Origin of the sequence: Pseudomonas sp. RAC1 (assembly GCF_030658255.1) — a bacterium.
Lineage (GTDB): Bacteria > Pseudomonadota > Gammaproteobacteria > Pseudomonadales > Pseudomonadaceae > Aquipseudomonas > Aquipseudomonas boreofloridensis.
In genome coordinates this window covers 114344-169493 of record NZ_JAUTXS020000029.1, presented here as the reverse complement: position 1 = coordinate 169493, position 55150 = coordinate 114344, and the positions used below count along the sequence as shown (strand labels likewise).

Here is a 55150-nt window from a genome sequence, read left to right as displayed (position 1 = left end):
CCTGCGCTTCCACGAGTGGCTGGGCGACAGTTGGGGCGTGCTGTTTTCGCACCCGGCCGACTTCACCCCAGTCTGCACCACCGAGCTGGGCCTGACCGCCAAGCTCAAGGATGAGTTCGCCAAGCGCGGCGTCAAGGCCATCGCCTTGTCGGTGGACCCGGTCGATTCGCACCACAGGTGGATCGAGGACATCAACGAAACGCAGAACACGGTGGTGAATTTCCCGATCATCGCCGACGCCGACCGCAAGGTGTCGGACCTCTACGACCTGATTCACCCCAACGCCAGCGATACCCTCACCGTCCGCTCTCTGTTCGTGATCGACCCGAACAAGAAGGTGCGCCTGACCATCACCTATCCGGCCAGTACCGGGCGCAATTTCAATGAGATCCTGCGGGTGATCGACTCCTTGCAACTGACCGACAGCCACAAAGTGGCCACGCCGGGCAACTGGCAGGATGGCGACGACGTGGTGATCGTGCCCTCGCTCAAGGACGAGGAAGAAATCCGCCAGCGCTTCCCTAAAGGGTATCGGGCGGTGAAGCCTTACTTGCGCCTGACGCCGCAACCCAATCGCTGAATTCTCGTTGCACTGCTCTTAGCCATGCAGGGTACTCGGGCCGTTTCGACGGCCCTTTTTTATGGGTGAGTTTCAGTGAAAGTGGTCGCGCACCGCTGTTGTCGCATATCAGATAAAAGAATAAATAAATGAAAAAATATGATTTATGGATATATGACATCGAGTGCTAATGTCGCAGTCATCCCAAGGGGTCCTCCCCGGAAATCCATTCAAGGAATCGTTCAGATGCTGGTTGTTTCAATAGGCGGCAGCCCCAGTACACGATCACGTTCCGGCGTGCTGCTCGAACAGTCGCGCCAGTGGTTGCAGGATCGCGGCGTGGAAGTGGTGACTTTCCAGGTGCGGGAATTCCCTGCCGAAGACCTGCTGCATGCGCGCTTCGACAGCCCCCAGGTACAACACTTCCAGCAACTGGTGGCCCAGGCCGACGGCCTGATCGTCGCCACGCCGGTGTACAAGGCTTCCTTCTCCGGCGCGCTGAAGACGCTGCTCGACCTGCTGCCCGAGCGCGCCCTGGAACACAAGGTGGTGTTGCCCATCGCTACCGGCGGCAGCATCGCCCACATGCTGGCCGTGGACTATGCCCTCAAACCCGTGCTGTCGACGCTCAAGGCGCAGGAAACCCTGCAAGGGATCTTCGCCGACGACAGCCAGGTCGCCTACGCCGACGCCAGCCAGCCCGCGCGCCTGACCGAGCCCCTGCAGGCGCGCCTGCTGGACTCGCTGCAGACCTTCCACGCCGCCCTGGCCCGACGGCCCAGGCCGCTGGCGCCGGGCGTACTCGAAGAACGCCTGATCAGCGCTCGCTGGAGCATCTGAACCCGCTTCACCGTTTCGCCACCTTACTCGCCCGTCAACGAGGCAAGCAGGTGCAACCCGAACCTCATTCGCACAGGAGAGCGCCATGCGCACCGTCCTTTTGCGTCGTGGTCTGGTCGCCCTGTTCGCGGCGGCCGTGACCTTCGGCGTCATCACCCAAGCCCAGGCCGATACCCTGCGTATCGGCTATCAGAAATACGGCACCCTGGTGCTGCTCAAGGCCAAGGGCGCGCTGGAAAAGCGCCTGGCCGAGCAAGGTATCGACGTGCAATGGACCGAGTTCCCCGGTGGGCCGCAACTGCTCGAAGGGCTGAACGTCGGCTCCATCGACTTCGGCGTCACCGGCGAGACCCCGCCTGTCTTCGCCCAGGCTGCCGGCGCCGATCTGCTCTACGTGGCCTACGAGCCGCCCGCCCCGCACAGCGAAGCGATCCTGGTGGCCAAGGATTCGCCGATTCATTCGGTCAAGGAACTCAAAGGCAAGAAGGTGGCCTTGAACAAGGGCTCCAACGTGCACTACCTGCTGGTGCGCGCCCTCGAAGACGCCGGTTTGAAGTACAGCGATATCCAGCCGGTGTACCTGCCGCCCGCCGATGCCCGCGCCGCCTTCGAGCGCGGCAGCGTCGATGCCTGGGTGATCTGGGACCCTTACCAGGCTGCCGCCGAGCAGCAATTGCAGGCTCGTACCTTGCGTGATGGTGAGGGTCTGGTCGACAACCACCAGTTCTATCTCGCCACGCGAGACTTCGCCACGCGGCACCCGGCCGTGATCGGCACGCTCATCGAGCAAGTCCGTGAAGTGGGCCAATGGGCCCAGGCCAACCCGCAGCAGGTCACCGATCAAGTCGCGCCGCTGCTGGGCCTGCCGGCGGACATCACGCTCACCTCGGTCAAGCGCCAGGGCTACGGCGCCGCGCCGCTGAGCCCCGACGTGGTCGCCGCGCAACAGAAGATCGCCGACACCTTCCAGGCCCTGAAGCTGATTCCCAAGCCCTTGAGCATCAAGGATGTGATCTGGACCCCGGCCGCCAAGGTCGCCAGCGCGCCCTGAACCCTGATACGCGCGCCGTAGCGTCGTTACGGTGCCTGCCCCTTTTGAGGAGACCACTCCAATGAGTCTGAACATTTTCTGGTTCCTGCCCACCCACGGTGACGGCAAGTACCTGGGCACCACCGAGGGCGCCCGCGCCGTCGACCACGGTTACCTGACCCAGATCGCCCAGGCGGCCGACCGCCTCGGTTTCGGTGGCGTGCTGATCCCCACCGGTCGCTCCTGCGAGGACTCCTGGCTGGTGGCTGCGTCGTTGATTCCGGTGACCCAGCACCTGAAGTTTCTCGTCGCCCTGCGCCCAGGCATCATTTCGCCGACCGTGGCGGCGCGCCAGGCGGCAACGCTGGATCGCCTGTCCAATGGCCGCGCGCTGTTCAACCTGGTGACCGGCGGCGACCCCGACGAGTTGGCGGGAGACGGCCTGCACCTGAACCATCAGGAGCGCTACGAGGCGTCGGTGGAGTTCACCCGTATCTGGCGCAAGGTGCTCGAAGGCGAGGTGGTCGACTATGACGGCAAGCACCTGCAGGTCAAAGGCGCCAAGCTGCTCTACCCGCCGATCCAGCAACCGCGCCCGCCCCTGTATTTCGGAGGCTCGTCCGAGGCCGCCCAGGACCTGGCCGCCGAGCAGGTCGAGCTGTACCTGACCTGGGGCGAGCCGCCTTCGGCCGTGGCCGAGAAGATCGCAGCGGTGCGCGAGAAAGCCAAGGCCCAGGGCCGCGAAGTGCGCTTCGGCATCCGCCTGCATGTGATCGTGCGGGAAACCAATGCCGAGGCCTGGGCCGCCGCCGAGCGGCTGATCTCGCACCTGGACGACGACACCATCGCCCGCGCCCAGGCTTCGCTGGCGCGCTTCGACTCGGTCGGCCAGCAGCGCATGGCGGCGCTGCACAAGGGCCGGCGCGACAACCTGGAAGTCAGCCCCAACCTGTGGGCCGGTGTCGGCCTGGTGCGCGGCGGTGCCGGCACTGCGCTGGTCGGCGACGGCCCAACAGTGGCAGCGCGGGTGCAGGAATACGCGGACCTGGGCATCGATACCTTCATCTTCTCCGGGTATCCGCACCTGGAGGAGTCGTATCGCGTCGCCGAACTGCTGTTCCCGCACCTGGACGTGCAGCGCCCGGAACCGGTCAAGGCGGGCGGCTACGTGAGTCCGTTCGGCGAGATGGTGGCCAACGACATCCTGCCCAAATCCGTGTCGCAGAGTTGAGGGGCGCCTGATGAGTCGTGCAACGTCCTCCACCTTGAGCCAGCGCCTGGCGCCTTGGGCGCTGCCGGTGCTGCTGCTGGCGGTATGGCAACTGGCGGTGAGTGCCGGCTGGCTGTCCACGCGCATCCTGCCCGCCCCGAGCGCGGTGGTGGCCGCCGGGGTCGAACTGGTGCGCAGCGGCGAGCTGTGGACCCACCTGGCGATCAGCGGCTGGCGCGCTGCCGTGGGCTTCGTCATCGGCGGCAGCATCGGCCTGGTGCTGGGCTTCATCACCGGATTGTCCAACTGGGGTGAACGCCTGCTCGACAGTTCGGTGCAGATGATCCGCAACGTGCCGCACCTGGCGCTGATCCCCCTGGTGATCCTGTGGTTCGGCATCGATGAGTCGGCCAAGATCTTCCTGGTCGCCCTGGGCACCTTGTTCCCGATCTACCTCAACACCTACCACGGCATCCGCAACGTCGACCCGGCCCTGGTGGAGATGGCGCGCAGCTACGGGCTGTCGGGCTTGGCCCTGTTCCGTCAGGTCATCCTGCCCGGCGCGCTGCCGTCGATCCTGGTCGGCGTGCGCTTCGCCCTGGGGTTCATGTGGCTGACCCTGATCGTCGCCGAAACCATTTCGGCCAACGCTGGGATCGGCTACCTGGCGATGAATGCCCGAGAGTTTCTGCAAACCGACGTGGTGGTGCTGGCCATCGTCCTGTACGCCGTGCTCGGCAAGCTCGCCGACCTGGCTGCACGCGGGCTGGAACGGGTCTGGCTGCGCTGGCATCCCGCTTACCAAGTGGCCAGGAAGGAGGGCGCATGAGCGTGCTCGAGAAGCAACCGCCGCACCTGCTGCGCGGCATTCCGTTGGCGGCCCGGGGCCTGCGCAAGGCATTCGGTCAGCGTGAGGTGCTGCGGGGCATCGACCTGCACATCCCGGCCGGCCAGTTCGTTGCCATCGTCGGGCGCTCGGGCTGCGGCAAGAGCACCCTGCTGCGCTTGCTGGCCGGCCTCGATCGACCCAGTGCCGGCGACCTGCTCGCTGGCGCGGCGCCGCTGGAGCAAGCGCGCGAAGAAACTCGCCTGATGTTCCAGGACGCCCGGCTGCTGCCGTGGAAGAAGGTCATCGACAACGTCGGCCTTGGCCTCAAGGGCGATTGGCGCCCGCGGGCATTGCAGGCGCTGGCGCAGGTCGGTCTGGCGGACCGTGCCCATGAATGGCCCGCCGCATTGTCCGGCGGACAGAAGCAGCGCGTGGCCTTGGCCAGGGCGCTGATCCATCAACCGCGTCTGCTGCTGCTCGACGAGCCACTGGGTGCGCTGGATGCCCTGACCCGGATCGAGATGCAGCAACTGATCGAGCGCCTCTGGCGTGAGCACGGCTTTACCGTACTGCTGGTCACCCACGACGTCAGCGAGGCCGTCGCCGTGGCCGACCGGGTGATCCTGATCGAGGACGGTGAGGTCGGTCTGGACCTCGCCGTCGACCTGGCAAGGCCCCGGGCGCGAGGTTCCCAGCGCCTGGCCTTGCTGGAAAGCGCAGTGCTCGACCGTGTCCTTTCGGTACCCGGCACCCCGCCGGCAGCGGAACCTGTCGCCCCTCTGCCCACGCAATTGCGTTGGGCTCACTGAACCCCCGAAGCCAAAGAGAAGGAAGCATCCCATGACCATCAAAGCGATCAACGTACGCAACCAGTTCAAGGGCACCGTTAAAGAAATCCTCGAAGGTCCGGTCTTGTCGGAAATCGACGTGCAGACCGCCTCCGGTATCGTCACTTCGGTGATCACCACGCGTTCGGTCAAGGAGTTGGAACTGCAGGTCGGCAGCGAGGTGATCGCCTTCGTGAAATCGACCGAGGTGTCCATCGCCAAGCTGTGATGCGGGTATCAGGGGCCGCGACGCGGCCCCAGTACCTCAGAAGATACGCTTGGCCAGAAACGGGGGCAGGTAAAGCCCCAGATACGCCTCGAACACCCGCTGGGCTTCCTCGGCCATGCGCGGGGTGATCGCTTCGTGCAACTGCACCGAGCGCGCGTACACCCGATCACTCAATTCCATCGCCAAGGCGAACACATCGACATCCGCCGGCATCACCGGCAGGTGGAAATGCTGGTCGAACACCTTGTGCATCAGCTTGCCCAGCTCCATGTCGTGCTGCCGGTCGGCCTGCACCACTTCGCTCAGTCCATGCTGCGCCAGGATCAACTGCCGCGCGGCGGCGTCCTGGTGATAGATGGCGAGCATGCGCTGCTCGACCAAGCGGGACAGTTCATGCCAGGTGGCGAACCCGTGGCTGTCGATGGGGGCGTTCAGGGCCTCGCGAAAGGCCCGGTGCACATCGGCGGTCAGGGCTTCGAGCAACGCCGGCACGCTGGCGAAGAAGTGATACACCGACGAGGGCGGGATCTGCGCCCGCTCGGCCACGCTGTAGATCGAGAGGGCGCCGACGCCGCCGTCGGTCAGCAGTTCGCGCGCCGCGGCGAGGATCGTGGCGATCCTCGCCTGACTGCTGGCGCGCGGTTTGCGGGCGACGGCGGCGCGGCTCATCAGTTGCTGATGGCCAGGATGCTGGCCTGGTAGGCGCCGACGAACAGGTCGAAGTCACCCACTTCCTGCTGCTCCAGGCGCGACTGCTCGGCCAGCGAATCGCGCGCCAGGGTTTCGAACGCCTGCTGGCGTTCGGCTGGCAGCGGCTGCTGGCGGAAGTTGTCGGCGTGCAATTGGCTCTGGCGCAGGGCGAACTTGACGAAGGACTCGTCGTGCTCGGTCATGCGCGCCAGTACTTGGGCGGACGGCGTGAGCTCCGGGTCGTCGACCTTGGCCTGCTGCTCGGCCAGGGCTGTGGCGTGTTCGTCGCTGCCGTGGGCGCGGTCGAGCAGTTCGGCCAGTTGCCCGATGCGGCCGAGCAGCTCGCTGGCCCACGCCTTGAGCGTGATCGGCTGGCCGTCACGCTGCAGTTCCAGACCTGGTCGGCGACCTTCCTTGACCACACTGAGGAAGTTGCCTGAGCACTGGTTGCATTCGCCGTTCTCCAGTTGCGGGCTCTCGTCGAGGGCGCAGAACAGCAGGAAAGCGTCGAGAAAGCGCGCTTCGGTGAGGTCGATGCCCACCGGCAGGAACGGGTTGATGTCCAGGCAGCGCACTTCCACGTACTGCACGCCACGCGCGGTCAGGGCCTGGATCGGCCGCTCGCCGGTGTAGGTGACACGCTTGGGGCGGATGTTCGAGTAGTACTCGTTCTCGATCTGCAGGATGTTGGTGTTCAACTGCACCCATTCGCCGTCGACATGGGTGCCGACCTCGACATAGGGCGGGTAGGGCGTGCCGACGGCCTTGCGCAGGCTGTCGGTGTAGCTGGCCAGGTTGTTGTAGCACGGCGTCAGGCCGGCCTGAGCGTTGCTCTGATAACCCAGGTCGCTCATGCGCAGGCTGGTGGCGTAAGGCAGGTACAGGGTCTCGCCGTCCAGCTCTTCGAGCTGGTGCGCACGGCCACGCAGGAAGCCTTTGTCCAGGGCCGGCGAAGCGCCGAACAGGTACATCAGCAGCCAGCTATAGCGCCGGAAGTTGCGGATCAGGGCGATGTAGGCGGCCGACTGGTAGTCGCGGTCGCTTTCGGCGCTGGCCTCGTCCTGGCGCAGCAGGGGCCAGAGCGCTTCGGGCAGCGAGAAATTGTAGTGAATGCCGGCGATGCACTGCATGGTGCGGCCGTAGCGCAGGGCCAGGCCCTTGCGGTACACGTGCTTGAGCTTGCCGATGTTGGAGGTGCCGTACTCGGCGATCGGAATGTCTTCCTCGGCCGGCAGCGCGCAGGGCATCGACGGGCTCCACAGGTACTCGTCGCCCAGTTGGGTGTAGACGAAACGGTGGACCTGCTCGAGGTTGTCGAGCACCTCGGCCGGGTCGGCCAGCGCCGGAGTGATGAACTCCAGCAGCGACTCGGAATAATCGGTGGTGATCTGCTCGTTGGTCAGCGCCGAACCCAGGGTTTCGGGATGCGGGGTCTGGGCCAGACGGCCTTCGGCGGTCACCCGCAGGCACTCGCGCTCGATACCGTGCAGGCACTGCTTGAGCAGCGGGAGGTGGTTGCCGAGCAAGCTCAGGCGGCGATTGAGGAGGTCGCTCAAGGTGTATTCCTTCACGCGTCGGTCGCCCCGATATGGGGGTAGGGATGACGGTCTACAAGGGTAGGTACAAAGGAACTGGCGTTGTCGCCTGGTTTACGCGGTTCCGGTGGTGCAACCGGGGCTTTGCATGGGTCCTGCGCGCCATAGGCGCGAAGGACTGGCAAACGACCCCAATGGCTCGATGCCGGCAACATACCGCAGTTATCCTTTGGTGAGCTAGAGAACCGCGAAGGTTCCCTGCGCCTTGGCCACTCGCTTGTCGCCCTGGGTTACATCGGCTTCGACCACCAGGGTGCGGCGCCCGGCATGGATTACCCTGGCCGTGCACAGCACCTCGCCGTCGCTGACGGCGCGCAGGTAGTTGATCTTGCACTCGAGGGTCACGCTCTGCTGGTCGAAGCCATGGCTGGCCGAGCAGGCCAGGCCCATGGCGATGTCGACCAGGCTGAAGATCGCCCCGCCGTGCAGCTTCTGGCCGCGGTTGCGCAGCGGTGGCGTCAGCGCCAGAGCCACGGTCGCCACACCCGTTTCCAGGTGCTGCAGACGGCAGCCCAGCAGTTGGCTGAAGGCGCTCTCGACGTACTCCCGAGGCACCTCCATCATTTCTTCTTCAACTGCTTGGCGTTGGCGAACAGCGCCGCCATGGCGTTGTTCGCTGGCGCTGCGCTGACGGTTTCACGCGGGCGTGTGGCCTGCTGCGGGCGGTTGCCGCTCTTGTCGCCCTTGCCGCGTGCGCCGCCACGCTGGCCTTCGACTTTTTCGCCCGGAGTATCGCCCATGCGCATGGACAGGCCGACGCGTTTGCGCGGGATATCCACTTCCATGACCTTGACCTTGACCACATCGCCCGCCTTGACCGCCTCGCGCGGGTCTTTGACGAACTTCTCCGACAGCGCCGAGATGTGCACCAGGCCGTCCTGGTGCACGCCGATGTCGACGAACGCGCCGAAGTTGGTGACGTTGGTCACCACGCCTTCGAGGATCATGCCCGGCTCCAGGTCCTTGAGGTCTTCGACGCCGTCCTGGAAGGTGGCGGTCTTGAACTCCGGGCGTGGGTCGCGGCCGGGCTTGTCGAGCTCCTGCAGAATGTCGGTGACGGTGGGCAGGCCGAAGGTCTCGTCGGTGAAGGTCTTCGGGTCCAGGCGCTTGAGGAAGCTGCTGTCGCCGATCAGCGAGCGGATGTCGCGGTCGGTGCCGGCGGCGATGCGCTGCACCAGTGGATAAGCTTCCGGGTGCACCGCCGAGGCATCCAGCGGGTTGTCGCCGTTCATCACGCGCAGGAAGCCGGCGGCCTGTTCGAAGGTCTTCTCGCCGAGGCGGCTGACTTTCTTCAATGCCGCGCGGGTGGCGAACGGGCCGTTGGCATCGCGGTGCGCGACGATGTTCTGCGCCAGGGTGGCGTTGAGGCCGGAGATGCGCGTGAGCAGCGCCACCGAGGCGGTATTGACGTCCACGCCGACGGCGTTCACGCAGTCCTCGACCACCGCGTCCAGGCCGCGCGCCAATTTCACCTGCGACACATCGTGCTGGTACTGGCCGACGCCGATGGATTTAGGATCGATCTTCACCAGCTCGGCCAGCGGGTCTTGCAGGCGGCGGGCGATCGACACGGCGCCACGGATCGACACGTCCAGGTCAGGGAATTCACGGGCGGCCAGCTCGGAGGCCGAATACACCGAGGCGCCGGCTTCGGACACCATGACCTTGGTGATCTTCAGCGCCGGGTATTTCTTGACCAGATCGGCCACCAGCTTGTCGCTCTCGCGGCTGGCGGTGCCGTTGCCGATGGCGATCAGTTCCACCGAGTGCTTGGCGCACAACGCGGCCATGATCGACAGGGTGCGGTCCCACTCGTTCTTCGGGGCGTGCGGGTACACGGTGGTGTAGTCCAGCAGCTTGCCGGTGGCATCGACCACGGCGATCTTGCAGCCGGTGCGCAGGCCCGGGTCGAAGCCCAGGGTGGCGCGCGGCCCGGCCGGGGCGGCCAGCAGCAGGTCGTGCAGGTTGTGGGCGAAGACGTTGATCGCCTCGCCCTCGGCGTTGTCGCGCAGCTCGCCGAACAGGTCGGTCTCCAGGTGGGTGTAGAGCTTGACCTTCCAGGTCCAGCGCACCACCTCGCCGAGCCATTTGTCGGCCGGACGACCGCGGTTCTCGACGCCCACGTGCTGGCCGATCATCACCTCGCAAGGGTGCAGGGTGCCCGGCAGTTCCTCGCCGACCTTCAGCGAGGCGCTCAGCACGCCCTCGTTGCGGCCACGGAAGATTGCCAGGGCGCGGTGCGACGGGGCGTTGCGCAGCAGTTCATCATGGGCGAAGTAGTCGCGGAACTTGGCGCCTTCTTCTTCCTTGCCCGGCACCACGCGTGCGGTGAGCACCGCTTCGTGCTTGAGGAAACCACGCAGCTTGTCGAGCAGGGCGGCATCTTCGGCGAAGCGCTCCATGAGAATGTACTTGGCACCTTCCAGCGCGGCCTTGACGTCGGCCACGCCCTTGTCGGCATCGACGAAGCGTGCTGCGTGTTCTTCCGGATTCAGTTGCGGGTCGTCGAACAGGCTGTCGGCCAGCTCGCCGAGGCCGGCTTCCAGGGCGATCTGGCCCTTGGTGCGGCGCTTCTGCTTGTACGGCAGGTACAGGTCTTCGAGGCGGGTCTTGGTGTCGGCCAGGGCGATCTCGCGGGACAGTTCGGGAGTGAGCTTGCCCTGTTCCTGGATGCTGGAAAGGATGCTGGCGCGGCGCTCGTCGAGTTCGCGCAGGTAACGCAGACGCTCTTCCAGGTGGCGCAGTTGCGTGTCGTCCAGGCTGCCGGTCACTTCCTTGCGGTAACGGGCGATGAAGGGCACGGTCGAGCCTTCGTCCAACAGGCCTACGGCCGCTTCCACCTGTTGTGGGCGTACGCCCAGTTCCTCGGCGATACGGCTGTTGATGCTGTCCATGAGAACCACCTGACAAATGTGAATGCATGAGGCCGCGGCGGCACTTTTAGCCCGACGGCGCTGGATGAAAGCGGCGCATTATACCGATCGCGTCCGGCTTGCGGTGATAGCGCTGGGCCATGCGCGTGGCGGGGAAGTGGCGCCGGGGGAAAAATCTGCTAACAATGCACACGGCACGCGTTGCAATGGCTACGCCATAATGCGCGGCGATCTCAGAGGAGTTATTGATGACCAGCACCGCAAACAATGCTGAAGGCGAAAAGATTCTCATCGTGGACGACGATCCGGGGCTGAGCAGTCTGCTGGAGCGTTTCTTCACCAGCAAGGGCTTCCGCGCCCGTGCCGTGCCCAACGTCGAGCAGATGGACCGCCTGCTGGCCCGTGAAGTCTTCAACCTGGTGGTGCTCGACCTCATGCTCCCTGGCGAGGACGGCCTCTCCGCCTGCCGCCGCCTGCGCGCGGCGAACAACCAGATTCCGATCATCATGCTCACCGCCAAGGGCGATGAGCTCAGCCGCATCAAAGGCCTGGAACTGGGCGCCGACGACTACCTGGCCAAGCCCTTCAACCCTGACGAGCTGGTGGCGCGGGTCAAGGCGGTGCTGCGCCGTCAGGCGCCGAGCGTGCCCGGGGCGCCGGGCAGCGAGGACGAGGTCGTGACCTTCGGCGACTACGCCTTGTCGCTGGCCACGCGCGAGCTCACCCGTGGCGACGAAGTGCACATGCTCACCACCGGCGAGTTCGCCGTGCTCAAGGCGCTGGTCATGCACGCCCGCGAGCCGCTGACCCGCGACAAGCTGATGAACCTGGCCCGCGGCCGCGAGTGGGACGCGCTGGAGCGCTCCATCGACGTGCAGATCTCGCGCCTGCGCCGGATGATCGAGCCCGACCCGTCCAAACCCCGTTACATCCAGACGGTATGGGGTGTGGGCTACGTCTTCGTGCCGGATGGAAATGCCGGCAAATGAGCCTCTGCCATGACGCGGCAGGGCGACCCGCAAGGGTCGCCCTGTTTTCGTCTGTGGTCGCCGGCCTTCCTGTTCCCGCTTCGCAGCAGTGCTCCTGATGAAAACGCCCCTCTGGTTTCCGCAAAGCTTCTTCGCCCGCACCTTGTGGCTGGTGCTGATCGTCGTGCTGTTCTCCAAGGCCCTGACCCTGGTTTATCTATTGATGAACGAGGACGTGCTGGTCGATCGCCAGTACAGCCACGGCGTGGCCCTCACCCTGCGCGCCTACTGGGCGGCAGACGAGGAAAACCGCGACCAGATCGCCGAAGCGGCCGGGCTGATCCGGGTCACCGGCGCGGGCGTGCCCGAAGGCGAACAGCATTGGCCTTACAGCGAGATCTATCAGCGGCAGATGCAGGCCGAGCTGGGCGAGGACACCGAAGTGCGCCTGCGTGTGCATGCCCCGCCGGCACTGTGGGTCAACGCGCCGAGCCTGGGCCCGGGCTGGCTGAAGGTGCCGCTGTACCCGCACCCGCTGCGGGGCCAGAAAATCTGGAACGTACTCGGCTGGTTCCTGGCGATCGGCCTGCTGTCCACGGCGTCGGCCTGGATCTTCGTGCGCCAGCTCAACCAGCCGCTCAAGCGCCTGGTGTTCGCCGCCCGCCAGTTGGGTCAGGGCCGCAGCGTGCGCCTGCCCATCAGCGATACGCCCAGCGAGATGACCGAGGTGTACCGTGCCTTCAATCAGATGGCCGAGGATGTCGAGCAGGCCGGGCGCGAGCGCGAGCTTATGCTGGCGGGGGTCTCCCATGACCTGCGCACGCCGCTGACCCGGTTGCGCCTGTCGCTGTCGCTGATGGGCAACGAGAGCGAGTTGAGCGAGGACATGGTGCGCGACATCGAAGACATGGACGCCATCCTCGACCAGTTCCTGGCGTTCATCCGCGACGGCCGCGACGAGCCGGTCGAGGAAGTCGACCTGGAGCACTTGATCCGCGAAGTGGTCGCGCCCTACAACCAGTCTGAGGAGCGGGTGCGTCTGTGCCTGGAGCCGATCCCGCCGTTCCCGCTGCGGCGCGTCTCGCTCAAGCGCATGCTCGGCAACCTGATCGGCAATGCCCTGCACCACGCCGGGCAGGGTGTGGAAGTGGCGGCTTACGTGTCGGGCGACCAGAGCGCGCCCTATGTGGTGCTCAGTGTGCTGGACCGCGGTGCCGGTATCGAAGAGTCCGAGCTGGAAACCATCTTCAACCCGTTCATCCGTGGCGATCGCGCACGCGGTGGCAAGGGGACAGGCCTGGGGCTGGCGATCGTCAAGCGTATTGCGGCGCAGCATGGCGGCAATGTGGAGTTGCGTAACCGCTCCGGCGGGGGTATCGAGGCTCGCGTGCGCCTGCCGCTGGGCTTGTTGTTGCCGCGCAACGCGGTGTGAGGCGGGTTCGCGGCCTGCGCCGCGAACCCTGTGGATCACCCTTTGCCCTTGGTGCGGGTCTGATTCGGCCCGCCATGTTTCTCCAGATGCTCGATGATCATCCCGGCCACATCCTTGCTGGTGGTGACCTCGATGCCTTCCAGACCCGGTGACGAGTTCACCTCCATCACCAGCGGTCCGTGGTTGGAGCGCAGGATATCCACACCCGCCACGCTCAGGCCCATGACCTTGGCCGCGCGTATGGCGGTCATGCGCTCTTCGGGGGTGATCTTGATCAGGCTGGCCACGCCGCCTCGGTGCAGGTTGGAGCGGAACTCCCCTGGCTTGGCCTGACGCTTCATCGAGGCGATCACCTTGTCGCCCACCACGAAGCAGCGAATGTCGGCGCCGCCGGCTTCCTTGATGTACTCCTGGACCATGATGTTCTGCTTGAGACCCATGAACGCCTCGATCACCGACTCGGCGGCCTTGGTGGTCTCGCACAGCACCACGCCGATGCCCTGTGTGCCTTCGAGCACCTTGATCACCAGCGGGGCGCCGTTGACCATCTGGATCAGGTCGGGAATGTCGTCAGGCGAGTGGGCAAAGCCGGTGACCGGCAGGCCGATGCCGCGCCGTGACAGCAACTGCAGCGAGCGCAGCTTGTCCCGCGAGCGGGCGATGGCCACCGACTCGTTGAGCGGATAGACCCCCATCATCTCGAACTGGCGCAACACGGCGCAGCCGTAGAACGTGACCGAGGCACCGATGCGCGGGATTACCGCATCGAATCCCTCCAGCGGCTTGCCACGGTAGTGGATCTGCGGCTTGTGGCTGGCGATGTTCATGTAGGCGCGCAAGGTGTCGATCACGACCATCTCGTGACCGCGCTGGATGCCGGCTTCGACCAGCCGGCGGGTGGAATACAGACGCGGATTACGCGAAAGCACGGCGATCTTCATGCAGCACCTGTGACAGGGGGGAGGGTGGCCACGAAGGCCGGTTTGTCCTGGACGTACTTAAGGCCCGGGTTCACTACCAGTTGACCGTGCACCAGCGCCTTCGATCCCAGCAACAGTCGGTAGCGCATGCTCTTGCGACAGGCCAGGGTGAACTCCACCTCCCATACCCGATCGCCCAGTGCCAGCGGCGTGCGGATCACATAGCGGGTCTGGGCGTGGCCGTTGGAGCTCTTGATGGTCTTCATGGTCACCAACGGCGCCTCGCAGCGGCGGTGGCGCAGTTGCACCACCGAGCCCAGGTGCGCGGTGAAGCGCACCCAGGGTTGGCCATCGCGTTCGAACGGCTCGATGTCGGTGGCATGCAGGCTCGAGGTGCTGGCGCCGGTGTCGATCTTGGCGCGCAGGCCTGCCAGGCCGAGGTTGGGCAAGGCGATCCATTCGCGCAGGCCAATCACTGTCAGATGATCAAATGTTTTCAATTAGCACAGCCTGCGAACGAGGTGGTGAACTGTAAGCATCACACGGACTTTTTGCATCCGACAGCTACGGTAGTACAGTTCGGTTAAAGACAGAATTCGAGGTACAGAGATGGCACAAAAGTCGGAAGAAGACGACAAGGTACGCCTGGACAAGTGGCTGTGGGCAGCGCGCTTCTACAAGACCCGCGCGCTGGCCAAGGCGGCCATCGAAAGTGGCAAGGTGCACTGTCGCGGCGAGCGTTGCAAGCCGGGCAAGGAACCTCGGGTGGGCGATGAATTCGTGCTGCGCACCGGATTCGATGAAAAGACCGTGGTGGTCAAGGCGTTGTCGCTGGTACGGCGCGGCGCGCCTGAGGCGCAGACCCTTTACGAGGAAACCGCCGAGAGCCTGCAGCGTCGTCAGCAGGCGGCCGAGCTGCGCAAGGCGGGCGCGGTGGGGATGACCACCGATGGACGGCCGAACAAGAAACAGCGCCGGCAGATTCATCAGTTGCAGGGCAGTTTCGACTAGGCGATTTCACCCGTGCGGTCAGCCGCGCCGTTGGCTTGGCGCGGTTGACCGACAAGACGCGGTTCAGGCGCCGCGAATCACGCTCATGCGTCCAATCAGCGGCAGCTTGCCCAGCAGTCGGAACAGCGGCGCGGTCCAGCGCAACAGCGCCGTGCTGGCCTTGGCCGCCAGCGGCGTGTGTACGGTCCAGCCCAGTGCCAGCACGGCCATGCCCAGCCCGCCGACGTAGTCGTCCTGGCCCCAGTGCGCGCCGGCCACCAGCCGTGGCAGCATGAACAGCGTGGCCAGGGCCCAGATCGCCAGGGCTTGGACCAGGCGTCGGCTGAACAGGCTCATGAACAGTGCCCAGAGCAGCAACACCGAGGCGTGATCGCCTGGGAAGCTCTTGCTCGACCGGTCCTTCAGTTCCCAGTGCTCTTCCAGGTGCGGGTAGTACTGGCTCAGGCGCACGGCGTCGTCGAACACGATCGACGGGCTGTCATGCTGCCAACCGGATGCATCGACCCACTTGGAAAACAGCGCGCGCACCACCACTAACAGCAGCAGGCTGACGAAAAAGCCGAAGAATGCCTGGCGAACCTGAACGGCCTTGAACACCCAGTCGCCCTTGATCAGCAAGGCGAGCAGGATCAGGCCGACGACGATATCGAAGGGCCGCAGGCTGCCCACGGTCCAGATCCAGCGCCACACGGCGTTGTCGGCCAATGGCGTGTTGAGGCTGCGGAACAGCCACTCGTCGAAAGTCAGAAACAGGATCTGGCCAAACGGCCACAACCAGAAACACAGTAGTGCAATAGGCAGCAGGGTGCAGAATGCCAGTGGTCCCCAGGACCACCTTGGTTGGAACAGTGGCCGATTATCCATAAAATACCTCGATCGCCAGCTTGAATTAAGTGCCTTGTGGGCGCTTTCGACGGGCCTTTGTAGGCTCTTGCAATCATTTTGTCATCCTTTTCAGAATATTCAGATAGCCGGGAAACCATGAGCGATTTACCTGACACCGATTTCACCCAACGCTTCCTTTTCGAAGACCGCGACGTACGTGGCGAATGGGTTTCCCTCGACCACAGCTACGGCGAGGTGCTGGCGCGTCATCCCTATCCGCAGCCGGTCGCCACGCTGCTGGGTGAACTGATGGCCGCCACCTCGCTCCTGGTCGGTGCACTCAAGTTCGACGGCTTGCTGATTCTCCAGGCGCGCTCGCAAGGCCCTATCCCGCTGCTCATGGTCGAGTGCTCGGGCGAGCGCGACATCCGCGGCATGGCCCGCTACGAGGCCGACCAGATCGCCGACGAGGCCGGCCTCGCCGAGCTGATGCCCGACGGTCACCTCACGCTGACCATCGATCCGATCAAAGGCCAGCGCTACCAGGGCACCGTCGACCTGGATGGCGCGAACCTGTCCGAGTGCTTCACCAACTACTTCGTGCAGTCCCAGCAGTTGAACACCCGCTTCTGGCTCGATGCCTCCGCCGGCAAGGCCCGTGGCCTGTTGTTGCAGCAGTTGCCGCGCGATCGCCAGCCCGATGACGAAGCGCGTGACGAGAGCTGGCAGCATGTAGTGGCCCTGGCCAGTACCCTCAAGGCCGAGGAGTGGGCGCTGGACAACGAAACCCTGCTGCACCGCCTCTATCACGAGGACGCTGTACGCCTGTTCGATGTCGAGCCACTGCGCTTCAGCTGCAGTTGCTCCCGAGAGCGCTCCGGCAATGCCTTGGTCAGCCTCGGCGAGGCCGATGCCAAGGCGCTGGTCGAGGAATGCGGCGGCACGGTGGAAATCGATTGCCAGTTCTGCAACGAGCGCTATCTCTTCGATGCAACCGATGTAGCGCAATTGTTCGCTGGCGGTGGCACGGACGGGGCATCAGAAACTCTCCACTGAAACGCTTCATCACAGGAGATTCTCCTGTCTAACTGCGCAAAAGCGCAGATACGACAGGAGGGGCCTACTTTTTTTGGGCGTTTCTGGCATAATCCGGCCACTTTTTTCGCTGTAGTAGTTTGAAACAGACCACTACAAAACGTTTGGAGCACTCGGCCTCGGGCCGGATGGGGTATCTCATGACGCAAGCCAACAACACCGTGTACACCGACCTGAGCGTCGACGAGCTGGTGAAACAAGCGCTGTCTCGCAAGGAAGGCGTGCTGGCCGATACTGGCGCACTGGTCGTGGAAACCGGTCACCGCACCGGTCGTTCGCCCGCTGACCGCTTCATCGTCGATGAGCCGAGCACCTCTGCCGCCATTGCCTGGGGCCCGATCAACCGCAAGTTCCCGGCCGACAAGTTCGATGCCCTGTGGGACCGCGTCGAGGCGTTCAACAACGCCCAGGAACACTTCGTTTCCTACGTGCACGTCGGTGCTGCCCAGGAGCACTACCTGCCGGTCAAGATGACCACCCAGACCGCCTGGCAGAACCTGTTCGGCCGCTGCTTGTTCATCACTCCGGAAGACGGCCAGTTCAACCCGGCCGGTCGCGACCAGTGGCAGGTGCTGAACGTCGCCAATTTCGAGTGCGTGCCCGAGCGTGACGGCACCAACTCCGATGGCTGCGTCATCCTCAACTTCGCCCAGAAGAAGGTGCTGATCGCCGGCATGCGCTACGCCGGCGAAATGAAGAAGGCCATGTTCTCGGTGCAGAACTTCCTGCTGCCGGCTGCTGACGTACTGCCGATGCACTGCGCCGCCAACATTGGCGAGGCAGGCGACGTGACCCTGTTCTTCGGCCTGTCCGGCACCGGCAAGACCACCCTGTCGGCCGACGAAAGCCGTTACCTGATCGGTGACGACGAGCACGGCTGGGGCGAGGGCGTCGTTTTCAATATTGAAGGCGGCTGCTACGCCAAGTGCATCGACTTGTCCGAGAAGAACGAGCCGGTCATCTGGAAAGCCATCAAGCACGGCGCAGTGCTGGAAAACGTGGTCATCGACGAGGCCGGCCATGCCGACTACGCCAACGTCAGCCTGACCCAGAACAGCCGTGCCGCCTACCCACTGGAGCACGTCGCCAAGCGTTCCGAGGCCAACCTGGGTGGCGAGCCGAATGCCGTCATCTTCCTGACCTGCGACCTGACCGGCGTACTGCCGCCTGTGTCGATCCTGAACAACGAGCAGGCGGCCTATCACTTCCTGTCCGGCTACACCGCGCTGGTCGGTTCCACCGAAATGGGCTCGGGCAGCGGCATCAAGTCGACCTTCTCCACCTGCTTCGGCGCGCCGTTCTTCCCGCGTCCGGCGGGTGAGTACGCCGAGCTGCTGATCAAGCGTATCAAAGGCTTCGGCTCCAAGGTCTACCTGGTCAACACCGGTTGGACTGGCGGTGGCTATGGCGTTGGCAAGCGCTTCAGCATCCCGACTACCCGTGCCGTGATCGCTGCGATCCAGAGCGGCGCGCTGATCGGTGCCGAAACCGAGCACCTGGACATCATCAACCTGGACGTGCCGAAGGCCGTCCCGGGCGTCGACACCGAACTGCTCAACCCACGCAACACCTGGGCTGACCCGGCCGCCTACGACGAGGCCGCCAAAGGCCTGGCCAAGCTGTTCACCGAGAACTTCAAGAAGTTCGACGTCTCCGACGCCATCAAGGCGGCCGGTCCGCAGCTGTAAGCGCGTTCCACGCGACGAAGAGCCGCCCCTCGGGGCGGCTTTTTTGTGACTGGCGAGGGTGCTGCGCGTGCCTCTGGAGTGTCTTCGGGCAAATGTGGGAAGCTTGTTTTCCCGCCACCCGCTTTGGATACCCCATGACCGAGTCCATCCAGCGCAGTGCCTTCTCGCATTTCCACCCCATCCTCACCCGCCCGCAGGACAACGACCACAACGGCCACATGGCCGGCTCCACCGTGCATGCCCTGTTCGAAACCGCCATCCAGGCTTTTCTGGTCGAGCAGGCCGAACTCGACCTGCGTGAAGGCGAGCTGGCGGCGTTGGTGGTCAGTTCGGCGGCCGATTTCTTCGCCTTGCCAGGCTTCCCCGATGTGCTCGAAGTGGCGCTGGGTGTCTCGCGCCTGGGTGGCAGCACCGTCGAGTTCCGTCTGGCACTGTATCGTCCGGGTGAGTCAGAAGCCTGCGCGATGGGCCGAGTGGTGCAAGTGTTCGTCGAGCGCGCCACGGGCCGTGCTGCACCGCTGCCCGAAACCCTGCAATTGATCCTGGCCGGGTTGTCGCTCAATCGTTGAGGCAGATGATGCCCTCGCGGACGGCGAACAGCACCAGTCCGGGGACATCGTGGATCTGCAGGCGGTGCATGATCTGCGAGCGATGGGCTTCGACGGTCTTGACGCTCAGGCCCAGGCCATCGGCGATCGAACGGGTGCTTTCGCCCCGCGCGATCAGGCGCAGGATTTCCAGTTGGCGTGGGGTCAGCGGAGCCTGTGCCGGGCTGGCCGGGCGCTTGCGGTTGTGCTTGAGGGCCTGGCCGATGACCATCGGCAGCACCGTCGATGACAGGTACTGACCGCCACTGCGCAAGGTCTGCAAGGCCTGTTCGAATTCGCAGACCGTGGCGCTTTTGAGCAGGAAACCCTGTGCCCCGAGCTGCAGGCAGTTCATCACATGCTCCAGTTCCGAGCGCGCTGACAGCATCAGCACGCGGCTGCCCGGTACGCGGATGAACAGCTCTTGCAGCACTTGCTGGCGGTTCAGGGTGTCGCTGTTCATGTCCAGCACGACGATTTCCGGCCGCAGCTTTTCCGCCAGGGCCACGGCGCTCATGGCATCGCTGGTATCGGCTACGACGGCGTATTCCTTCTTCTGTTCGAGCAGGGCGCGCAGGCCGGCGCGGAAAAGGGGCGAGTCGTCGGCAAGCAGGATTCGGCAAGGCATGGGTCAAGGCCTGTTTCGCAAGGGAAGGGGGGCGGCAGGCCTGCTCGATCCACAAGCGCACTGCCGCGCGGGAGCGCGACCAGTCCTTGTCTGCCGTTCGATGCGGCAGTGCTGTTCATCATAAGCGTTCGAACACTGACGGCAGTATCGGCCGCAGTGGCAGGTCCAGGCCGTGGATGCTTTCGCTGTGACCGATCATCAGCAGCCCGCCGGGGCGCAAGTGGGGCATCAGGCGCAGCAGCACATCGGCCTTGCATCGCTGGTCGAAACCCGCGAGCAGATTGCGCAGCAGGATCGCGTCGAACTCACCCAGCTCATCCGGCAATGGCTGGATCAGATTGATGAGCTCGAAGCGTACCCGCTCCCGCAGACCGGAGGCGATCTGTAGACGACTGGCAGGGGGCTCGGCACCACACAGGCAGTAGCGGCCCATCCAGTCAGGAGGGAAATAGCGTGCCTGGGACAGGTCGTAGCGGCCACGGGCGGCCTGTTGCAGCAAGCCACTGTCGTAGTCGCTGGCCAGGACTTCCCAGCCGGTCGGTACGCTCTGGTCGGCCACCATGGCCAGGCTCCAGGCCTCCTCGCCACTGGCGCAGGCGGCGCTCCACAGGCGCGGTGGATGATCCAGGCTCGGCAGCCAGCGGAACAGATGCTCGAAGTGGCGGTGTTCGCGGAAGAAATAGGTGTCGCGGGCGATCAGCAGGCTCAACAGCAACGCCTGTTCGGCGGGCTGTTCGTCGACGCGTTCGAGATAGGCGTCGAAGCTGGTCAGGCCGTGGTGTTGAAGGCGTGATTGCAGGCGACTGGCGACCACCGCGCGGCGCTCGTCGGCCAGGCGATAGCCCGTGGCCTGGCAGACCCGCTGACGGATACGTTCGAAGCAGGCCTGGTCCAGCGCTGGAGGGCAGGTGGCGTCCGTCATCCTAAGGCCTCCCGGGGCCGGGCTGGCATGTTGGATCGACGATGCTCGTGCGCATTCCCTGCGTCCCGTGTTCTGATGGCGGATGGGAAATCATATCCAGTGACTCTCGGCCTCCATATCGGGGAGGCCCCTAAGCCCTGGCATTTGCCCAAACGCAAAGACCTCGCCGGGTGAGGGCGAGGCCTTAGGTGTCAGGCGTAGGGCGTGGCGAGTATCAGTGCCGACCGTGGCGCCCGTGCTTGCGGTGGCCGTAGTGGCGATCACGAGGGCCGTGGTCCCAGTGGCGACGGTCGTCGCGGCGGTAGCGGCGGTCGTCCTGGTCGGCGCGATTGCCCATGTAGTTGCCCAACGCGCCACCGGCGCCGCCGCCGGCCGCTGCGCCCACCAGGCTGCCGGTGCTGCCGCCCAACTGGCGACCCACCACGTTACCGCCCGCTGCGCCCAGTGCGCCGCCAATGGCCGCTTCACCGCGCTGGCGTTTGTCGGCGCCGACGGCGCTGCCCGCTGCACCACCCAAGCCCGCACCAATGGCCGAGCCGGTGTTGCCGCCGATGGACTGGCCGACAACCGAGCCGAGTACCCCGCCCAATGCGCCGCCAACGCCGGCTTCGGTGGTGCCGCCGGCCATGGCAGCGCCGCTGAGCAGGCCGAGAGACAACAACAGAATCGAGGAGTACTTCTTCATCAACAGAGCCTCATAGGGATGACGAGGCGGAATTTGCCGCTCGAAGCGGGGGCTGGCAACGGAAATCCGACGATTGGCACGAGTTGTACACAATCTTCTAAGTTGTTGATTTGCGTATGAAACTTTGTGCTTTTTCGGCAGTCCTAGATTACTTCGCGTGCCTCGTTCAGCACCGATTCGGCACTGCGTCGTCTGCGCTGCGCGAGGTGGCCTGACGATACTGGCGTGGGGTGAAGCCGGTCAGTTGCTTGAACTGACGACTGAAGGCGCTGTGATCGGTGTAGCCGCACGCCATCGCCACCTCGGTGATCGGCCTGTCGCTCAGCAACAGCCGATGCGCCTGCTCCAATCGCGCCTTGTGGATCATCTGCCGCGGTGTCAGGTGGAACACCCGTTTGCAGTAGCGCTCCAGTTGGGCCACGGAGATCCCGGCGATGCGGGTCAGCTCGCGCAGGCTGATCGGCTGATGGAAGTGCCTGCGGATATGCTCGTCCACCGCCGCCAGGCGTCGATAGGCGGGGTGGCGGTCGGCGGCGGCCTGCAGGTCGACCGAAATGCCCACCAGGCCGATGATCTCGTCCAGATGATTGTAGAGCGGGCGCTTGTGGGTCAGGCACCAGCCCGGCTCGCGGCTGCCGTACAGGTGCAGCTCCAACTGGTCCTCCAGCACCCGACCCTCCTGCAACACCCGCCGGTCCTGCTCGGTATAGCCCGGTCCCAACTGCGCCGGGAACACCTCGGCGCTGGTCTTGCCCAGCAGTGGCTGCAGGCGCTTCAAGCCGCAACGCTGCACCAAGGTGCTGTTGGCCAGCACATAGCGTGCTGCCGGATCCTTGATGAAGATCGCCGCGTTGGGGATGGCGTCGAGGATCGGCAGCAGCAGCGACACGCCCGCCAGCAAGGACTCCAAGGTGGCCGGGCGGGACTGCTCGAGAGACTGGTACAGGGTGGCCAGTGGCAGATCGTTCATCGGTCGATTCTTGGTTGAAGAAAAGGGTCGCATCCGGCCTGCTCGGGCATTCGCCTGAAGCACGCAGACCTGTCGAGGTGCGATCGACAGCCTAGCCGTGGCCCGCCCTGGCACGCCAGCGTTTCAGCCGACTGTGCCGATATCGTCATCGCATCTGCCGAAAACCATCAAGAAGCCAGCCCGCGCTCGGTTCACTCTGTTACTGCGCAACGCCGCCCTGCGTTCAGCACGATCGCGGCGCCTAGCCGCCTCGGGTGACATCAGACCTGCCTATCCAATAACCAACAACAAGGCGCAACCATGTCAGGCAAATTCAAGAAACAGTTATCCCTGCTGGACCTCACGTTCATCGGCCTCGGCGCGATTTTCGGCTCCGGCTGGCTGTTCGCTGCCAGCCATGTCTCGGCCATCGCCGGCCCAGCCGGAATTTTCTCCTGGCTGCTGGGTGGTTTCGCCGTGCTGCTGTTGGGCATCGTCTATTGCGAGCTGGGCGCCGCCCTGCCACGGGCGGGCGGCGTGGTGCGTTATCCGGTGTACTCCCATGGGCCGCTGCTGGGTTACCTGATGGGCTTCATCACCCTGATCGCCTTCTCCAGCTTGATCGCCATCGAAGTGGTCGCCTCACGCCAGTACGCCGCTGCCTGGTTCCCGGGATTGACCAAGACCGCTTCCAGCGATCCCACCGTGTTGGGCTGGCTGGTGCAGTTCGCCTTGCTCGCGCTGTTCTTCTGGCTCAATTACCGCAGCGTGAAAACCTTCGCCAAAGCCAACAACCTGATCAGCGTGTTCAAGTTCATCGTGCCGCTGCTGGTCATCGGCGTGCTGTTCACCTTCTTCAAGCCCGCCAACTTCCAGGTCCAGGGATTCGCGCCGTTCGGCCTCTCCGGTGTGGAAATGGCGGTGTCGGCCGGCGGCATCATCTTCGCTTACTTGGGCCTGACCCCGATCATCTCGGTGGCCAGCGAAGTGAAGAATCCCCAGCGCACCATCCCCATCGCCCTGATTCTGTCGGTGCTGCTGTCCACGGCCATCTATGCCCTGCTGCAATTGGCCTTCCTAGGCAGCGTACCGACCGAGATGCTGACCAACGGCTGGGCTGGGATCACCCGCGAACTGGCGCTGCCGTACCGCGACATCGCCCTGGCCCTGGGCGTAGGTTGGCTGGCCTACCTGGTGGTCGCCGACGCAGTGATCTCGCCCAGCGGCTGCGGCAACATCTACATGAACGCCACGCCCCGGGTGATCTACGGCTGGGCGCAGACCGGCACCTTCTTCCGCTACTTCACCCGCATCGACGCACAGTCCGGCATCCCGCGTCCGGCCCTGTGGCTGACCTTCGCGCTGTCGGTGTTCTGGACCCTGCCTTTCCCGTCGTGGGAAGCGCTGATCAACGTGGTCTCGGCGGCGCTGGTGCTCAGCTATGCCGTGGCACCGGTGAGCGTGGCCGCGCTGCGTCGCAGCGCCCCGCAGATGCCACGCCCGTTCCGGGTCAAGGGCATGGCGGTGCTCGGCCCGCTGTCATTCATCATCGCGGCGCTGATCGTCTACTGGTCCGGCTGGAGCACGGTGTCCTGGCTGCTGACGCTGCAGATCGCGATGTTCGTGCTGTACCTGCTGTGCCGCCGTTTCGTCCCCACCGAGCACCTGTCGCTGGCTCAGCAGGTGCGCGCCTCGGCCTGGCTGATTGGCTTCTACGCGATCACCTTGCTGCTGTCGTGGCTGGGCAGCTTCGGCGGCCTGGGTGTGCTCGGCCACCCGCTGGACACCGTCGTCGTCGCTGTCTGTGCGCTGGGGATCTACTACTGGGGCGCCGCCACCGGCGTGCCGGCCGCCCTGGTGCGCCTGGAGGGCGATGACGAAAGCGAAAGCGCTGCCGACACCGTCACCGGCCCGCCGGCCACCGCTGCGTTCTCCTGACCTTCGCCACGGACCTTGCCCATGAAACGACTCCACGTCATCGATTCCCACACCGGCGGCGAACCGACCCGCCTGGTCATGCAAGGCTTTCCCGCCTTGCACGGGCGCAGCCTGGCCGAGCAGCGCGACGAGTTGCGCGAACGGCACGATCACTGGCGCCGCGCCTGCCTGCTCGAACCGCGCGGCAACGACGTGCTGGTCGGCGCGCTGTACTGCCCGCCGGTATCGCCTGACGCCACCTGCGGGGTGATCTTCTTCAACAACACCGGCTACCTGAACATGTGCGGCCACGGCACCATCGGCCTGATCGCCTCGTTGCAGTACCTGGGCCTGATTGGCACAGGTCTGCACAGGATCGACACGCCGGTCGGCCAGGTCAGCGCCACCTTGCACGAGGACGGTGCCATCACCGTCGGCAACGTGCCGTCCTACCGTTATCGCCGCCAGGTGGCGGTGACGGTGCCGGGGCATGGCGTGGTGCACGGCGACGTCGCCTGGGGCGGCAACTGGTTCTTCCTGGTCTCCGAGCATGGTCAGCGTCTGGCACTGGACAACCGCGAGGCGTTGACCGCCTACACCTGGACGATGCTCGAAGCGCTGCAGGCGCAGGGCATCACCGGCGAGCAGGGCGCGCCCATCGACCATGTCGAGCTGTTCGCCGACGACCCCCATGCCGACAGCCGCAACTTCGTGATGTGCCCCGGCAAGGCCTACGACCGCTCGCCCTGCGGCACCGGCACCAGCGCCAAGCTGGCCTGCCTGGCGGCGGACGGCAAGCTGCAGCCCGGCCAGGTCTGGACCCAGGCCAGCATCACCGGCAGCCAGTTCCACGGCCGCTACGAGCCGCATGGCGAGGGTATTCGCCCGTTCATCACCGGCCGCGCCTACCTCACCGCCGACAGCACCCTGCTGATCGACGAGCACGACCCGTTCGCCTGGGGCATCTGACCCCGGTTTTTTCTCCCACTGAACAGCCTCAGGAGCAATCACAATGACCGACAACATTTTCAGCGGCACCATGCCCGCGCTGATGACCCCCTGCACTGCCGACCGTACACCCGACTTCGACGCCCTGGTGCGCAAGGGCCAGGCGCTGATCGAGGCGGGCATGAGCGCCGTGGTCTACTGCGGCTCCATGGGCGACTGGCCGCTGCTGACCGAAGCCGAACGCCAGGAAGGGGTGGCGCGCCTGGTGGCCGCGGGTATTCCCACCATCGTCGGCACCGGCGCGGTGAACACCCGCGAGGCGGTTTCCCATGCTGCCCACGCGGCGAAGGTCGGCGCCGCTGGCCTGATGGTCATTCCCCGGGTGCTGAGCCGCGGCGCCTCGCCGACCGCCCAGAAACATCACTTCTCGGCCATTCTGGCGGCTGCACCGGCGCTGCCGGCGGTGATCTACAACAGTCCTTACTACGGCTTCGCCACCCGCGCCGAGCTGTTCTTCGAACTGCGCCGCGCGTTCCCCAACCTGATCGGCTTCAAGGAGTTCGGCGGCGGTGCCGACCTGCGTTATGCCGCCGAACACATCACGTCCCAGGATGACCAGGTGACGCTGATGGTCGGTGTCGACACTCAGGTGGTGCATGGCTTCGTCAACTGCAACGCCACGGGTGCCATTACCGGTATCGGCAATGCCTTGCCTCGCGAAGTGCTGCAGTTGGTCAGTCTCAGCCGTGCAGCCGCCAAGGGCGACGCCCGTGCCCGTCGCCAGGCCCGTGAACTGGAGTCGGCGCTGGCCGTGCTTTCGTCGTTCGACGAGGGCTGCGACCTGGTGCTGTATTACAAGCACCTGATGGTGCTCAACGGCGACCGCGAGTACAGCCTGCACTTCAACGAAAGCGATGAACTGAGCGTCGCCCAGCGTCACTACGCCGAACAGCAGTACGCGCTGTTCCGCACCTGGTACGCCAACTGGTCGGCCGAGCAGAACCTCGCCTGAGCCCACCCTGGGCTGCCTCGCGGCCCGTTTTCCCCTTCATTGAATGTTCAGGAGACGCCATGAGGCTCACCGGTAACCTGCTACTCGGCCAGACCTCGACATCCGGCGTCGGCGCTGCCGTTCACGCCATCAACCCAGCCACGGCCCAACCTCTGGAGCCGGCCTATCCCGGCGCCAGCCGCGAGCAGGTGGCCCAGGCCTGCGCGCTGGCCGAGGCTGCGTTCGACACCTATCGGGAAACCACGCTCGAGCAACGGGCGCTGTTTCTCGACGCCATCGCCAATGGCCTCGAAGCGCTGGGCGATGAGCTGGTCGAACGCGCCGTCGCCGAAACCGGCCTGCCCAAGGCGCGCATCCAGGGTGAGCGCGGGCGCACCTGCCAGCAACTGCGCCTGTTCGCCCGTGTGGTACGCGCCGGCGAATGGCTGGACGTGCGGATCGATCCGGCGCTGCCCGAGCGCCAACCGTTGCCGCGTCCGGACCTGCGCCAGCGCCAGGTGGCACTCGGTCCGGTGGCAGTGTTCGGCGCCAGCAACTTCCCCCTGGCCTTCTCGGTCGCCGGTGGCGACACCGCCTCGGCCTTGGCTGCCGGGTGCCCGGTGGTGGTCAAGGCCCATGGCGCCCATCCAGGCACCAGCGAGCTGGTGGGCCGTGCGCTGGCGCACGCGGTGAGCGATTGCGGGCTGCCGGAGGGCACCTTTTCGCTGCTCTATGGCGCGGGGCATGAGGTGGGCATCGCGCTGGTCAGCGACCCGCGCATCAAGGCGGTCGGTTTCACCGGCTCGCGCACCGCGGGCATCGCCCTGTGCCGGGCGGCCCAGGCGCGTTCGGAGCCTATCCCGGTGTACGCCGAGATGAGTTCGATCAATCCGGTGTTCCTGTTCGAGGCGGCATTAGGCGCACGGACCGACGCGCTGGCACAGGGTTTCGTCGCCTCCGTGACCCAAGGCGCCGGACAGTTCTGCACCAACCCCGGCCTGGTCATCGCCCGCCAAGGCCCCGACGTGCAGCGCTTCATCGACGCGGCCAGTGCGCAACTACGCCAAGTCGCAGCGCAGACCATGCTGACCCCGGCTATCCACCAGGCCTATGAGACCGGCGTTGGCCGGTTGCGCGCCCATCCCCAAGTGCAGGACGTCGCCAGTGGGCTGGCCGTGGAGGGACCGACTCAGGGCCAGGCCCAGCTTCACGTCACCCAGGCCGACGCGTTTCTGGCCGACCCTGGGCTCGCGCACGAGGTATTCGGCGCGGCGTCGTTGCTGGTGGTGTGCCGTGACGATCGGCAAGTGCATCAAGTGGCCGAGCGGCTGGAAGGGCAGTTGACCGCCACGCTGCATCTGGACGCGGCCGATATCGACAGTGCCCGCCGCCTGTTGCCGGTGCTGGAGCGCAAGGCCGGGCGGATTCTGGTCAACGGCTGGCCGACCGGCGTGGAAGTCTGCGATGCCATGGTCCATGGCGGGCCGTTCCCGGCCACCTCCGATGCCCGCACCAGCTCGGTGGGCAGCGCCGCGATCCTGCGCTTCCTGCGCCCGGTGTGCTACCAGGATGTGCCCGACGCCTTGCTCCCCCAGGCGTTGCAGCAGGGCAATCCACTGAGGCTGAGGCGCCTGCTCGACGGCAGACGGGAAGCGTGAGCATGAATCAGCCGCTGGATACCGATATCGCGGTGGTGGGGGCAGGCATCGTCGGGGTCGCTTGCGCCCTGCAACTGGCCCGCCAGGGTCGCCGGGTGATGTTGATCGATCGTCAGCCACCGGGCATGGGGGCCTCGTATGGCAACGCCGGGCACCTGGCCAGCGAGCAGGTGTTCCCCATCGCCGACTGGTCGATCTGCAAGCGCCTGCCGGGCATGCTGCTGGACCCGATGGGTCCGCTGCGCCTGGACTGGAAATACCTGCCCAAGGCCCTGCCGTGGTTCGCCCGGCTGTTGCTCAACCTGCGTCCGGCACCCTACCAGCGCACGGTGGCCGGCCTGCGTCGGCTCAACGAAGGCAGTCTGTCGGCGTGGCAGCGATTGCTGGCCTCGATCGGGCAGGGCGCGCTGTTCCAGGGCGACGGCTCGTTGCTGGTGTACGAGCGGCCCGAGTCGCTGCAACCCCTGGTCGCCCTGCGCACCCGCATGCAGGCGCAGGGCGTACCGGTGGACCTGTGGTCGGCCGAGCGCTTGCACGAGACGGCGCCGCAGTTGAGCGACAGGCTGCTCGGTGGCTTGTTCTTCCCCAACACCGGACATTTCGTCGATCCGTATCGGTTGCTGCGTGCGCTGTTCGACGCGGCCCAGGCCCACGGCGTGCGCTTCGTCCAGGCCGAGGTCCAAGGTGGACAGGTGCACGCCGAGCAGGTCCAGTTGAGCGGCGACCACGGCAGGATTGCGGCCCGACAGGTACTGATCTGCTGCGGTGCCCATTCGGCCCACCTGACGCAGGCATTGACCGGCCAGCGGGTGCCGTTGGACACCGAACGCGGTTATCACCTGATGTTGCCGAACGAGCGGCAGCGCTTGCCCGTGGCGGTCACGTCCTGGGAGCGCCGCTTCATCATGACGCCCATGGAGGGTGGGCTGCGGCTGGCGGGCACGGTGGAATTCGCCGGGCTGCAGGCGCCGCCCAACCTGCCCCGCGCCTGGCAGTTGCATCGGTTGAGCCAAGGCCTGTTCCAGCGTGAGTTGTCTGCCGAAGGGGCGACTCCGTGGATGGGCATGCGGCCCTCGCTGCCCGATTCGCTGCCGGTGATCGACCGAGTAGGCGCGGGCCGCGTGTTACTGGCCTTCGGGCACCAGCACCTGGGCTTGACCCAGGCCGCGCTGACGGCCGAGTGGGTGGGCCGTCTGGCCGATGAAGCCGCTGGCCCGGAAATGGCAGCCTATCGGCTGAATCGCTTCTGAAACGACGCGGCCGCGCGACCCAGGAGGACAGCGTGGCCGCAGTCGATAGCGCGCAGGTCAGGCCACGCGAATGATCTGGCCGTTTTCGCGTGCGGCTTCCAGCCGGATGGCGATGAACTTGGACGTCGGCGTGTGGCTGCCGTCGCCGATGCTCTCCAGCGGCACCAGCGGGTTCACCTCAGGGTAGTAAGCCGCCGCCTGGCCTGCCGGAATATCGAAGGCCAGCAGGGTGAAACCGTGCACACGGCGCACGTGCTCATCGCCCCACAGCGACACGATGTCGACCTTCTGCCCCGGTTTGAAGCCCAGGCGAATGATGTCGGCCTCGTTGGCGAACAGCACCTCGCGCTGGCCGCGCACGCCGCGATAACGGTCGTCCAGGCCATAGATGGTGGTGTTGTACTGATCGTGCGAGCGCATCGATTGCAGGATCAGGTCCGGCAGTTGGCCGCTGGCGCGTACGCGCTCGTCGAGCAGGCTGTCCGGCAGCAGGTTGGCCCTGAAGTTGGCGCGTCCGGTGGTGGTCTTCCACTGCCGTTCGCCGGCGCTGTTGCCCAGGTAGAAACCACCCGGCTGGTGCAGGCGCTGGTTGAAATCGGTGAAGCCGGGAATGGTGTCGGCGATCAGGTCGCGGATGCGGTCGTAGTCGGCCACCATCCAGTTCCAGTCCACCGGATGGCTGCCCAGCGTGGCGGCGGCGATGCCGGCGATCACCGCAGGCTCGGAACGCATCTGCCGCGACAGGGGGCGCAACTGGCCGTTGGAGGGGTGAACCATGCTGAACGAGTCTTCCACCGTCACCGCTTGTGGGCCTTCGCCTTGCATGTCGATGTCGGTGCGCCCCAGGCATGGCAGGATCAGCGCCTGCTGGCCGTGGATCAGGTGGCTGCGGTTGAGCTTGGTGCTGATGTGCACGGTCAGTGCGCAGTTGCGCAGCGCCTGGGCGGTGCGCTCGGTGTCGGGCGTCGCCTGGGCGAAGTTGCCGCCAAGGCCGATGAACACCTTGGCCCGACCTTCGAGCATGGCGTGGATCGCCTCGACCGTGTTGTGGCCGTTGCTGCGCGGGACCGGGAAGTTGAAGCGCCGCTCGATGGCATCGAGCAGGGCCACCGGTGGGCGCTCGTTGATGCCCATGGTGCGGTCGCCCTGCACGTTGCTGTGGCCACGCACCGGGCACAGGCCAGCGCCAGGCTTGCCGATGTTGCCGCGCAGCAGCATCAGGTTGACGATTTCCTGGATGGTCGGCACCGAGTGGCGGTGCTGGGTGATACCCATGGCCCAGCACATGATCACGCGCTTGCCCTTGCAGTACATACGCGCTGACAGCTCGATATCGTCAAGCGTCAGGCCCGACTGCTCGACGATCTGCGCCCACGGCGTGGCCTCGACCACGGCCAGGTACTCGTCCACGCCCTGGCCATGCTCGGCGATGAAGGCGTGGTCGAAGATCGCTGGCTCGCCCTTGGTCTGGGCCTCGCGTTCCCATTGCAGGAGGAACTTGGCCATGCCGCGCAGCAGCGCCATGTCACCACCCAGGGCCGGGCGGAAGAACGCGGTGTTGGTCGGGCGGTCGCTGTTGAGCAGCATTTCCAGCGGGTGCTGCGGGTGCTGGAAGCGCTCCAGGCCACGCTCCTTGAGCGGGTTGACGCAGACCACCTGGGCGCCGCGCTTGACCGCATCACGCAGCGGATCGAGCATGCGCGGGTGGTTGGTGCCGGGGTTCTGGCCGAGCACGAAAATCGCGTCGGCATGCTCGAAATCGTCGTAGGTGACGGTGCCCTTGCCCACGCCGACGCTCTGGCCCAAGGCCACGCCGCTGGCCTCATGGCACATGTTCGAGCAGTCGGGGAAGTTGTTGGTGCCGTAGGCGCGCACGAACAACTGGTACAGGTAGGCGGCCTCGTTGCTGGCGCGCCCGGAGGTGTAGAACTCGGCCTGATCCGGCGATTCCAGCGCCTTGAGGTGTTCGGCGATCAGCGCGAAGGCGGCGTCCCAGTCGATTGGCCGGTAACGGTCGCTGGCTGGCTCGTAGACCATCGGCTCGGTCAGTCGGCCCTGGTATTCCAGCCAGTAGTCGCTCTGCTCGAGCAGTGCGCTGACGCTGTAGCGGGCGAAGAAGGCGGCGTCCACGCGGCGCTTGGTCGCTTCCCAGTTGACCGCCTTGGCGCCGTTCTCGCAGAACTTGACCATGCCGCTTTCCGGCGAATCGCCCCAGGCGCAGCCGGGGCAGTCGAAGCCACCATGCTGGTTGGTCTTGAGCAGGGCGCGAATGTTCTTCAGCGCGTTGTCGCTGCCGACCCAGGCCTTGGCCACGCTGCGCAACGCGCCCCAGCCACCGGCGGCGCCGTGGTAGGGCTTGTAGCGAGGGCTGGAAGCAGGGGCGTTGTCTGGAACTTTCTCGTAGGAGGTCACGGCTTTACGACTCCGCCGCGGGGCTGAACACCCGCGGTGCGCTGTGTTTGGGCAGATGGATGAGGTTGAGGTTGTGCTGGCGCGCCCACTGCAGGGCAAGGCCTGTGGGCGCAGAAAGACTGACCAGGGTCTGGATGCCGGCGCGCAGGACTTTCTGGATCAATTCCAGGCTGCAGCGGCTGGTGACGATGGCCAGGCCGCCCTGGGTGTCGATGCGTTGGCGCAGCAGGGCGCCGATCAACTTGTCCAGGGCGTTGTGTCGACCAATGTCTTCACGGCCCAGCAGCAGTTCACCGTTGCGGTCCATGAACAGCGCGGCATGCACCGCGCCACAGTGCTGGCCGAGCGGTTGGAAGGCGTCGATGCGTCGGCGCAGATCGTCCAGCCACTGCACCGGCGGCAGCGGCGCGCCGGGCAGGTGTTGCAGCGCTGGCAAGGCCTGCTCCAGGGCTTCGACGCCACACAGGCCGCAACCGCTGGTGCCGGCCAACTGGCGGCGCTGGTCCTTGAGGTTCCAGAACGCGCGGCTGGAGATTTCGACATCGGCGTACAACGCCGAGCCGCTGCCGGAGAGCTTGACGTCGTAGATGTCTTCGAGGTTGGCGACGATGCCGCTGCCGATGCTGAAGCCGACGGCGAAGTCTTCCAGGTCGGTCGGGCTGACCAGCATCACCGCCTGGTTCAGTCCGTTGTAGACGATGGCCAGGGCGACTTCTTCGGCCAGCGGCGTACGCTCGCCCGTCTGGTCGGACAACTGGACATAATCGTAGGTGTTGCTGGCGGCGGGCAAGGACAGGGGTGTTGAGGCCGCGCAGACCGGAGGCTTGCTGTTCATCGGGACGGATCACCGGCGGCTGGTATACGCATACAAGCCTAGTGCCAGTGGCTGTGCGGCGTCTAATCGTTAGGTTCTATACCGTGATAGGCCGCGTCGATTGGTCGCAGCAGGCGCCCAGGGAATTCCTCGCCTAGACTGAACCGTTCCGAGCACTCATCTACATAAGGAGCACGTCATGAGCCTGTTCAGATTCGTCAAGGAAGCCGGCGAGAAGTTGATCGATCTGCTGACCCCTGGCAATGCCAATGCCGAGGAACAGTTGAAGAAGCATGTGCAAAACGTGGGGCTGGGCAATCCGAACATCACGGCCTCGGTCGAGGGCGACAAAGTCATTCTCAAGGGCGAAGTGGCGAGCCAGGAAGAGAAGGAGAAGATCATCCTGGCGGCGGGCAACATCGAAGGTGTGGCCTCGGTGGAGGACCAGATCACCGTCAGCGGTGCGGCCGACAAGGCGGCGCGGTTCGTCACGGTGGAGAAGGGCGATACGCTCAGTGCCATCTCCAAGCGGGTGTATGGCGACGCCAACAAGTACCAGAAGATCTTCGAGGCCAACAAGCCGATGCTGTCGGACCCGAACAAGATCTATCCAGGGCAGGTGCTGCGCATTCCCGACTGAGCCGCGCGCGGTGGTCTTCGCGGGGTCGCCCGCGAAGCGTCCGTCACAGGCCCTGTAACAACGCCCGATAATCCTCGACTGCAGCGAATTCCTGCGTATCGCGCTCTGCTGCGCGGCTGTCGGGCTGGCGCACGGCCAGCAGATGGCCGACGCCGAACCGACCTGCGCTGCGCAGGATCGACAAGGTGTCGTCGATGAACAGGCTGCGCGCTGGCTCGAAGTCGATGTCGGCGCGCAGGGCGTCCCAGAACTGCGGGCTCTCTTTCGGGTAGCCGTAGTCGTGGGAGCTGATCATCCGCTCGAAGTAGGGCGCCAGCTCGATGCGTTCGAGCTTGAGCGACAGCGAGTCGCGGTGGGCATTGGTGATCATCACCACGCGCTTGCCGGCCTGGCGCAGCGCGGCCAGGAAGGTGTCGGCGTCCGGGCGCAGGGCGATCAGGTCGGCGATTTCGCGCTTGAGCTCACGGATCGGCAGGCGCAATTCGCGGCTCCAGAAATCCAGGCAATACCAATTCAGCGTGCCCGCATGCTGCTCGAACAGCGGGCGCAGTTCCAGTTCGGCCATGGCCCGGCTCACGCCGTGCAACTCGGCGTAGCGCTGGGGCAGGTGGTCGAGCCAGAAGCGATTGTCGTAGTGCAGGTCGAGCAGGGTGCCGTCCATGTCCAGCAGGACGGTGTCGATGGCGGACCAGGGCAGAACAGGCATGGGAAACTCTCGTCAGGTCGGCAAGCCACGGTATAGTAACCCGTTCATGCCAAGGAGCCGCACCCATGCGCCAGAAACCCACTGTCCTCAGTCGCGAGATCGTCGCCAGCAGCCGTCTGTTCCGGGTCGAAGCCGTGCAGTTGCGTTTCTCCAACGGCAACGAGCGCACCTACGAGCGCCTGGTCGGTCGCGGCAACGGCTATGGTGCAGTGATGATCGTGGCGCTGATCGATGCCGAGCATGCGCTGTTGATCGAGGAGTACTGCGGCGGCACCGACGAGTACGAGCTGTCGTTGCCCAAGGGCCTGATCGAGCCGGGCGAGGACGTGCTGGCCGCCGCCAACCGCGAGCTCAAGGAAGAGGCGGGTTTCGGTGCGCGTCAGTTGGAACACCTCACCGAACTGTCGCTGTCGCCTGGCTACATGAGTCAGAAAATCCAGGTGGTGCTGGCCAGCGACCTGTACGAGGAACGTCTGGAGGGCGACGAGCCCGAGCCAATGCGCGTGGACAAGGTCAACCTGCGCGAACTCTCGGCCCTGGCCACCCATCCGCAGTTCAGCGAGGGGCGCGCCCTGGCGGCGCTGTACCTGACCCGCGACCTGCTGATCCAACGGGGGCTGCTGAGCGCATGAACGATCTGCAACTGATGCACGAAGCGGTGACCCTGGCCCAACGCGCGGGCGAGGCGATCCTGCCGTTCTGGCGTACCGACGTCGCGGTCAGCAACAAGGCCGACGATTCGCCGGTCACCGCCGCTGACCTGGCCGCGCACCGCATCATCGCCGATGGCCTGCACGCGCTGGCGCCGCACATCCCGGTGCTGTCCGAGGAAGACTGCGACATCGCCCTGGCCGTGCGCGAAGGCTGGACGCGCTGGTGGCTGGTCGATCCGCTGGATGGCACCAAGGAATTCATCGCCGGCAGCGAGGAGTTCACCGTCAACATCGCCCTGGTGGACAAAGGCGAGGTGATGTTCGGTGTGGTGGCGACGCCGACCAATGGCCGCTGCTACTTCGGCGGGCGCGACCTGGGCGCCTGGCATCTCACGGCGGGCGGACTGACCCGGGCGATTCGGGTGCGCACCGCAGCACCGGCCGACGCGCGTTTCACCGTGGTCGCCAGCCGTCGCCACACCAGCCCCGAACAGGAGGCGCTGCTGGCCTCGCTGGGCGCGTCGGTCGGCGAGCTGGCGTTGGCGAACATCGGCAGCTCGTTGAAGTTTTGCCTGCTCGCCGAGGGTCTGGCGGACTTCTACCCCCGCCTGGCGCCGACCTCGCAGTGGGACACGGCAGCGGCGCAGGGCGTGCTCGAAGGGGCCGGCGGCGAGGTCATCGATCTGGCGGGTCAGCCGTTCCGCTACCCGCCGCGCGAGTCATTGCTCAATCCCTTCTTCCTGGCGCTGCCCAGTGACGCCGAGTGGCGCGACGCGCTGCTGGGGTCGATCCTCACGCCGTGATGCAACCTGCTCCAGACAGAGCCTAGCGATGGAGCACATATTGGCCGCTGAACACCACAGCGGCTGCTTCGCTGCCCGGGTTGGCGACCGTGGTCTGCAACGTCAGCCGCGCCCGGCCGCGCCGCTGATACAGCGCCAGGAAACGTTGCCAGTCCTTGTCCGGCGGCGCCTCGCAGCAGGCCACGGCGGTGCCGGTGACCGGTAACGGATAACTGATCTGCCCTTCCTGAATGACGATATGCCCATCGTCGATGCCCAGCTCGCGCAAGCGCAGGTGCAGCCAGCCCCAACCCGCCAGCACCGCCGCGCAGTAGAGACTGCCGCCGAACATGGTGCTCTTGTGGTTGACGTTGGGTGCCAACGGCAGCGCCAAGCGCAGACGCTGCGCCTGCCAGTCGAGCACCTGCAGGCCCATCTCGGCGGTCAGCGGAATATCGTGGTGCAAGATCTGTTGCAGGTACTGGCTGTCGCGGCTCATGGGCGCGTTTCCTCGTGGTCGTCATGGCCGCCGCTGCCGTCGGCGAAGCTCAGGCCATGTTTGCGCAGCTTGTCGTGCAGGGTCTTGCGTGGAATGCCCAGGGCCTCGGCCAGGCTGCGCATGGAGCTGTGCGGCTGGCTCAGCTCGGCGGCGATGAGCGAGCGCTCGAACTGCTCGACCTGCTCGCTCAGCGTGCCGCTACGCTGAGGTTCGGCGCTGGGGCTGGCAGCGCTGGCCTGCTCGTCCAGGGCCAGCTCCAGGCCCAGGGCGAAGCGCTCGGCGGCGTTCTGCAGTTCGCGCACATTCCCCGGCCACTCGTGGCGCAGCAGCAACGCGCGTTGCGCCGGTTGCAGGGTGTGCGGCGCCAGGCCGTGGCGCTGGCTGGCGGCATCGGCGAAATGCTGGAACAGCACCAGGATGTCGTCGCCGCGCTCGCGCAGTGCCGGAATGCGCAGCGGCGCGACGTTCAGGCGGTAGTACAGGTCGGCGCGGAAGCGCCCCTGATCGGCGGACTGGCGCAAGTCCTCCTTGGTCGCGGCGATCACGCGGATATCCAGCGGGATCAACTGGTTGCCGCCCAGGCGCTCGACCACGCGCTCTTGCAGCAGGCGCAGCAGCTTGACCTGCACATCCAGGCTCATGCTCTCGATCTCGTCGAGGAACAAGGTGCCGCCGTTGGCGAACTCGAATTTGCCGATGCGCCGTTTCTGCGCGCCGGTAAACGCACCAGGCTCATGGCCGAACAGCTCGCTTTCGACCACCGATTCGGCCAGGGCCCCGGCGTTGATGGCCACGAACGGGCCGTCGCGACGGCTCGACAGGTCGTGCAGGGCGCGTGCCACCACTTCCTTGCCGGCGCCGGTCTCGCCGAGGATCAGCACGTCGGCGCGGGTGCCGGCCAGGGCGCCGATCTGCTCGCGCAGGCGCTGCATTTGCGCCGAGTGGCCGACCAGCCGGGTCGACAGTTGCTGGCGGTCGCTCAGGGCTAGGCGCAGGCTGCGGTTGTCCAGCACCAGGCGGCGCAGGGCCAGGGCGCGGCGCACGCTGTCGAGCAGGGCATCGCTGGCGAACGGCTTTTCCAGGAAATCGTAGGCGCCGGCGCGCATCGCCTGGACCGCCAGCGGCACGTCGCCGTGGCCGGTGATCAGCAGCACCGGCAGTTCGGCATCGAGCCCGTGCAGTTGTTCGAGCAGTTGCAGGCCATCGATGCCCGGCATGCGAATATCGCTGACCACCACGCCGGGCCAGTCAGGCTGCAGGCGCGCGGCCAGGCCCTGGGCATCGGCCAGGGCGGCGACCTTGAGGCCGGCCAGGTCCAGGGTCTGGCTCAGGGCCTGGCGCAGGTGCGGATCGTCATCGACCAGGATGACCTGGATTTGGCTGTCGATCAGTGGCTCGGTCATGCCGAGGAATCCTCCGAGGGTTGCAGGTTGGCGCCCGGCGGCGCAACGCGCAGTTGCAGGGTCAGCAGGGCGCCGCCTTCCGGGTGGTTGCCCAGTAGCAGCTCGCCGCCCAGGGCGCGCATCAGGCTTTCGCAGATCGCCAGGCCCAGGCCCAGGCCCTGGGTCCGGGTCTTGGTGGTGAAGAACGGCTCCTTGGCGTGTTCCAGGGCTTGGCGACTGAAGCCTGGGCCGTTGTCGCGGATGTACAGGTAGACGTTGCCATCGCGCTGTTCGGCACTGAGCCACAAGCGTCGCGGATTGGCTTTTTCGGTGAGGGCGTCCAGGGCGTTGGCCAGCAGGTTGCCGAGCACCTGGCGCAGGCGGGTCTCACCGGCCTGCACCCACAAGGTCGCGTCGGGCAGGTCGCGGGTCAATTCCACCGCCATCGCCCGGCGACGCTTGGCCAGCAGCGCCAGGGCATCGTCCAGCGCCGGTTGCAGGGCCACGCTTTCCGGCGCATGGCGGTCGCGGCGGGCGAAGGCGCGCAGGTGCGCGATGATCGAGGCCATGCGCCCGGTCAGCTCGCCGATCAGCTTGAGGTTGCCACGGGCGTCCTCGGTGCGCTGGTGATCGAGCAGCACCTCGGCATTCTCGGCATAGCTGCGAATGGCCGCCAGCGGCTGGTTGAGCTCGTGGCTGATGCTCGCCGACATGGTGCCGAGCACCGACAGCTTGCCGGCCTGGACCAGTTCGTCCTGGGCGCGCACCAGCTCCTGCTGCGCCTGCTCGCGTTCCAGCACCTCGTTCTTCAAGCGCGTGTTGAGCCATTCCAGGTCGGCGGTGCGCGCCACCACGCGATTTTCCAGTTCCTGGCGGCCACGCGCTTCCAGCTCGATGCGGTCCATGTAGTGACGCCGGCGCTGCATCACCAGCCCGGCCAGGAGCATGGTCACCAGCAGGGCGGCGGCGCCGATGGCCATGACCGTCTGCACCGAGCGATCGACCAGCATGCGCGGCGCCAGAATGCTCACCTGCCAGCCGGTTTCCTGGATGTCGCGGGTCTGGGTCAGCCAGGCGTCGGGCTCCAGGTGCAGAGGCTGCGGTGCCTGGGTCGGATACGGCTGGATGGCGATCATCGCCGTGCGCTCCTGCTCGGTCAGCGCGCGGGTGGCGCGGAACCGCCATTCGGGGCGCGAGGTGAGCACCACCACACCGTTCTGGTCGGTCAGCAGCAGTTGTTCCGGCGTGCGCCCCCACAGGGTCTCGGTGTGGTCCAGGTCCACCTTGACCACCAGCACGCCCACCACCCGCTCACCGTCGCGCACGGCGGCGGCGAAGAAGTAGCCGCGCTTGGCCGAAGTGGTGCCCTGGCCGAAGAAGCGCCCCAGCCGGCCCTGCATCGCTTCGATGAAATACGGCCGGAAGGCGAAGTTGCGACCGACGAAGCTGTCACGCTTGTCCCAGTTGGAGGCGGCCAGGGTGTTGCCGCTGACGTCCATCAGGTACATCACCTCGGCGCCGGTCTGTTGGGTGATTTCGCGCAGCAGGCGATTGGCGTTGGTCACCGCCTCCAGGCGGAACGGGTCCGCTAGCACCCCACGCAGGGCCGGCAGGTCGCCGAGGATCTGCGGCAAGGTTTCGTAGCGGTGCAGGGTGCCGAGCAGGTTGGCGACGTAGAGGTCGAGGGTCTGGCGATTCTGCGAGGCCAACTGGTCCTGGTAGTAACGTTCGGCCAGGTGGTGCAAAGGCCATAGCAACGGGGCCAGGCACAGCGCCAGCAGTGCCAGGCTGCGCCAGCGAGGGCGTCGGGAAGGGGTCTGAATCGAGAGCATCGCCAAGTGCGCCAGAAGGATCTGACGCGATTATGCGCTAGTTCAGGCAGTCGTTCAGCGCCTGCTGCCAATACGGCTGGCTGACGTGCCACTGCTGGGCCAGGCGCGAGCAGTCCAGCCGCGAGTTCAGCGGGCGCCGCGCCGGGGTCGGGTACTCGCTGCTGGGAATCGGCAGCAACTCGGCGCAGGGCAGGCCGCGCGCTTGCAGGTGCGTGGCGATGGCCTGGGCGAAGCCGAACCAGGAGGTCTCGCCCTGGGCCGTGAGGTGATAAGTGCCCCAGGCGCCGGACTCGCCGGACTGCCAGCGTTCGATCAAGGCGCGGGTGCTGGCGGCGAGGGTGCCGGCCCAGGTCGGGGCACCGATCTGGTCGCTCACCACCTTCAACTGCGCGCGTTCCTGCAGCAGGCGCTGCATGGTCAGCAGGAAGTTGCGCCCGTGCAGCGAATACACCCAACTGGTGCGCAGGATGAGGTGCTCGCCGCCCACGGCGGTGATCGCCTGCTCGCCGGCCAGCTTGCTCTGCCCGTAGACGCCCAGGGGGTTGGGTGTGTCGGCTTCGGTGTAGGCAGAGGTCTTGCTGCCGTCGAACACGTAGTCGGTGGAATAGTGGATCAGCGGCGCCTTCAGGCGCGCAGCTTCCTCGGCCAGCACGCGCGGGCCTTCGGCGTTTATCGCGTAGGCCAGTTCGGCTTCGCTTTCGGCCTGGTCCACCGCCGTGTGCGCAGCGGCGTTGACGATCAGGTCCGGTGCCAGCCGACGCAGCGGCGCGCGCAGCGCTTCGGGATTGGCCAGATCGAGCTGGTCGCGACCCAGCAGGTGCAGTTCGCCCAGACCGGCCAAGGCCCCGTGCAACGCTTGGGCGAGCTGGCCGTGGTGCCCGCAGACCAGAATCTTCATGGGAACAGCTCCGCGTCTTGCAGCAAAGGCCCAACCTGGTCCTTGGCCGATAGCAGGGGGGCACCCTGCAATTGCCAGTCGATGCCCAGTTGTGGATCGTCCCAGCGGATGCAGCGTTCGGCGGCGGGGTTGTAGTAGTCGGTGGTCTTGTAGAGGAAGTCCGCCGACTCGCTGAGCACCACGAAACCATGGGCGAAGCCTGGCGGAATCCACATCTGGTGCTGATTGTCGGCGGACAGCCGGGTGCTGACCCACTGGCCGAAGGTGGGCGAGCTGCGGCGGATGTCGACGGCAACGTCGAGCACTTCGCCCTGGGTCACGCGTACCAGCTTGCCCTGGGGGTTCTGCACTTGGTAATGCAGGCCGCGCAGGACGCCTCGCTGCGAGCGCGAATGGTTGTCCTGGACGAAGGATGCCTGCACCCCGGTGCGTTCGGCGAAGGCGCGGGCGTTGTAGCTCTCCAGGAAAAAGCCACGGCTGTCACCGAAGACCTTCGGCTCGATGATCAGGATGTCGGGAATGGCGGTGGGAATGACGTTCATGGTGTGTCTTCAGCCAGTTTGCTCAAGTAATGACCGTAGCCGGTCTTTTTCAATTCGTCGGCCTTGGCCAGCAGTTGTTCCTTGCCGATCCAGCCCTTCTGGTAGGCGATCTCCTCCAGGCACGCCACCTTCAGGCCCTGACGGTGCTCGATGGTCTGCACATACTGCGAAGCTTCCAGCAGGCTGTCGTGGGTGCCGGTGTCGAGCCAGGCGAAGCCGCGTCCGAAGCGCTCCACGCGCAGGTCGCCGCGTTGCAGGTAAGCGTTGGTGATGTCGGTGATCTCCAGCTCGCCCCGGGCCGAGGGGCGCACGCCCTTGGCGATCTCGACGACGTCGTTGTCGTAGAAATACAGGCCGGTGACGGCGTAGTTCGAGCGTGGCACGGCCGGCTTTTCCTCGACCGACAGCGCCTTGCCCTGCGCGTCGAACTCGACCACGCCGAAGCGCTCGGGATCCTTCACCAGATAGCCGAACACCGTCGCCCCGCTCGGGCGGCTGACGGCGCGCTGCAACTGTTCGCTGAAGCCTTGGCCATGGAAGATGTTGTCGCCCAGGATCAGGCATACCGAGTCGCTGCCGATGAACGACTCGCCGATCAGGAAGGCCTGGGCCAGACCGTCCGGCGAGGGTTGCTCGGCGTAGCTGAGGTTGATGCCGAACCGACTCCCGTCGCCGAACAGCGCGCGGTACTGCGGCAGGTCCTGGGGCGTGGAAATCAGCAGGATGTCGCGGATGCCGGCGAGCATCAGCACCGAGATCGGATAGTAGATCATCGGCTTGTCGTAGATCGGCAGCAGTTGCTTGGACACGCTCAGGGTGATGGGGTGCAGGCGAGTGCCGGAGCCTCCGGCGAGCACGATGCCTTTGGTCATGCGATCAGGTCCTTGAAATCGAATTGGCCCAGCGATGTCCGCTCGACGCCGAACCGCAGCCTCGATCACGTGAGGTCGCCAGGCCGGCAAAGGCTTCATCATAGCGCGTACTGCGCGCATGCAGTGACAGACTGCAGCGAGCCCCACTTGCGTCCCGGCGAGGGTGGTGGCGTCATAGGCGAAATCGAGGCCGAGGTTCGCACCATGCCGCTGCACACCCTGATCCACCGCTCCAGCCTGCCACGCCCCCAGGTTTCCGAGACGCAGGCCCACCAGGCCTTGCAGGCCTACTACGGTCTGCACGGGTCGCTGGTGCCTCTTGGCAGCCAGCAGGACGTGAATTTCCGGCTGGACAGCGATCAGGGTCGTTTCGTGTTCAAGCTGTGCCACGGCAGTTATGCACGGGTCGAGCTGGAGGCCCAGCATGCGGCACTGGCCTACCTGCGCGAGCACGGCCTGCCGGTGCCAGCGGTGCGTGCGGCGTTGGACGGTAGCCGGTTGCTGGCTTTGCAGATCGGTGGCCAGGCCTTGCGCGGGCGCGTGCTCGAGTACCTCGACGGCCAGCCGCTGACGCGTCTGGCGCACCTGCCGCAGCGCTTGATGGCTGAACTGGGTGCCTTGTGCGCCCAGGTCGGCAAGGCCCTGGCCGACTTCGACCATCCGGGCCTGGAGCGTACCCTGCAGTGGGATCCGCGCCATGCCGGGGTGCTGATCGAACACCTGCTGCCGGTGATCAAGGACCGCGCCCACCGCGAGCGCGTCGCGGAAGTGGCCAGCCAGTCGCAGCGACGCCTGGCGCCCCTGGTCGGGCAGTTGCCCAAGCAGGCCGTGCACCTGGACATCACCGATGACAACGTGGTGTGGGCGCTGGATGAGCACCTGCAATGGCAGGCGCGGGGGGTGATCGACTTCGGCGATCTGTCGCGCACCTGGCGCATCGCCGATTTGTCCGTCACCTGCGCGGCCATGCTCCACCATGCCGCTGGCGATCCGCTTCGCATCCTGCCGGTGGTCGCCGCCTACCAGGCGGTCAACCCGCTGAGCGAAGCCGAGTTGCGCGCCCTGTGGCCGTTGTTGCTGAACCGTTCGGCGGTGCTGGTGCTGAGCAGCGAGCAGCAACTGACGGTCGACCCCGACAACCAGTACATCCGCGACAACATCGCCCATGAGTGGGAGATCTTCAACACCGCCACCGCCCTGCCTGCCGCGCTGATGGAAGCGGCGATCCTGCACGCGGCAGGCATGGCAGCGCAGGCGCCGGACCTGGCCGGCTGCGCGCCGCTGCTGCCGAGCCTGGCGCGGGAGAAGGTCAGCCTGCTCGACCTCGGCGTGCTCAGCCCGCACTGCGACGCTGGCAATTGGCAACAGGCCGGCTTCGACCAGCGTCTGCTACTCGCCCAGCCCGCGCCGGCCAGCACCCAGTACGGCCAGTATCGGCTGTCGCAGACCCACATCGACCGCCCGGACGAGCCGGCTACCTGTGCCTTGGGCGTGGAATTGAAGCTGTCCATCGGAACCTTGCTGCACGCGCCCCAGGCGGGCATCTGGCTGAGCACCGGCGATGGGCGCGGCTGTCTGAGCACGGCCCAGTGGGGGCTGTGGCTGAGCGGGCTGGAGCGCACGCCCGAGGACGGCGAGTCGGTGGAAAAGGGCCAGGTGCTCGGTTCCACCTGCGGCCTGCTCGGCGTGCAGCTTGCGCTGGACACCGACATTCAGCCGCCGTTTTTTGCCAGGCCGTCGCAGGCGGCCACCTGGCTGGCCTTGTGCCCGTCGCCGGCGGCGCTGCTTGGTTTCGACTGCGACGCCGAACCGCTGGCCGACTCCCAGGCCCTGCTGGCCCGTCGCGATGCCAGCTTCGCCCGCTCGCAGAAGCATTACTACACCCAGCCGCCGCACATCGAGCGGGGCTGGCGCAACTACCTGATCGACATGCAGGGTCGCTCGTACCTGGACATGCTCAACAACGTGGCCGTGCTCGGCCATGGTCATCCACGCATGGTTGCCGAGTCGGCGCGGCAATGGTCGCTGCTCAACACCAACTCGCGCTTCCACTACGCGGCCATCGCCGAATTCTCCGAACGGTTGCTGGCGTTGGCGCCGCCTGGGTTCGACCGGGTGTTCCTGGTCAACAGCGGCACCGAGGCCAACGACCTGGCGATCCGTCTGGCCTGGGCCTACAGCGGCGGGCGCGACCTGCTCAGTGTGCTGGAGGCCTACCACGGCTGGTCGGTGGCCACCGACGCGATTTCCACTTCGATCGCCGACAACCCGCAGGCCCTGGAGACCCGCCCGGACTGGGTGCATCCGGTAGAGGCACCGAACACCTTCCGCGGACGTTTTCGCGGGCCCGACAGTGCGGCGGCCTACTTGCGCGATGTCGAGGCCAAGCTGGCCGACCTGGACGCGCGAGGGCGCCAACTGGCGGGGATGATCTGCGAGCCGGTGTATGGCAATGCCGGGGGTATCTCGCTGCCGCCGGATTACCTGCGCCAGGCCTACGCCCTGGTGCGCGCGCGTGGCGGGGTGTGCATCGCCGATGAAGTGCAGGTCGGCTACGGCCGCCTGGGCGAGCATTTCTGGGGCTTCGAAGAGCAGGGCGTGGTGCCGGACATCATCACCATGGCCAAGGGCATGGGCAACGGCCAGCCGTTGGGGGCGGTGATCACCCGGCGCGAGATCGCCGAGGCGCTGGAGGCCGAGGGCTACTTCTTTTCCTCGGCCGGTGGCAGCCCGGTGAGTTGCCGCATCGGCATCGCGGTGCTCGATGTCATGCGCGACGAGGGGCTGTGGGACAACGCCCGCGAGGTGGGCCGGCATTTCAAGTCGCGCCTGCAAGCGCTGGTGGACAAGCACCCGCTGGCCGGTGCGGCCCATGGTTCGGGGTTCTACCTGGGGCTGGAGCTGGTCCGCGATCGTCACACCCTGGAGCCGGCCACCGAGGAAACCCAGCTGTTGTGCGATCGCCTGCGCGAGCTGGGGATCTTCATGCAGCCGACCGGCGATTACCTGAACATCCTCAAGATCAAGCCGCCCATGTGCACCACGCGCGCCAGCGTGGACTACTTTGTCGACTGCGTGGATCAGGTGCTGGGCGAAATCACTGAATTCATGTCGATTAATATCGACTAATTAAACGTATAATTCATTATTTTAGGCTTTGGTACCCTTTAAATACCGATTTGCATCGGATAAATTGGGCGGCATCCAGCCATTCGTGGCCCGGGCTCGCCCCCAACTCTGCAGAGGCTTTCCATGAAGACCCTTGATTCGACTCCCCGCGCCGACGGTTTCCACATGCCCGCCGAGTGGGCGCCACAGACCCAGGTGTGGATGGTGTGGCCGGAGCGTCCGGACAACTGGCGCCAGGGCGGCAAGCCCGCGCAGGCGGCCCATGTGACCCTGGCCAAGGCCATCGCCCGCTTCGAGCCGGTCACCGTGGCGGTGTCGGCTGGGCAGTACGGCAACGCCCGTCGTCAGCTCGAACTGCCGAACATCCGTGTGGTGGAAATGAGCAGCGACGATGCCTGGGTGCGCGACACCGGCCCGACCTTCGTCATCGACGACCATGGCGAAGTGCGTGGGGTCGACTGGGGCTTCAACGCCTGGGGTGGCTTTGACGGCGGTCTGTACGCGCCGTGGAACCGTGACGAAGAGCTGGCCGCCAAAGTCATGGAAATGGAGCGTTGCCAGCGCTATCACACCGAAGGCTTCGTGCTCGAGGGCGGCTCGATCCATGTCGATGGCGAGGGCACGCTGATCACCACCGAGGAATGCCTGCTCAATCGCAACCGCAACCCGCACCTGAGCCGCGAGCAGATCGAAGAGGTCCTGCGCGAGCAGTTGGCGGTGCAGACCATCGTCTGGTTGCCCGATGGGCTTTACAACGACGAGACCGACGGCCACGTCGACAATTTCTGCTGTTACGTGCGTCCAGGCGAAGTGTTACTGGCCTGGACCGATGATTCCAATGACCCCAACCATGCCCGTTGCCACGCCGCCTACGAGGTGCTGAAGAACACCCGCGATGCCAAAGGGCGCGAGTTCGTGGTGCACAAGATGCCCATTCCTGGACCGCTTTATGCCACCGAAGAAGAATGCGCCGGCGTCGACCAGGTCGCCGGCAGCCAGCCGCGCGATCCCTCGGTGCGCCTGGCCGGATCCTACGTGAACTTCCTGATCGTCAACGGCGGCATCATCGCACCCAGCTTCGACGATCCAGCCGACGCCCGCGCCAGAGCGATCCTCACCGAGCTGTTCCCCGACCACGAGGTGGTGATGATCCCCGGCCGCGAGCTGCTGTTGGGTGGCGGCAATATCCACTGCCTGACCCAGCAGCAGCCAGCGCCGGTCAAGCGCTGAGCCGGCCTCCACCCTGCCAGGCAGGGTGCTGATCGAGCGTCGCTCGCGATGATCGACCAGCACCCTGGCACAGCTCTTGTATCGCATTCAGCCGGATGGTTCAGGCAGGGGGCCACACCCCCGTTCTGTAACATTCACCCGGTAGTTTGGCCGCTCACGCCTCCAGGGAGTACGTGTCGAAATGAATGCAGCAAGTGAGTCGGCTATGTCCCCCGTGGCGATCGATCACGAATCGCTCAAGGTGTTGGCGCAGTGGTTGAAGCACCATGGAAGCCTCCGGGTCAGGAAGACCGATCCACGCCGCCTTCTGGATGCGCGATACCCGCAGGGATTGCTCAGCGACGCAGAGCTCGACGCGCTCGCCGCTGTCTGGCACTGACCGCCAGCCCGGTATCGCGACGGCAAACGCCACCGTTCACACGGTGGCGTTTGTTTTTCAGCCGGCCAGTTCCGTGGCCTCGTCCTCTTCGAAACCGCGCATCGCCCGCCCGACCAGCAAGGGGTCGGGGGCATGGGCGACGCTGTGGTCCTTGTCCGGATAGTCCAGGGCATGGAGGAAGTGGCGGATGCAGTTGAGTCGGGCGCGCTTCTTGTCGTCGGACTTGATCACGGTCCAGGGCGCATCGGCGGTGTCGGTGTGGAAGAACATGGCTTCCTTGGCCGCGGTGTAGTCGTCCCACTTGTCCAGCGACTTGATGTCGATGGGCGACAGCTTCCAGTGCTTGAGCGGATCGTCACGGCGCGAGATGAAACGGCGCAGCTGCTCTTCGCGGTTGACCGAGAACCAATATTTGAACAGCAGGATGCCGCTGTTGCACAGCATGCGTTCGAGGTCGGGGGCCTGGCGCATGAACTCCAGGTATTGCAGCGGCGAGCAGAAGTCCATCACCCGCTCGACGCCGGCGCGGTTGTACCAGGAGCGGTCGAAGAACACCATTTCCCCGGCGGTGGGCAGGTGCTGGATGTAGCGCTGGAAGTACCACTGGCCCTTTTCCTGTTCCGAAGGCTTTTCCAGCGCCACGATGCGTGCGCCGCGTGGGTTGAGGTGTTCCATGAAGCGCTTGATGGTGCCGCCTTTGCCGGCCGCGTCGCGTCCCTCGAACAACACCACGATGCGCTGGCCGGTGTCCTTGGCCCAGCTTTGTACCTTGAGCAGCTCGATCTGCAGCGCGTGCTTGGCCTTTTCGTACTCCTGGCGGCGCATCCGGGTGGCGTAGGGATAGCTGGCCGGCAGGCGGGCGCTGGTGCTGTCTTCGTTGCTGCCCTTGCGGGCGGTGGCCACTTCCAGTGCGGCAGGCTGTTGGCTGATGCGGGTGATGGTCGCTTCGGGCTTGCGCTTGCGGGCGCGAGCCGTGCGCGCGGGTGTGGGCGTGGCAGAGGCGGTGGGGAGGGGAAGAGGTGCGTCGTCGCTCATGGAGATCCTTGCGGGAATCGGGGGTCCATGGCGTAGCTTAAGGGGATGCGGAGGATGGCGGTTTGACATTGATCAAGCCCGGCAGCCAAATCCCAGGCAACAAAAAACCCGCACTGGGCGGGTTTCTTGTGTCGCTTCGGGTAACTTTGCAACCACCCGATGCTTAATGGTGGTGCCCAGAGACGGAGTCGAACCGCCGACACGAGGATTTTCAATCCTCTGCTCTACCGACTGAGCTATCTGGGCGACGGGGCGAATTAAAAAGGTTTTCAGATCTTGCGTCAACGACTTTTTGAAAAAATTTTAAATTAATTCCGTCGCTTACGGCCGTTGCCTGTTTTTTGTACAGACATGGGCCGTGCTCGGGCTCAGGCGCTCGGTGGCACGTAGCCTTCAGCCTGGGCGTAGTCCTCGCCGGCGAAGAACTTGTCCATCTCGGCCTGGAGGAACTTGCGGTCCTCGCCGTTCATCATGTTCAGGCGCTTCTCGTTGATCAGCATGGTCTGGTGCTTCTGCCACTCGTCCCAGGCCTTCTGCGAGATGTGTTCGTAGATGTCCTGGCCCTTGGCGCCCGGGTAGGGCGGGCGCGGCAGGCCGGGCAGTTCTTCGTTGTACTTGCGGCACTTCACGGTGCGGGTCATCGGGACTCTCCTGCAATCAATGCGTCGGCCGCGCGGGCCAGCAGTTTCTTCACTGGGGCGGCGAGGCCCAGGCGCGGCGGGGTGGCGAGGTTATACCAGAGCCAGTCGGGCTCGGCCACGTGCGGTCCGAGCGAGTCCACGCGGACCAGCCAGGGTTCGATTGCCAGTTGGAAATGGCTGAAGGTATGGGTCAGGCCTTGCAGCGCCTGGCGTTCGGTCATGCGCAGGCCATGCTGGTAGGTGAGGTCGTCGAGCTGCTCCAGGCTGTCCAGCTCCGGCAGGCTCCACAGACCGCCCCACAGGCCGCTGGAGGGGCGGCGGTAGAGCAGGATGGCGCCTTCGTGGTTGGTCAGCAGCGGCATCAGCGCCCGGCGCTGGGGCAGGGCTTTGCGCGGCTTGGGCTCGGGGTAGCGCTTTTCCTCGCCCAGCAGGTGCGCTTCGCAGCCGCGCTGTAGCGGGCAGATCAGGCAACTGGGCTTGGAGCGGGTGCACAGCGTGGCACCCAGGTCCATCATCGCCTGGGTGTAGTCGTTGACCCGCGTCGTCGGCGTGAAGCGCTCGGCCGCCATCCACAGGGCATTGGCGACCTTTGGCTCGCCGGGGTAGCCGCCTTGCGCGGTGAACCGCGCCAGCACGCGCTTGACGTTGCCGTCGAGGATCGGCGCGCGAAGGCCCATGCTGATACTGGCGATGGCACCGGCGGTGGAGCGGCCGATGCCGGGCAGTTCGGTGAGCTGGGCGACGCTGCGCGGGAATTCGCCCGCGTGCTCGGCGACGACGATCTGCGCCGCCTTCTGCAGGTTGCGCGCACGGGTGTAGTACCCCAGGCCTGTCCACAGGTGCAGCACTTCGTCTTCGGGCGCCTCGGCCAGCGCCTGCACGGTCGGCAGCGCCTGCATGAAACGGTCGAAGTAGTTGAGCACTGTGCTCACCTGGGTCTGCTGCAACATGATTTCCGACACCCACACCCGGTACGGGGTGATGCCCTGTTGCCAGGGCAGGTCGTGGCGGCCGTGCTGGTCGAACCACTCCAGCACGGCGCTGGAGAACTGCTGGGGGCTCATCGTTTGAACAGCCCCTTGAGCGCGTCCTTCAATTCCGGGCTGACCTTGTCGCCGAGCTTTTCATCGAGCTTCTCGTCGATCTTGTCTTTCAGGCGATTGCCGGCCAGCTTGGCGGCGACCTTGCCCAGGCCGTCCTTGTCCAGGCGGCAGGCCTTGGCGCCCAGCTCCAGCGGGCCGCGGCAGCGCAGCGGCAGCTCGACGCCGACGTAGCGCTCGTTGACCTGGCAGGCCGGGTCGGGCATGGCCCGCTGATCGCCCTCGACCAGTACGCCGATGCCGTAGTCCATGCCCAGCACGCGCAGGTCCACGTCGCCATGGCCGTTGACGGTCAGGCCTGGGATGCGCACCTTCAGGTCCGGGTTGCTGGCCACGCCGTTGCGCACCACCAAGGTGCCGCGCAGCTCCTGGAACGGCGTGTCCTTGGCCCGTGGCTCGCCGCTGAGCTGCTTGCGGTTGAGGGTGGCGATGGCCTGACACAGCTGCTGTTCGAGGTTGGCGTTGACCAGCACGCCATCGGTGATGGTGAAGCTGGCATTGCCATTGAGCGTATCGACCAGCGCTTTCTGGCTGTTGCCGCTGGCAGTGAGGTCGCTGGACAGGGTCAGCAGGCCTTTGACCGGCGGGGCCTGATCTGGCGTGTCGCGTTTGATGAAGTGTTCGACCGGTACGCGGGTGATCTGCGTGTTGACGCCCAGTTGCGGCACGGCCGGACGCACATCGACCGTGCCCTTGGCCTCGAAGCTGCCGTTGTACAGGCCGCCGCGCAGGGTCTGCAGGGTCAGCAGGCCGCCTTGGCCGGAGGCTTGCAGGTGAGCGTCGGTGATCGGCAGCTTGTCCAGGGTCAGGGCGCCGAACGACAGGTCGGCTTGCAGGTCCAGGGCACGCAGGCGATCGACCGGCAGCAGCTTGTCGGTGCTCCAGGCCACTTGGGTGGGTGCGCTCGGCAGCGGCGTGGAGCCGGCCCCGGCGACTGCCGTGGCTTCCTGCTGCTGCACCTCGGCCTGACGCGCGGCCTTGGCACCTTTGGCCTGCTCGCTCTTGGCCGGCAGGTAGCGGTCGGCGTCGAACTTGTCGCCCTTGAGCTGCACGCGCAGCGCCTGCTTGGCGAAGTCTTCGATGGCGACGCGGCCGGTGAAGCTGCTGTCATCGAGTTTCACCGCCAGGTCTGGCAGGGCGATGGCGGTTGGCGAACCTTCCAGGCGGGTGACCAGTTCGAGCTTGGCGAAGGCGTTCGCATCGGCGGTGGCCGGCAGCGGATGGCCGATGCCGTCGAGGAAGGTGCGCAGGTTGAACTGGGCGATGGACAGCGCGCCGCTGATCTGCGGGGTGCTGCTCAGGTCGCGCAGATTCAGCTCGCCGAGTGCACGCAACTGGTTGGCCGAGACCTTGAGGCCAGTCCAGGAGGCGACGTCGGCGCCCAGGTCGGCCAGTACCTGGCCCTGGGCGGCGAAGGTCACGGTCTTGCCGGCGGTTGGCTCGCCCGAGGTTTCGCCGGACAAGCGCATGTCTTCGAGGCTATAGCGCTTGAGCTTGCGATCAAAGCGCAGATCGCCGACCAGCTCGGTGCGCGCCTTGATGTTCGGTTCGCTGGCGCTGACGAAGGCACTGGCTTTGATCGGTGTGCTGACGCCGTCATGCACGGGACCGGTGCTCAGTTGGATGCTTTCGGCGCCATAGCTCCTGCCGCTCTGCTCGTCGGTGAACTGCACTCGGGCGTTGTTCACGGTGAGGCTGTCGATGTCCAGCTTCACGGCGCGTTCGTTGGCATCGCCCTTGGCTGGCGCGGGCGCTTCGCTCGGCTCGGCTGGGGCCGTTGGGGCGCTGGCGTTCTGCTCGGGCAGCGGCTTGCCGATGTCCTCCCAGTTGCCGTGGCCGTGCGGGTCGCGCACCAGGGTCAGGTTCAGGCCTTCGACGCGCACGTCGCTCATCTGCACCTCGCGGCGCAGCAGCGGCAGGACGCGCACCGACAAGCCGAGCATCTGCAGGTCGGCGAACGGCTGCTTGGGGTTGTTCAGCGTGGCGATGCTCGCCTCATGCAGTTCCAGGCCCAGCCAGGGGAACAGGCTCCAGCCGATGTCACCGTTGAGGGTCAGCTCGACGTGGGCCTTCTTGCGGGCCAGCTCGCGGATTTCGTCTTTGTAGTCGTTGGGATCGAAGAGGTGGGTCAGGGCGAAGCCCAGCGCCACGATGATCAGCAACAACCCGAGAAGTCCAAGCCCCAGGATTTTGCCGAACGCTTTCATGGGCGAGTCCTTGTAGTCCGATGGATGAATTCGAGCGCCAGAGTATAGCGCCGTGCGCGCCGCTTCTGAGTAACTGACGCGCGATAGGGGGCGTTTGCCATGAAAGGGCTTCGACAGCGTCGCCCGACACAGTTCCGTTCGAAGACTGCCCAGCCTGATCGGACGCAAACGCTTGCGCACGAAATCACGGGGCGAGCAGATTTATGAAAAATAATGATGTCAGTTTGATCTCGCCGTCACTTTATGCTGGTAACCTTGCGCCGCTTCCGGAGTGTCCGCGACCGATTGTCGCGGGGCAATGATGCCGAAAACGGCGCGTAATTCGCCTTGTGTGCCGCGAAACGCCAGGGAAACGATCCGTAAGCACTGACAATTCATATAAGGATCGAATCCATGACTAGCAGCAACACGACAGGGGCGGCGCCAGGCTTCCTGTCCAAGGAGCGCATCATCGCCCGCCCGGGCTTCAACCGCTGGCTGGTACCCCCGGCGGCATTGGCTATCCACCTGTGCATCGGCATGGCCTACGGCTTCTCGGTGTTCTGGCTGCCGCTGTCGCAAGCCATCGGCATCACCGCACCAGTGGCCTGCTCGCCCGACCTGGGCTTCATCGCCCGTCTGTTCAGCGCCGACTGCGACTGGCAGATCTCGATGCTGAGCTGGATCTACACCCTGTTCTTCGTCTTCCTCGGCTGCTCGGCCGCCGTGCTCGGCGGCTGGCTGGAACATGCCGGTCCGCGCAAGGCTGGCCTGGTCTCGGCGCTGTGCTGGTGTGGCGGCCTGGTGATCTCGGCCATCGGCATCAAGACCCATCAACTGTGGATGATGTGGCTGGGGTCGGGTGTGATCGGCGGTATCGGCCTGGGGCTGGGCTACATTTCGCCGGTTTCGACCCTGATCAAGTGGTTCCCGGACAAGCGCGGCATGGCCACCGGCATGGCGATCATGGGCTTCGGCGGCGGCGCGATGGTGGGTGCACCGCTGGCCACGGCGCTGATGGGGCACTTCGCCAACGGCCAGGAAGTGGGCGTGTGGCAGAGCTTCATCGCCATGGCGGCCATCTATTTCGTGTTCATGACCGCAGGCGCCCTGGCTTACCGGGTGCCGCCGACCGGCTGGAAACCCGAGGGCTGGACGCCGCCGGCGAAGAAAGCCAACGCCATGGTCACCGACCGTCACGTGCACGTCAGCGTGGCCTGGAAAACCCCGCAGTTCGCCCTGGTGTGGCTGGTGCTGTGCCTGAACGTGTCGGCCGGTATCGGCATCCTCGGCATGGCTTCGCCTCTGCTGCAGGAAGTGTTCGGCGGCAAGTTGCTGGGCAACGACCTGAGCTTCAGTGAGCTCAATGCCGCGCAACTGGCGCAGATCGCCGCCATCGCCGCGGGCTTCACCGGCTTGCTGAGCCTGTTCAACATTGGCGGACGCTTCTTCTGGGCGTCGTTCTCCGACTACATCGGGCGCAAGAACACCTACTTCGCCTTCTTCGCCCTGGGCGTGGGCCTGTACACGCTGGTGCCGAACATGGGCCACATCGGTAACGTCGCGCTGTTCGTGGCGGCGTTCTGCATCATCCTGTCGATGTACGGCGGCGGTTTCTCGACCGTTCCGGCCTACCTGGCCGACCTGTTCGGCACGCAGATGGTCGGCGCGATCCACGGCCGCCTGCTCACCGCCTGGGCGGCGGCCGGCGTGCTCGGCCCGGTGCTGATCACCTACCTGCGTGAAGCGCAGTTGGCGGCCGGCGTGCCACGCGCCGCTGCCTACGACATGACCTTGTACATCCTCGCCGGCCTGCTGGTGCTGGGCTTCATCTGCAACCTGCTGGTGCGTCCGGTGGCCGACAAGTACTTCATGACCGATGCCGAGCTGGCCGCCGAGCGCGCGCTGAGCCACGACAAAGGCGCCGACGGGGCCAAGTCGCTGGAATGGCACGCCGCGCCGGGCAGCCTGCCGCTGGTGCTGCTGGCCTGGGCGGTGGTGGTGATTCCACTGGCCTGGGGCGTGTGGGTCACCTTGCAGAAGACGGCGGTGCTGTTCCACTGAGGCCGATGACAGCCGGCTGATGGCTGGCTGCGATGGCCCTATCGCGGGGCAAGCCCGCTCCCACAGGTTCTGCACTGTGGGGGCGGGCTTGCCCCGCGATGCATTTACGGCGTCGCCACACGTCATCCGCGTTTCAAGCCGGCGCGTTCTGGGCCTATAATGCAGCCCTTTTCGCCCAATGATTTTGCGGAGCTGGTGATGGTCGAACGTAAGGCTTCCGTCGAGCGCAATACCCTGGAAACCCAGGTCAAGGCCTCGATCAACCTGGATGGCAGCGGCAAGGCCCGATTCGATATCGGCGTGCCTTTCCTTGAACACATGCTCGACCAGATCGCCCGGCACGGGCTGATCGATCTGGACATCGAATGCAAGGGCGACCTGCATATCGACGATCACCACACCGTCGAAGACGTCGGCATCACCCTCGGCCAGGCGTTCGCCAAGGCCGTCGGCGACAAGAAGGGCATCTTCCGCTATGGCCATGCCTACGTGCCGCTGGACGAAGCGCTGTCGCGCGTGGTCATCGACTTCTCCGGCCGCCCGGGCCTGCAGATGCACGTGCCGTTCACCCGCGCTTCGGTCGGCGGTTTCGATGTGGACCTGTTCCAGGAGTTCTTCCAGGGCTTCGTCAACCACGCGCTGGTCACCCTGCACATCGACACGATCCGCGGGCACAACACCCACCACCAGATCGAAACCGTGTTCAAGGCCTTCGGCCGCGCCTTGCGCATGGCCGTGACGCTCGACGAGCGCATGGCCGGTCAGATGCCTTCGACCAAGGGATGCCTGTGATGCAGACCGTCGCCGTCATCGACTATGGCATGGGCAACCTGCACTCGGTGGCCAAGGCCCTCGAGCACGTGGGCGCCGGCAAGGTGCTGGTCACCAGCGACGCGGCGGTGATCCGCGAGGCTGACCGCGTGGTATTCCCCGGCGTGGGTGCGATCCGCGACTGCATGGCCGAAATCCGCCGCCTGGGCTTCGACGCCCTGGTGCGTGAAGTCAGCCAGGACCGTCCGTTTCTCGGCATCTGCGTGGGCATGCAGGCGCTGCTCGAACACAGTGAGGAAAACGAAGGCGTCGATTGCATCGGCCTGTTCCCTGGCCAGGTGCGGTTCTTCGGCAAGGGCCTGGAGGAAGACGGCGAGCACCTGAAGGTGCCGCACATGGGCTGGAACGAAGTCAGCCAGTGCGTCGACCATCCGCTGTGGCACGACGTGCCGGACCGCGCGCGTTTCTACTTCGTGCACAGCTACTACATCCAGGCCGGCAAGCCGGGCCAGGTGGTCGGTCGTGGCCATTACGGTGTCGACTTCGCCGCCGCACTGGCCGACGGCTCGCGCTTCGCCGTGCAGTTCCACCCGGAAAAAAGCCACACCCATGGCCTGCAATTGCTGCAGAACTTCGTGGCCTGGGACGGGCGCTGGTAAACCCACAGCTTCAAGCTTCGAGCTGCAAGCGCCCAGCAGGAGCGCGCAGCTCGAACAACCGCGTGCAAGCTTGTCGCTTGAGGCTTGCAGCTTGTGAATTTTGAGGAACACACATGCTGATCATCCCCGCTATCGATCTGAAGGACGGTGCCTGCGTGCGCCTGCGTCAAGGCCGCATGGAAGACTCCACGGTGTTCTCCGATGACCCGGTGAGCATGGCTGCCAAATGGGTCGAGGGTGGCTGCCGCCGCCTGCACCTGGTCGACCTCAACGGCGCCTTCGAAGGCCAGCCGGTCAATGGCGAGGTGGTCACTGCCATCGCCAAGCGTTATCCGACCCTGCCGATCCAGATCGGCGGCGGTATCCGTTCGCTGGAAACCATCGAGCATTACGTCAGGGCCGGTGTCAGCTACGTGATCATCGGCACCAAGGCGGTCAAGCAGCCCGAGTTCGTCGCCGAGGCCTGCAAGGCCTTCCCCGGCAAGGTCATCGTCGGCCTGGATGCCAAGGACGGCTTCGTCGCCACCGACGGCTGGGCCGAGGTCAGTTCGGTGCAGGTCATCGACCTGGCCAAGCGTTTCGAGGCCGACGGCGTCTCGGCGATCGTCTACACCGACATCGCCAAGGACGGCATGATGCAGGGCTGCAACGTGCCCTTCACCAAGGCCCTGGCCGAAGCCACCTCGATCCCGGTGATCGCCTCGGGCGGTATCCACAACCTGGGTGACATCAAGGCCCTGCTGGACGCCAAGGCCCCCGGCATCATCG

Annotated in this window: 52 protein-coding genes and 1 tRNA gene (2 of these 53 cut by a window edge); 28 read left to right on the top strand and 25 right to left on the bottom strand. The window is 65.6% G+C overall.

Translation table 11 applies throughout. The features are described from left to right. The 7 genes from Q7C30_RS10025 to Q7C30_RS09995 form a co-directional block, all read left to right on the top strand. Positions 1–580: the 3' portion of a peroxiredoxin gene (locus tag Q7C30_RS10025; protein WP_029612867.1), read on the top strand. The gene continues 59 nt to the left of window position 1, outside the view; the window shows 580 of its 639 coding nt (coding positions 60–639); its start codon lies beyond the left edge, outside the window; the stop codon is at positions 578–580. A 225-nt stretch (positions 581–805) separates the two neighbouring features. Further along, a complete protein-coding gene (gene ssuE, locus Q7C30_RS10020; RefSeq protein WP_039581437.1) occupies positions 806–1399 on the top strand; it encodes an NADPH-dependent FMN reductase in 594 nt (197 codons plus the stop codon). 85 nt (positions 1400–1484) lie between these two features. Further along, positions 1485–2450 carry a sulfonate ABC transporter substrate-binding protein gene (locus tag Q7C30_RS10015; protein ID WP_039581436.1) on the top strand — a complete coding sequence of 322 codons (966 nt, stop codon included), beginning with the start codon at positions 1485–1487 and terminating at the stop codon, positions 2448–2450. Between the two features lie 61 nt (positions 2451–2511). Continuing rightward, entirely contained in the window at positions 2512–3660 is a 1149-nt protein-coding gene (gene ssuD, locus Q7C30_RS10010; RefSeq protein WP_317871410.1) for an FMNH2-dependent alkanesulfonate monooxygenase, read from the top strand. A gap of 10 nt (positions 3661–3670) precedes the next feature. Next, positions 3671–4468: an aliphatic sulfonate ABC transporter permease SsuC gene (gene ssuC / locus Q7C30_RS10005; protein ID WP_317871409.1), complete on the top strand. Its 798-nt coding sequence runs from the start codon at positions 3671–3673 to the stop codon at positions 4466–4468. Then, a complete protein-coding gene (gene ssuB / locus Q7C30_RS10000; RefSeq protein ID WP_317871408.1) occupies positions 4465–5277 on the top strand; it encodes an aliphatic sulfonates ABC transporter ATP-binding protein in 813 nt (270 codons plus the stop codon). The genes ssuC and ssuB overlap by 4 nt, the downstream gene beginning before the upstream one ends. Positions 5278–5308: 31 nt before the next feature. After that, positions 5309–5524, top strand: a complete 216-nt coding sequence (locus Q7C30_RS09995; protein WP_008095172.1) for a molybdopterin-binding protein — start codon at positions 5309–5311, stop codon at positions 5522–5524. A 36-nt stretch (positions 5525–5560) separates the two neighbouring features. On the opposite strand, the gene Q7C30_RS09990 is transcribed toward Q7C30_RS09995, so the two are convergent. From Q7C30_RS09990 to Q7C30_RS09975, 4 genes are all read right to left on the bottom strand, one after another. Then, positions 5561–6193, bottom strand: coding sequence for a TetR/AcrR family transcriptional regulator (locus Q7C30_RS09990; protein ID WP_317871407.1), 633 nt, complete (start codon positions 6191–6193; stop codon positions 5561–5563). Continuing rightward, positions 6193–7785, bottom strand: coding sequence for a glutamate--cysteine ligase (gene gshA / locus Q7C30_RS09985; RefSeq protein WP_317871406.1), 1593 nt, complete (start codon positions 7783–7785; stop codon positions 6193–6195). Before gshA ends, Q7C30_RS09990 begins: the two co-directional genes overlap by 1 nt. 201 nt (positions 7786–7986) lie before the next feature. Next, positions 7987–8370 carry a PaaI family thioesterase gene (locus Q7C30_RS09980; protein WP_317871405.1) on the bottom strand — a complete coding sequence of 128 codons (384 nt, stop codon included), beginning with the start codon at positions 8368–8370 and terminating at the stop codon, positions 7987–7989. Beyond that, positions 8370–10703, bottom strand: coding sequence for a Tex family protein (locus Q7C30_RS09975; RefSeq protein ID WP_317871404.1), 2334 nt, complete (start codon positions 10701–10703; stop codon positions 8370–8372). The genes Q7C30_RS09980 and Q7C30_RS09975 overlap by 1 nt, the downstream gene beginning before the upstream one ends. Before the next feature lie 227 nt (positions 10704–10930). Between Q7C30_RS09975 and ompR the strand changes: the two genes are divergently transcribed. Both ompR and Q7C30_RS09965 read left to right on the top strand, forming a co-directional pair. Continuing rightward, positions 10931–11671: a two-component system response regulator OmpR gene (gene ompR, locus Q7C30_RS09970; protein WP_039581411.1), complete on the top strand. Its 741-nt coding sequence runs from the start codon at positions 10931–10933 to the stop codon at positions 11669–11671. 97 nt (positions 11672–11768) lie between these two features. Continuing rightward, entirely contained in the window at positions 11769–13082 is a 1314-nt protein-coding gene (locus tag Q7C30_RS09965; protein ID WP_317871403.1) for an ATP-binding protein, read from the top strand. A 35-nt stretch (positions 13083–13117) separates the two neighbouring features. On the opposite strand, the gene rimK is transcribed toward Q7C30_RS09965, so the two are convergent. Then, positions 13118–14023 carry a 30S ribosomal protein S6--L-glutamate ligase gene (gene rimK, locus Q7C30_RS09960; RefSeq protein WP_029612860.1) on the bottom strand — a complete coding sequence of 302 codons (906 nt, stop codon included), beginning with the start codon at positions 14021–14023 and terminating at the stop codon, positions 13118–13120. Further along, positions 14020–14469 carry an ATP-dependent zinc protease gene (locus tag Q7C30_RS09955; protein ID WP_205419341.1) on the bottom strand — a complete coding sequence of 150 codons (450 nt, stop codon included), beginning with the start codon at positions 14467–14469 and terminating at the stop codon, positions 14020–14022. Before Q7C30_RS09955 ends, rimK begins: the two co-directional genes overlap by 4 nt. A 142-nt stretch (positions 14470–14611) precedes the next feature. Here Q7C30_RS09955 and Q7C30_RS09950 point away from each other — a divergent pair, with 142 nt between their 5' ends. Beyond that, a complete protein-coding gene (locus Q7C30_RS09950; RefSeq protein ID WP_029612859.1) occupies positions 14612–15013 on the top strand; it encodes a S4 domain-containing protein in 402 nt (133 codons plus the stop codon). A 63-nt stretch (positions 15014–15076) separates the two neighbouring features. Here Q7C30_RS09950 and Q7C30_RS09945 read toward each other — a convergent pair whose 3' ends face one another. Beyond that, on the bottom strand, positions 15077–15877 hold the full coding sequence (locus tag Q7C30_RS09945) for a phosphatase PAP2 family protein (RefSeq protein WP_029612858.1): 801 nt from the start codon (positions 15875–15877) through the stop codon (positions 15077–15079). 117 nt (positions 15878–15994) lie between these two features. Here Q7C30_RS09945 and hslO point away from each other — a divergent pair, with 117 nt between their 5' ends. From hslO to Q7C30_RS09930, 3 genes are all read left to right on the top strand, one after another. After that, positions 15995–16894 carry an Hsp33 family molecular chaperone HslO gene (gene hslO, locus Q7C30_RS09940; RefSeq protein ID WP_295481225.1) on the top strand — a complete coding sequence of 300 codons (900 nt, stop codon included), beginning with the start codon at positions 15995–15997 and terminating at the stop codon, positions 16892–16894. Positions 16895–17073: 179 nt separating this feature from the next. Further along, a complete protein-coding gene (locus tag Q7C30_RS09935) occupies positions 17074–18621 on the top strand; it encodes a phosphoenolpyruvate carboxykinase (RefSeq protein ID WP_317871402.1) in 1548 nt (515 codons plus the stop codon). A 134-nt stretch (positions 18622–18755) separates the two neighbouring features. Beyond that, positions 18756–19190 carry a thioesterase family protein gene (locus Q7C30_RS09930; RefSeq protein WP_029612856.1) on the top strand — a complete coding sequence of 145 codons (435 nt, stop codon included), beginning with the start codon at positions 18756–18758 and terminating at the stop codon, positions 19188–19190. Here the strand turns inward: Q7C30_RS09930 and Q7C30_RS09925 are convergent. The 4 genes from Q7C30_RS09925 to Q7C30_RS09910 all read right to left on the bottom strand — a co-directional run bounded on the left by Q7C30_RS09925 (position 19180) and on the right by Q7C30_RS09910 (position 22413). Then, positions 19180–19836: a response regulator transcription factor gene (locus Q7C30_RS09925; protein WP_029612855.1), complete on the bottom strand. Its 657-nt coding sequence runs from the start codon at positions 19834–19836 to the stop codon at positions 19180–19182. The two genes, Q7C30_RS09930 and Q7C30_RS09925, sit on opposite strands and share 11 nt — an antisense overlap. 118 nt (positions 19837–19954) lie before the next feature. Further along, positions 19955–20758 carry a protein-glutamate O-methyltransferase CheR gene (locus Q7C30_RS09920; protein ID WP_317871401.1) on the bottom strand — a complete coding sequence of 268 codons (804 nt, stop codon included), beginning with the start codon at positions 20756–20758 and terminating at the stop codon, positions 19955–19957. A 214-nt stretch (positions 20759–20972) separates the two neighbouring features. Continuing rightward, on the bottom strand, positions 20973–21443 hold the full coding sequence (locus Q7C30_RS09915) for a YMGG-like glycine zipper-containing protein (RefSeq protein WP_039581397.1): 471 nt from the start codon (positions 21441–21443) through the stop codon (positions 20973–20975). Positions 21444–21609: 166 nt separating this feature from the next. After that, positions 21610–22413: an AraC family transcriptional regulator gene (locus Q7C30_RS09910; protein WP_317871400.1), complete on the bottom strand. Its 804-nt coding sequence runs from the start codon at positions 22411–22413 to the stop codon at positions 21610–21612. A gap of 300 nt (positions 22414–22713) precedes the next feature. Between Q7C30_RS09910 and Q7C30_RS09905 the strand changes: the two genes are divergently transcribed. The 5 genes from Q7C30_RS09905 to Q7C30_RS09885 are packed head-to-tail and all read left to right on the top strand — an operon-like array spanning position 22714 to position 29156. Beyond that, positions 22714–24330, top strand: a complete 1617-nt coding sequence (locus Q7C30_RS09905) for an APC family permease (RefSeq protein ID WP_317871399.1) — start codon at positions 22714–22716, stop codon at positions 24328–24330. Positions 24331–24351: 21 nt separating this feature from the next. Next, positions 24352–25278 (top strand): 4-hydroxyproline epimerase, encoded by a 927-nt coding sequence (locus Q7C30_RS09900; RefSeq protein ID WP_317871398.1) that lies wholly within the window; start codon positions 24352–24354, stop codon positions 25276–25278. Positions 25279–25321: 43 nt separating this feature from the next. Then, positions 25322–26269 (top strand): dihydrodipicolinate synthase family protein, encoded by a 948-nt coding sequence (locus tag Q7C30_RS09895; protein ID WP_116889674.1) that lies wholly within the window; start codon positions 25322–25324, stop codon positions 26267–26269. Positions 26270–26328: 59 nt separating this feature from the next. Further along, entirely contained in the window at positions 26329–27906 is a 1578-nt protein-coding gene (locus Q7C30_RS09890; RefSeq protein WP_317871397.1) for an aldehyde dehydrogenase (NADP(+)), read from the top strand. Positions 27907–27908: 2 nt separating this feature from the next. Then, on the top strand, positions 27909–29156 hold the full coding sequence (locus Q7C30_RS09885) for an FAD-dependent oxidoreductase (protein WP_317871396.1): 1248 nt from the start codon (positions 27909–27911) through the stop codon (positions 29154–29156). A gap of 57 nt (positions 29157–29213) precedes the next feature. Here Q7C30_RS09885 and Q7C30_RS09880 read toward each other — a convergent pair whose 3' ends face one another. Together Q7C30_RS09880 and fdhD are read right to left on the bottom strand one after the other, a co-directional pair. After that, on the bottom strand, positions 29214–31568 hold the full coding sequence (locus Q7C30_RS09880; RefSeq protein WP_317871395.1) for an FdhF/YdeP family oxidoreductase: 2355 nt from the start codon (positions 31566–31568) through the stop codon (positions 29214–29216). A 4-nt stretch (positions 31569–31572) separates the two neighbouring features. After that, the gene (gene fdhD, locus Q7C30_RS09875) at positions 31573–32403 is read right to left on the bottom strand and encodes a formate dehydrogenase accessory sulfurtransferase FdhD (RefSeq protein ID WP_317871394.1); all 831 of its coding nucleotides are present in this window, start codon (positions 32401–32403) and stop codon (positions 31573–31575) included. Between the two features lie 178 nt (positions 32404–32581). On the opposite strand from fdhD, the gene lysM reads away from it, so the two are divergent. Further along, entirely contained in the window at positions 32582–33022 is a 441-nt protein-coding gene (lysM, locus tag Q7C30_RS09870; protein WP_317871393.1) for a peptidoglycan-binding protein LysM, read from the top strand. A gap of 43 nt (positions 33023–33065) precedes the next feature. Here lysM and yrfG read toward each other — a convergent pair whose 3' ends face one another. After that, entirely contained in the window at positions 33066–33728 is a 663-nt protein-coding gene (gene yrfG / locus Q7C30_RS09865; RefSeq protein ID WP_039581377.1) for a GMP/IMP nucleotidase, read from the bottom strand. Positions 33729–33793: 65 nt separating this feature from the next. On the opposite strand from yrfG, the gene nudE reads away from it, so the two are divergent. Together nudE and cysQ are read left to right on the top strand one after the other, a co-directional pair. Then, positions 33794–34360, top strand: a complete 567-nt coding sequence (nudE, locus tag Q7C30_RS09860) for an ADP compounds hydrolase NudE (RefSeq protein ID WP_029612833.1) — start codon at positions 33794–33796, stop codon at positions 34358–34360. Continuing rightward, positions 34357–35184 (top strand): 3'(2'),5'-bisphosphate nucleotidase CysQ, encoded by an 828-nt coding sequence (cysQ, locus tag Q7C30_RS09855; RefSeq protein ID WP_317871392.1) that lies wholly within the window; start codon positions 34357–34359, stop codon positions 35182–35184. The genes nudE and cysQ overlap by 4 nt, the downstream gene beginning before the upstream one ends. 22 nt (positions 35185–35206) lie before the next feature. On the opposite strand, the gene Q7C30_RS09850 is transcribed toward cysQ, so the two are convergent. From Q7C30_RS09850 to rfbA, 6 genes are read right to left on the bottom strand one after another with little or no spacing between them, the layout of a single operon-like run. Continuing rightward, positions 35207–35662: a YiiD C-terminal domain-containing protein gene (locus tag Q7C30_RS09850; protein ID WP_317871391.1), complete on the bottom strand. Its 456-nt coding sequence runs from the start codon at positions 35660–35662 to the stop codon at positions 35207–35209. Further along, positions 35659–37065, bottom strand: a complete 1407-nt coding sequence (locus Q7C30_RS09845; protein WP_317871390.1) for a sigma-54 dependent transcriptional regulator — start codon at positions 37063–37065, stop codon at positions 35659–35661. Before Q7C30_RS09845 ends, Q7C30_RS09850 begins: the two co-directional genes overlap by 4 nt. Further along, on the bottom strand, positions 37062–38876 hold the full coding sequence (locus Q7C30_RS09840; protein WP_039581367.1) for an ATP-binding protein: 1815 nt from the start codon (positions 38874–38876) through the stop codon (positions 37062–37064). The genes Q7C30_RS09845 and Q7C30_RS09840 overlap by 4 nt, the downstream gene beginning before the upstream one ends. 37 nt (positions 38877–38913) lie before the next feature. After that, complete coding sequence (gene rfbD / locus Q7C30_RS09835) at positions 38914–39774, bottom strand: dTDP-4-dehydrorhamnose reductase (protein ID WP_317871389.1); 861 nt, start codon at positions 39772–39774, stop codon at positions 38914–38916. Next, positions 39771–40316, bottom strand: a complete 546-nt coding sequence (gene rfbC / locus Q7C30_RS09830; RefSeq protein ID WP_029612831.1) for a dTDP-4-dehydrorhamnose 3,5-epimerase — start codon at positions 40314–40316, stop codon at positions 39771–39773. Before rfbC ends, rfbD begins: the two co-directional genes overlap by 4 nt. After that, complete coding sequence (rfbA, locus tag Q7C30_RS09825; RefSeq protein ID WP_116889657.1) at positions 40313–41188, bottom strand: glucose-1-phosphate thymidylyltransferase RfbA; 876 nt, start codon at positions 41186–41188, stop codon at positions 40313–40315. The genes rfbC and rfbA overlap by 4 nt, the downstream gene beginning before the upstream one ends. Positions 41189–41392: 204 nt before the next feature. Here rfbA and Q7C30_RS09820 point away from each other — a divergent pair, with 204 nt between their 5' ends. From Q7C30_RS09820 to Q7C30_RS09810, 3 genes are all read left to right on the top strand, one after another. Further along, on the top strand, positions 41393–44317 hold the full coding sequence (locus Q7C30_RS09820; protein WP_317871388.1) for an aminotransferase: 2925 nt from the start codon (positions 41393–41395) through the stop codon (positions 44315–44317). A gap of 123 nt (positions 44318–44440) precedes the next feature. Continuing rightward, a complete protein-coding gene (aguA, locus tag Q7C30_RS09815) occupies positions 44441–45547 on the top strand; it encodes an agmatine deiminase (RefSeq protein ID WP_317871387.1) in 1107 nt (368 codons plus the stop codon). Between the two features lie 181 nt (positions 45548–45728). Further along, the gene (locus Q7C30_RS09810) at positions 45729–45926 is read left to right on the top strand and encodes a hypothetical protein (RefSeq protein ID WP_029612828.1); all 198 of its coding nucleotides are present in this window, start codon (positions 45729–45731) and stop codon (positions 45924–45926) included. A gap of 57 nt (positions 45927–45983) precedes the next feature. On the opposite strand, the gene ppk2 is transcribed toward Q7C30_RS09810, so the two are convergent. The 5 genes from ppk2 to Q7C30_RS09785 form a co-directional block, all read right to left on the bottom strand. After that, positions 45984–46961: a polyphosphate kinase 2 gene (gene ppk2, locus Q7C30_RS09805; RefSeq protein WP_317871386.1), complete on the bottom strand. Its 978-nt coding sequence runs from the start codon at positions 46959–46961 to the stop codon at positions 45984–45986. A gap of 170 nt (positions 46962–47131) precedes the next feature. Beyond that, positions 47132–47207 (bottom strand) — tRNA-Phe (locus tag Q7C30_RS09800). Between the two features lie 122 nt (positions 47208–47329). Continuing rightward, a complete protein-coding gene (locus Q7C30_RS09795; protein ID WP_029612825.1) occupies positions 47330–47602 on the bottom strand; it encodes an oxidative damage protection protein in 273 nt (90 codons plus the stop codon). Beyond that, on the bottom strand, positions 47599–48666 hold the full coding sequence (gene mutY, locus Q7C30_RS09790; protein ID WP_317871385.1) for an A/G-specific adenine glycosylase: 1068 nt from the start codon (positions 48664–48666) through the stop codon (positions 47599–47601). The genes Q7C30_RS09795 and mutY overlap by 4 nt, the downstream gene beginning before the upstream one ends. Next, entirely contained in the window at positions 48663–50909 is a 2247-nt protein-coding gene (locus Q7C30_RS09785; protein ID WP_317871384.1) for an AsmA family protein, read from the bottom strand. Before Q7C30_RS09785 ends, mutY begins: the two co-directional genes overlap by 4 nt. 393 nt (positions 50910–51302) lie before the next feature. On the opposite strand from Q7C30_RS09785, the gene Q7C30_RS09780 reads away from it, so the two are divergent. The 4 genes from Q7C30_RS09780 to hisA form a co-directional block, all read left to right on the top strand. Then, positions 51303–52952, top strand: a complete 1650-nt coding sequence (locus tag Q7C30_RS09780) for an OFA family MFS transporter (RefSeq protein WP_039581349.1) — start codon at positions 51303–51305, stop codon at positions 52950–52952. A 198-nt stretch (positions 52953–53150) separates the two neighbouring features. Further along, positions 53151–53744, top strand: coding sequence for an imidazoleglycerol-phosphate dehydratase HisB (gene hisB, locus Q7C30_RS09775; protein WP_039581346.1), 594 nt, complete (start codon positions 53151–53153; stop codon positions 53742–53744). Next, complete coding sequence (hisH, locus tag Q7C30_RS09770; RefSeq protein WP_029612900.1) at positions 53744–54382, top strand: imidazole glycerol phosphate synthase subunit HisH; 639 nt, start codon at positions 53744–53746, stop codon at positions 54380–54382. The genes hisB and hisH overlap by 1 nt, the downstream gene beginning before the upstream one ends. A 113-nt stretch (positions 54383–54495) precedes the next feature. Continuing rightward, positions 54496–55150 carry the 5' portion of a 1-(5-phosphoribosyl)-5-[(5-phosphoribosylamino)methylideneamino]imidazole-4-carboxamide isomerase gene (gene hisA, locus Q7C30_RS09765; RefSeq protein WP_317871383.1) on the top strand. The gene runs 77 nt beyond the window's last position, so the window shows 655 of its 732 coding nt (coding positions 1–655); the start codon lies at positions 54496–54498; its stop codon lies off the right edge, out of view.

What these genes read in the sequence shown, in the direction of transcription:
- ssuE (WP_039581437.1), top strand. Translation starts at nt 806, where the DNA reads ATGCTGGTTGTTTCAATAGGCGGCAGCCCCAGTACACGATCACGTTCC.
- Q7C30_RS10015 (WP_039581436.1), top strand. Translation starts at nt 1,485, where the DNA reads ATGCGCACCGTCCTTTTGCGTCGTGGTCTGGTCGCCCTGTTCGCGGCG.
- ssuD (WP_317871410.1), top strand. Translation starts at nt 2,512, where the DNA reads ATGAGTCTGAACATTTTCTGGTTCCTGCCCACCCACGGTGACGGCAAG.
- ssuC (WP_317871409.1), top strand. Translation starts at nt 3,671, where the DNA reads ATGAGTCGTGCAACGTCCTCCACCTTGAGCCAGCGCCTGGCGCCTTGG.
- ssuB (WP_317871408.1), top strand. Translation starts at nt 4,465, where the DNA reads ATGAGCGTGCTCGAGAAGCAACCGCCGCACCTGCTGCGCGGCATTCCG.
- Q7C30_RS09995 (WP_008095172.1), top strand. Translation starts at nt 5,309, where the DNA reads ATGACCATCAAAGCGATCAACGTACGCAACCAGTTCAAGGGCACCGTT.
- Q7C30_RS09990 (WP_317871407.1), bottom strand. Translation starts at nt 6,193, where the DNA reads ATGAGCCGCGCCGCCGTCGCCCGCAAACCGCGCGCCAGCAGTCAGGCG.
- Q7C30_RS09980 (WP_317871405.1), bottom strand. Translation starts at nt 8,370, where the DNA reads ATGGAGGTGCCTCGGGAGTACGTCGAGAGCGCCTTCAGCCAACTGCTG.
- Q7C30_RS09975 (WP_317871404.1), bottom strand. Translation starts at nt 10,703, where the DNA reads ATGGACAGCATCAACAGCCGTATCGCCGAGGAACTGGGCGTACGCCCA.
- ompR (WP_039581411.1), top strand. Translation starts at nt 10,931, where the DNA reads ATGACCAGCACCGCAAACAATGCTGAAGGCGAAAAGATTCTCATCGTG.
- Q7C30_RS09965 (WP_317871403.1), top strand. Translation starts at nt 11,769, where the DNA reads ATGAAAACGCCCCTCTGGTTTCCGCAAAGCTTCTTCGCCCGCACCTTG.
- rimK (WP_029612860.1), bottom strand. Translation starts at nt 14,023, where the DNA reads ATGAAGATCGCCGTGCTTTCGCGTAATCCGCGTCTGTATTCCACCCGC.
- Q7C30_RS09950 (WP_029612859.1), top strand. Translation starts at nt 14,612, where the DNA reads ATGGCACAAAAGTCGGAAGAAGACGACAAGGTACGCCTGGACAAGTGG.
- Q7C30_RS09945 (WP_029612858.1), bottom strand. Translation starts at nt 15,877, where the DNA reads ATGGATAATCGGCCACTGTTCCAACCAAGGTGGTCCTGGGGACCACTG.
- hslO (WP_295481225.1), top strand. Translation starts at nt 15,995, where the DNA reads ATGAGCGATTTACCTGACACCGATTTCACCCAACGCTTCCTTTTCGAA.
- Q7C30_RS09935 (WP_317871402.1), top strand. Translation starts at nt 17,074, where the DNA reads ATGACGCAAGCCAACAACACCGTGTACACCGACCTGAGCGTCGACGAG.
- Q7C30_RS09930 (WP_029612856.1), top strand. Translation starts at nt 18,756, where the DNA reads ATGACCGAGTCCATCCAGCGCAGTGCCTTCTCGCATTTCCACCCCATC.
- Q7C30_RS09925 (WP_029612855.1), bottom strand. Translation starts at nt 19,836, where the DNA reads ATGCCTTGCCGAATCCTGCTTGCCGACGACTCGCCCCTTTTCCGCGCC.
- Q7C30_RS09920 (WP_317871401.1), bottom strand. Translation starts at nt 20,758, where the DNA reads ATGACGGACGCCACCTGCCCTCCAGCGCTGGACCAGGCCTGCTTCGAA.
- Q7C30_RS09915 (WP_039581397.1), bottom strand. Translation starts at nt 21,443, where the DNA reads ATGAAGAAGTACTCCTCGATTCTGTTGTTGTCTCTCGGCCTGCTCAGC.
- Q7C30_RS09910 (WP_317871400.1), bottom strand. Translation starts at nt 22,413, where the DNA reads ATGAACGATCTGCCACTGGCCACCCTGTACCAGTCTCTCGAGCAGTCC.
- Q7C30_RS09905 (WP_317871399.1), top strand. Translation starts at nt 22,714, where the DNA reads ATGTCAGGCAAATTCAAGAAACAGTTATCCCTGCTGGACCTCACGTTC.
- Q7C30_RS09900 (WP_317871398.1), top strand. Translation starts at nt 24,352, where the DNA reads ATGAAACGACTCCACGTCATCGATTCCCACACCGGCGGCGAACCGACC.
- Q7C30_RS09895 (WP_116889674.1), top strand. Translation starts at nt 25,322, where the DNA reads ATGACCGACAACATTTTCAGCGGCACCATGCCCGCGCTGATGACCCCC.
- Q7C30_RS09890 (WP_317871397.1), top strand. Translation starts at nt 26,329, where the DNA reads ATGAGGCTCACCGGTAACCTGCTACTCGGCCAGACCTCGACATCCGGC.
- Q7C30_RS09885 (WP_317871396.1), top strand. Translation starts at nt 27,909, where the DNA reads ATGAATCAGCCGCTGGATACCGATATCGCGGTGGTGGGGGCAGGCATC.
- fdhD (WP_317871394.1), bottom strand. Translation starts at nt 32,403, where the DNA reads ATGAACAGCAAGCCTCCGGTCTGCGCGGCCTCAACACCCCTGTCCTTG.
- lysM (WP_317871393.1), top strand. Translation starts at nt 32,582, where the DNA reads ATGAGCCTGTTCAGATTCGTCAAGGAAGCCGGCGAGAAGTTGATCGAT.
- yrfG (WP_039581377.1), bottom strand. Translation starts at nt 33,728, where the DNA reads ATGCCTGTTCTGCCCTGGTCCGCCATCGACACCGTCCTGCTGGACATG.
- nudE (WP_029612833.1), top strand. Translation starts at nt 33,794, where the DNA reads ATGCGCCAGAAACCCACTGTCCTCAGTCGCGAGATCGTCGCCAGCAGC.
- cysQ (WP_317871392.1), top strand. Translation starts at nt 34,357, where the DNA reads ATGAACGATCTGCAACTGATGCACGAAGCGGTGACCCTGGCCCAACGC.
- Q7C30_RS09850 (WP_317871391.1), bottom strand. Translation starts at nt 35,662, where the DNA reads ATGAGCCGCGACAGCCAGTACCTGCAACAGATCTTGCACCACGATATT.
- Q7C30_RS09845 (WP_317871390.1), bottom strand. Translation starts at nt 37,065, where the DNA reads ATGACCGAGCCACTGATCGACAGCCAAATCCAGGTCATCCTGGTCGAT.
- Q7C30_RS09840 (WP_039581367.1), bottom strand. Translation starts at nt 38,876, where the DNA reads ATGCTCTCGATTCAGACCCCTTCCCGACGCCCTCGCTGGCGCAGCCTG.
- rfbD (WP_317871389.1), bottom strand. Translation starts at nt 39,774, where the DNA reads ATGAAGATTCTGGTCTGCGGGCACCACGGCCAGCTCGCCCAAGCGTTG.
- rfbC (WP_029612831.1), bottom strand. Translation starts at nt 40,316, where the DNA reads ATGAACGTCATTCCCACCGCCATTCCCGACATCCTGATCATCGAGCCG.
- rfbA (WP_116889657.1), bottom strand. Translation starts at nt 41,188, where the DNA reads ATGACCAAAGGCATCGTGCTCGCCGGAGGCTCCGGCACTCGCCTGCAC.
- Q7C30_RS09820 (WP_317871388.1), top strand. Translation starts at nt 41,393, where the DNA reads ATGCCGCTGCACACCCTGATCCACCGCTCCAGCCTGCCACGCCCCCAG.
- aguA (WP_317871387.1), top strand. Translation starts at nt 44,441, where the DNA reads ATGAAGACCCTTGATTCGACTCCCCGCGCCGACGGTTTCCACATGCCC.
- Q7C30_RS09810 (WP_029612828.1), top strand. Translation starts at nt 45,729, where the DNA reads ATGAATGCAGCAAGTGAGTCGGCTATGTCCCCCGTGGCGATCGATCAC.
- ppk2 (WP_317871386.1), bottom strand. Translation starts at nt 46,961, where the DNA reads ATGAGCGACGACGCACCTCTTCCCCTCCCCACCGCCTCTGCCACGCCC.
- Q7C30_RS09795 (WP_029612825.1), bottom strand. Translation starts at nt 47,602, where the DNA reads ATGACCCGCACCGTGAAGTGCCGCAAGTACAACGAAGAACTGCCCGGC.
- mutY (WP_317871385.1), bottom strand. Translation starts at nt 48,666, where the DNA reads ATGAGCCCCCAGCAGTTCTCCAGCGCCGTGCTGGAGTGGTTCGACCAG.
- Q7C30_RS09785 (WP_317871384.1), bottom strand. Translation starts at nt 50,909, where the DNA reads ATGAAAGCGTTCGGCAAAATCCTGGGGCTTGGACTTCTCGGGTTGTTG.
- Q7C30_RS09780 (WP_039581349.1), top strand. Translation starts at nt 51,303, where the DNA reads ATGACTAGCAGCAACACGACAGGGGCGGCGCCAGGCTTCCTGTCCAAG.
- hisB (WP_039581346.1), top strand. Translation starts at nt 53,151, where the DNA reads ATGGTCGAACGTAAGGCTTCCGTCGAGCGCAATACCCTGGAAACCCAG.
- hisH (WP_029612900.1), top strand. Translation starts at nt 53,744, where the DNA reads ATGCAGACCGTCGCCGTCATCGACTATGGCATGGGCAACCTGCACTCG.